Source organism: Streptococcus sp. 2021WUSS109, assembly GCF_044427305.1.
In the GTDB taxonomy this organism is placed as follows: Bacteria; Bacillota; Bacilli; order Lactobacillales; family Streptococcaceae; genus Streptococcus; species Streptococcus suis.
Genome location: NZ_JAOTGF010000005.1, coordinates 57,672 through 111,354, shown reverse-complemented (window position 1 = coordinate 111,354; position 53,683 = coordinate 57,672). Strand labels below are relative to the sequence as shown.

Below are 53,683 nucleotides of genomic sequence, written 5' to 3'. Positions count from 1 at the left end.
CATCTATTTTTATAATCATCAACGATTTCAAGAACGCAACAACGGCCTTGCCCCTCTTGAAATGAGGAACAAGGCCGTCGCCTAATCTTTTATTATTTCATTGTCCACTTGACAGGGAGCAGTTCATGATACAGGAAGTTTAATCAATATTCTTTAATAGGATTGGTTTCTATCTGTTGCCACACTGGAGCTTTACACTCACCACATCAAGTCAACAACGTCTGATCCCAATTTTCTAAGCATAAAGATCTCAGTTTGCTTTTAGTACTAGCTCTAACTGTCTGGGAGACAGTTAGAGGTTGGAGATAAAACGAACAGAGTTCGTGTCAACAGCTGAAGGCTGTACTGAAGTACGCCAAAGCGAGTTAACGACGTAATAAAGCAAACTGTAAGTATGTATACTCAATGAAAATTGAAGTCAGACTAGGCGACGCAGATGTAGATAGAACTTAAGTTCATCACATCAAGTCAACAACGTCTGACTTCAATTTTCGCGGAGTATTAGTTACCAAAAACCTTTACACGGTCCCCATCCGCCATGTATTCTTTGTCTGCTGCTGGAGCTGCGATGCTTCCGAATGGTGCTTGTGCACGGAGTTTCCAGTTAGCTGGGATACCGTATTTTTCAGCAACTTGTGCGTCAACCAATGGGTTGTAATGTTGAACGTTCATACCGATGTTTTTCTCAGCGAAAGCCAACCATACTGCGTACAAGTTGATACCGTGAGCTTGTTCAGACCAGATTGGGAAGTTTTCAGCGTAAAGTGGGAAGCTTTCTTGCAAGCCTTTGACCACGTCTTGGTCTTCGAAGAACAAGATAGTACCAGCACCAGCCGCAAAACCAGCCAAGCGACCTTTTGTAGCTTCAAAAGCTTCTGCAGGTGTTACTTTTTCCAATTCGCTGTAGGCAATTTCGTTCCAGAAAGCATCTGATTCAGCTCCGAAAAGTACAACTGCACGGCTTGATTGTGAGTTGAAAGCTGATGGAGATTCTTTCATGGCTTTCTCAACAAGTGCTACTACTTCTTCGTTTGATACTGGCAATTCTTTACCAAGTGCATAGATAGAACGACGAGTTTCTTGAAGTTTTGCAAAGTTTGACATAGGATTTCCTCTTTTCTTATTGTTACTACATAGTAGTTTTTTATCACTATGTAGAGATTATATACCTATCAAAAATATTAGTCAAGAGTTTTGATTTCTTTTTATAAAAAAAATTCACTGCTTCCAAAAGAAACAGTGAACAAGTTTAAAACAAATCATCAAAGAGACTCAACTGGTTATCCTCTGGCATTTTACCGAGAATGCCCATTTCATCCATTTTTTCAACAAGCGTACCTGACAATCCACCACGTTTACGGAGTTCTGTCTTGGAGAGAAATTCTCCTTCGGCACGCGCCGCCACAACCTGCTTGGCAACGTTCTCTCCCAGACCATCCATAGCGACAAATGGTGGGATGAGGGTATCTTCTTCAATCAAGAAGTCGGTCGCATGAGACTTGTAAAGGTCCAATTTGCCGAACTTGAAGCCACGTTCCAGCATCTCATTGACCAATTCTAAGGTGGTGTAAAGGTCCTGCTCAACGTTTGAGGCTTCATTGTTTTTCTTCTTAAGAGCAATTTCTTCCATCTTAGCCTTGACTTTATCTAGACCGCCTGACATGGTCGCCAAATCAAAGGCCTTGGCACGAATAGAGAAATAAGCACAATAGTAGTAAAGTGGGTGATGAACCTTGAAATAGGCAACCCGCAAGGCCATCATAACGTAGGCAGCCGCGTGGGCTTTAGGGAACATGTACTTGATTTTCCCACAGGATTCGATGTACCAGTCTGGAACCTTGTTATCCTTCATGGCTTGAATGTAGCCATTTCGCTCTTCCTCAGAAATCTTGAGCCACAAGCCCTTCCGCACCCGCTCCATGATATTAAAAGCCATCTTAGGTGGCAAACCTGCGTGCATGAGGTAAACCATGATGTCATCCCGACAACCGATAACAGTAGATAGATTAGCAATTCCTGCCTTAATCAAGTCCTGGGCATTGCCCAACCAAACGTCTGTACCGTGCGATAGACCAGATAACTGCAAGAGTTCCGAAAAAGTGGTCGGTTTGGTTTCCTCCACCATCCCCCGTACAAAGTTGGTTCCAAATTCAGGAATGCCCAGCATACCTGTCGGTGTCCCAATCTGCTCTGGGGTAACTCCCAAAATTTCCGTACCAGAAAAGAGGGCCATCACTCCCTTATCATCAGCAGGAATGGTCTGCGGATCAATGCCCGACAAGTCCTGCAACTTCCGAACCATGGTTGGATCATCGTGTCCCAGAATATCGAGTTTCAAGACGTTTTCATCAATATCGTGGAAGTTAAAGTGGGTGGTCTGCCAGCTGGCCGTCACATCATCGGCAGGATACTGAACAGGTGTAAAGTCATAGACATCCATGTAGTCAGGGAATACGATAATTCCCCCCGGGTGCTGACCAGTCGTCCGTTTGACACCTGCCGCGCCAGCAGCCAACCGCTCCACTTCCACATCTCGATAGAATTTGCCATAATCCCGCTCATAGCCTCGGACAAAACCATAGGCAGTCTTAGCAGCTACCGTACCTACCGTTCCTGCACGGAAGGCATTTTCTTCGCCAAAAATATCCCGAACATCCAAATGGGCAGAGGGTTGGTCATCCCCTGAGAAGTTCAAGTCAATATCGGGAACCTTGTCTCCATCGAAACCAAGGAAGGTCTCGAAAGGAATGTCCTGTCCATCTTTTTTATACTTGGCCCCACACTTTTCACAATCCTTGTCTGGCAGGTCAAAACCTGAACCATAGGAACCATCTGTGATAAATTCACTGTGTTGACAATTTGGACAGACATAGTGAGGAGGCATAGGGTTTACCTCGGTAATCCCAATCATGGTCGCAACGAAACTGGAGCCGACAGACCCCCGTGAACCCACCAGGTAGCCCCGCTCGTTGGAACGGTGCACCAACATCTGCGACGCCAGGTAAATCACGGCGAAACCATTACCCAGAATGGACGTCAATTCCTTCTCAATTCGCAGGTCAATAATATCAGGCAGAGGATTGCCATAAATTTCAAAGGCTTTTTGATAGGTCAATTCCGCCACCGTTTCCTCGGCCTTCTCAATATAAGGCGTGTAGAGGTCGGTCTTAACTACCTGAACATCTTCAAAACGGTCGAGCATGGCATTTGGATTGGTAATGACAATCTCACGCGCCAGACTTTCTCCCAAGAAGGCAAACTCGTCCAACATCTCGCTGGTCGTTCTAAAGTGAGCCTTAGGTAGTGGAGCTGGTTGGGCATTCTCACCATTTCCGATGGTCCAGTTAATCGGTGCCCCTTGACCTAGAGCACGAACAATGATTTCCCGATAGATTTCCTCTTCGGGGTCAATATAGTGAACATTTCCTGTCGCCAAAACTGGCAGACCTGCCCTACGTCCTACCTCAATCAACTGCTTGATAGTCTCTTCAATCTCTGCCATGTCCTTAAACTGCTCCTTGGCAATCATGGGAGCATAGAGGGCAGGTGGCATGACTTCGATAAAATCATAATAGGCTGCCGTTTTAACCGCTTCATCTATCCCTTTGGAGAGTAAATCATCGAAGACCTCGCCCTCTTGACAGGCTGTTCCCAATATTAAGCCTTCACGATGGGCATTGAGAACGGTCCGTGGAATACGTGGAACTCCCTCAAAATACTTGGTATTAGAAAGAGAGACCAGTTTGAACATATTTTTCAAACCAACCTGATTGATTACATATAACGTGGCATGCTTGACACGAGCCTTCTTATAGGAATCCTCCGCAATCAGCTCCGTATTTAGCTGGTTGAGATTGGTCAAATTGTGCTTCTCCAGAGCATCTTTTAGGAAGATGAAGAGCAGGCGCCCTGTCGCCTCCGCATCGTAGTTGGCCATGTGGTGGTGTTCAAGAGCAACACCAAACCGCTTGGTGAGAGGACCTAAACCATGACGCTTAAAGTCGGGGTAGAGGTTACGAGCAAATTCCAAGGTATCAATGACAGGCTGGCTAATAATAGGTAAGCCTGCTCGTTCATAGTTGACATTCATAAAGCCAACGTCAAAGGTCGCGTTGTGGGCAACCATGACGGAATCTTGACAGAATTCTTGAAACTCACGCAGGACTTGTTCCAGAGGTTTAGAACCACGCACATGCTCATCAGTGATTCCTGTCAGATCTGTTGTAAATTGACTGAGCGGATGACCTGGATCGATAAACTCATCAAATTCTGCAATAATATTGCCCTTGTGCATCTTAGACGCCGCAATCTGAATCAGGGCATTGTTGACTGCAGAGAGACCGGTTGTTTCCACGTCAAAGACCACATAGGTCGCTTCGGACAGGACTACATCTGCTTCGTTGTAAGCAATGGGCACAGAGTCCTCGACAATATTGGCCTCCATCCCGAAGAGCGGTTTGATTCCAGCTTTACGGGCAGCATGATAGCCATGGGGGAAGGACTGGACATTGCCATGGTCAGTAATGGCCACCGCCTTGTGTCCCCAAGCCGCAGCACGTGCCACCAAGTCCTCAACAGCAGGCAGGGCATCCATGGTAGACATGTTGGTATGAGCATGAAACTCGACCCGTTTCTCCCCTTCAGGCATAAGGTCCTTACGGATTTCCTTCTTGACCTCTTGGACTTCCTGCACGTTCATAGTCAAATCACGAGTGAAATTATTGGTCTCCACATTGCCTCGCACCCGCAACCAGTTGCCCTTTTTGACCATATCAAACTTCTGGGCCTCTTCCTCATTCTTAGCCCACTTCTGCAAGGTGAAGGACGAAGTATAGTCGGTCATCTTAAAGTTGATAATGACCCGCCCCGTCTTGGTCGTCTTCTGCTCAACCTCAAAGACCAGTCCCTCAAAGACAATCCGGTTCTCCTCGCTATCCACCTCAATCATAGGCGTAATCTCAGCCTTTTCGATATTGACCTTGGCAGGACGATTTTTCTTATATTCTGGGACAAATGGCTGAGCTGCCTCTGGTGGCGGTGCCATTTGAGCTAGTTGTTCAAGGGCCGCCAAGTTTTCTTCATTAGCCTGCTGGTAAATTTCTTCATTTTGCGCATGGAAAATCTCCGCTTGTTGCTGCGTCATTTCCTGACAGACTTGGATGTCCACCGCAAGATTGCCAAAACCAAATCGCTTATATTGTTCCACAAGATTTGGCAGATGATTCTTCCGAAAATGATCTGTGTCAATGGTTTCAGGACCTTTTATCCACAAAACACCATCTCTATAAGTCACCTCTAATGGCTGAAAAAGAGCCTTGAAGCCTGCACTCTGGCACAAATCTTCCGTAAAAGCTTCTGGATAATAAGCTTCTACCAAACCAGCTTCAAAGGCCTCCGCATCGCTGACAATAGAAAATTGAATCTTATTGCCCACCTTTTCAAACTCCGTCGCCAAACGAGCCTTGAAGAGTTGATAGTCCATGAGCGGCAAGGGGGTTTCAAAACGGAAGGTAAATTCCCAGAGTTTGCTGACCTTGTGCAAGACTACTTTCTCAATCGTTGCAGTCGAAAAAGCCCCTGATTGTCGTGCATCAAGAGGCATTCCGATTTGTTGTAGCAAGAGTTGAAACTTATCTGACATACTTATTTCCTTTGTAGTTCGTTAGAAACATTTTACCATAAATGAAAGAATTTTTCTTGGACTAAGCCAGGGACTTTTCTGGCAGGACACCACCATTTAAATTGGCTTTTTCAAGCTTTCGTGTTATAATAGAGATAGAAAAAGGTAGTTGCGTCAACAACTACCCAACGTAGAACCGTTAAAAAGACGGTGGCTCATTAATTTTAGCTAAAGAAATAGCCGTTACTTGCCAAAGTATGGACGGCTATTTCTTTTGGTCATTTTCTTTGAAGATTTTATAGCACAAACTGACTAAAGCAATGGTAAAGCTACCAAAAGCTAGAATCGTTTGTACAACTTCAAAAGCTGATACTAACCCTCCGACGTTTTATTTTTGAAACGATATTTTTCAAAAATAAAACTAGTGCGCACCTTAGACAAATCGTATAGGATTTGTCGTTACTTGATGAGCAAGTTTACTTGCCATCAAGTATAGGTTAGCCTTTCTGTTAGATTTTGATGAATTGCCCATAGGCATCACCTCACTTTCAGAAAATCGAAAGCCACCGTCTTCACTTTTCTACTAAATAATTATACCATAAACTTGATAAAAATATGAACACAGAACAAAATCCTCAGAGTGCTTTCCGAGGATTTTGTTTATTTATATTGTGAATTTTTCAATACCTAGTTATTCCAGCGTACTTACTGAACATAAATACGACAAGATTGACCTGATAAACTTTCTATAAGTGGCTTACCTGTATTTACATTTGTAAATTGTTCTAAAGCTAATGTAGCAAGCTTTTTAGGATTTTTTAGTTCAAACCAAGTATAATTTGACTGACTTTCTTGGATCGTATCAAACTGTGACGGATTTTGATATGCATTACTTGGTGTCTTACTATGGAACTCTCCAAAATCATCAACTTCCGCAATAAAGCCGTCCGAGAAGTCTCCTAGTGTCATGATGAGTTGGTCTGGTTGTTTATTTTTACCTACCTTTGTCACATTTTCAGTCGGCACTGTAAACAAAACTCTGCCGCCGTTATTTATTGCGTGATTATAGTGTGCATCTAAAACATCTTTAGCAGACATACCGTTCAATCTGTCTCCCAATTTATAGGCCACAATTAGATTTACATCCTTTTTATTTTCTACGTGATTACTCATCCCTACCCTCCTTTCCGTCTCACTCCTACTGCCAATCCGAGCATACCCAATCTTGCTCCGTTGTCGCCACTCCCGTATCAATGGCTTGCGCTACTTGACTGGCTTCATCAACCACTGCCTGCGCATCTGCACATCCTGAGCAGTGACCGGTTGGCTACTGGTCGTCGAACTGACAGCTTCCGCCTCTGCTGGACTAGTGGCTGTGACGATTTCGTCTGCTTGGACTTCGCTTCCAAAAACAGACAAACCTGTCGCAAGGACGAGTCCGGTCAATTGTTTTTTCTTTGTCATCTTATCATCCTTCTGAATCGTTTTATGACAAACTTTTTGTTTATCAGTGCCATTCTCCTCCCTGACCATTTTTGTCAAGGTATTTTGTCTAAAAAATAGAAAGAGTGCACGAAAAACCTCTATGGGAAAACCCCTAGAGGTGGATGTTCTATGAAAAGAGGAACCTACCAAGCCGCAGCTTCTGTCGGTGCTTCTAAAAAGTCCAGCCATTTTTGATCCTTGACACGACAGAGGGTGACAGAAATTCCTCCCATATCTAGACTAGTCATAAACTTACCTGTTTTTATATAGGAAAGCTTCAGACCTTCTAGTTCTAGAAATTGGCAAATGTCGTTCAAAAAGATTCCTTGCTCAACCTCGGACAGAGATCCAAGATTATTGACCAGGAGGATGTAGTCTTCCCCCTCTTTCCAGCGGAATTTTAATTTTAATTTGTTCACAATTTCGTTGGCTAACTGCTCAGAGGATTCAAAACGAACGGTCCGATAGCCTTCTTCTCCATGGATACCGATGCCGTAAGATATTTGTCCCTCCTCCAAATCAAACAAAGGCAGGGCAGCATTGGGCAAATAGGCCGACTTGGTTGCAAAACCGATGGTCGCAATTTCTGTTGCCAGAGACAGTCCCAGCTGTTCCAATTCATCCAGGCTATAGCCAGTAAGGGCAGCAGCTCCTAATATCTTATGAAGTAGAATGGTCCCTGCAAGCCCCCTATGCCGCATACGGAAATTATTCTTAGTATCGACCGAAATATCGTCATGGGATACGATGTACTTGACTGCAATTCCCTCCTGCCGAGCCAATTTGATGGCTTTTCTAAAAGAGACAAGGTCTGCCTCAAAGTTTTTTACAATCAGAAAAACTCCCTTGCCCTTATCTACTGCACGAATGGCTGCCAAGACTTCTTCGGCAGTTGGTGGAGTAAAAATCTCTCCATAGACTGCTGCAGTCAGCATTCCTTTACCGACGAAGCCAACATGGGCTGGCTCATGACCAGAACCACCGCCAGAAACAATCGGAATCAGTTCTCCATTTTGTCTTCTTTGCAGAACAATCGGAAGCCCCTTCACTTTCTTCACTTTAGGATTGGTTCGACAGAAACCATCCAAATAATCTTCAATAATTGTTGCCTGTCTATTTCTAATAAACACCATACATTAACTCCTACAAAATCAAAAACGACTCGCGAACAAGAGCCACCATTTGCTTCCAATAGCTGTGAATCTGACAAGGCGACTGCGTCAGTCCTTCCTTTATCAGTCCAATCCAAGCATTAGCATGATAGAGAATCAAAAAATGCTTATCCTGTTGGGAAATCATTTTCCCCTCCTGGAGCTGGTACTCGTTGATAATTTTCTCCATCAAAACCATAAAGTAGCCTTCTAAATAGCTGACAAAATCATTTTGTCCCTTAATCTCAAAGAGTTGCCTATAGAAAGATTGGTTACTCTCGATGTAGTATAAGAGCTCATCCAGAAGCTTGATTCCACTAATATAGGTCAGATTGTCAGTTACCTGCTCCTGCAATTCTGTCTCAAATATCCAGTCCAGCAACTCATACTTGTCTAAAAAATGGTTGTAAAAGGTTTGACGACGAATCCCTGCTTCCTGCATGATGTCGACAACTGAGATTTTATCAAAGAATTTTTGGGATAGCTGTTTTTTAAAAGCCTTTGCAATCCTTTTCTTTGTAATCAACGAGGTTGGCATATGTCACTTCCTTTCGCTTCCTCTTTATTATACCCTATCATGCTTTTCTTTGGAACAAAAGGGACACATTGGACAATCTGTCCCTTCCTTTTTTCTTTTGGACAATGTAGAATGAAAGCGCAAACAAAAAACAAAGGAGTTTTCTCATGAAAAAAATTATCAATCAACCTGAACATGTCGTTGATGAAATGTTAAAAGGACTTGTCTTTATGCACCAAGATCTTGTCGATCGTATCGATGGATTTGATGTGATTATCCGCAAGGCTGAAAAAACTGGTAAAGTCGGCATCATCTCAGGAGGTGGCTCTGGTCACGAACCTTCTCATGCAGGCTTTGTCGGCAAGGGCATGTTGTCCGCCGCTGTATGTGGCGCAGTATTTACCTCACCAACACCAGACCAAATCTTGGAAGCCATCAAGGCTGCTGACGAGGGGGCTGGCGTCTTTATGGTCATCAAAAACTACTCTGGCGACATCATGAACTTTGAGATGGCACAAGAATTGGCGGAAATGGAGGGCATCGAAGTGGCCAGTGTCATCGTGGACGATGATATCGCTGTGGAAAATAGCCTCTATACCCAAGGCCGTCGTGGTGTAGCAGGTACCATCCTTGTCCACAAGATTCTCGGTCACGCTGCAACAACTGGCAAATCTCTAGCAGAAATCAAGGAACTGGCTGACCGTCTCGTCCCGCAAATCAAGACTATCGGCTTAGCACTATCCGGTGCTACGGTACCAGAAGTGGGCAAACCAGGCTTCGTCCTTGAAGAGGATGAATTTGAATACGGTGTCGGTATCCATGGTGAACCTGGCTATAAGAAAGAAAAACTCCAACCATCTGCTAAATTGGCTGAAGAATTGGTTGAGAAATTGGCAGAAGGCTTTGATATTCAAGATGGCGAGCACTATGGTGTCCTTATCAACGGTCTCGGCGCAACTCCTCTCATGGAACAATATGTCTTTGCCAACGACGTTGCTCAATTGCTGGCTAAAAAAGGTGTGGTCGTTGACTACAAGAAAATCGGTAACTACATGACATCGATTGATATGGCTGGACTGTCATTGACCTTAATCAAACTAGAAGACCCAAGCTGGATTGACGCTTTGCAGGCCCTTGTTGAAGTGGTAGCTTGGTAGGAGAAAGACTATGGATGCAAAACAAGCACTGCTCTGGATGGAGACATTCAACAAAAAAATTCAAGAAAACAAAGATTATTTGAGTGAGCTAGATTCTCCAATCGGAGATGGAGATCACGGGGGCAACATGGCACGCGGAATGGCTGCAGTCATGCAGGAGCTATCTGAAAAAGACTACGAGAGTGCTGACCAAGTCTTTAAGGTGGTTGCCATGCAACTTCTCAGCAAGGTTGGCGGTGCTTCCGGTCCTCTATACGGCTCTGCCTTTATGGGTATTACTAAAGCCAGTCAAGCTGGCGCTGATTTGGCAGATACGCTTCAAGCAGGTTTGGACATGATCCAAAAACGCGGCAAGGCTGAATTGGGCGAGAAAACCATGGTAGACGTTTGGATTCCTGTTATTTCTGCCCTAAGAGAAAGCCAGCTGACAACGGAAATTATCCTTAAAGCCGTTCAAGGGACAAAGGATATTGCTGCGACCAAGGGACGCGCGTCCTATGTTGGGGAAAGGTCTATTGGACACATTGATCCAGGCTCTTTCTCATCTGGACTTCTCTTTGAAGCCATGTTGGAGGCAGGACTATGACCAAGGTTGGTATCTTACTCGTATCCCATTCAAAAAATTTGGCCCAGGGAATCATCGACCTAGTATCTGAAGTCGCAAAAGATATTCCCATCACCTACTGTGGCGGACTAGAAGATGGTAGCATCGGTACCAGCTTTGAAATCGTACAAGAGCGAGTTGAAACAAACCCTGCTGATACCCTCCTTGCCTTTTTCGACCTAGGTAGCGCCCGAATGAACATGGAACTTGCTGCCGATTTTACAGACAAACAACTTCTTATCCAAACCGTACCAGTCGTCGAAGGTTGTTATACTGCCGCAGCTCTCTTACAGGCTGGAGCTGACTTGGAGACTATTCTTGAACAATTAAAAGAACTGACAATCAATAAATAGGAGATCATTATGAATCTGATTGGAGAATTACTTGGAACTTTCATACTAGTATTACTTGGAAACGGTGTGGTTGCATCCTGCATCCTCTCTAAAACCAAGGCTGAAAATAGCGGCTGGCTGACCATCGTACTAGGATGGGGCATCGCTGTAACAATTGCCGTCTACATATCAGGAATTTTTGGACCTGCCCACCTGAATCCAGCTGTCACTATCGCAATGGCATCTATCGGCTCCCTACCATGGGCTCAAGTCCCAGGCTTCCTACTTGCCCAATTTGCTGGAGCAATGTTGGCATCCATCGTCCTCTATCTCCATTTCTACCCACATTGGCAGGAAACAAAAGATAGCGGAACAATCCTTGCTACCTTCTCTACTGGACCAGCTCTTCGTCACACAGCTTCAAACTTGCTCGGCGAAGCTCTTGGTACAGCTGTCTTAGTCATGGGAATCCTTGCAATTGGCCCTAACAATGTCAGCGCTGGCCTCGGCCCAATCATCGTGGGACTTATCGTATTTGCAATCGGCTTCTCACTAGGATCAACGACAGGCTACGCAGTCAATCCAGCTCGTGACTTAGGTCCTCGTATCATGCACGCTATCCTTCCAATTCCTAACAAGGGAGATTCTGACTGGTCTTATAGCTGGATCCCAGTTGCTGGCCCAATTCTTGGAGGAGTCGCAGGAGCTATCCTCTATAACCTCCTACTAAATATGTTATAAAAAATAGGCTTTTGGAAAAAGCCCAGCGCAGCTTATCAGAGTTCGTATCAACATCTCAGCGCAGTGGTTGATTGGCAGATTTATTCGTGTTTCACACTCCAAATCTGACCTATACGACTGATGCGAACAGAGTTCGCTTCATCTCCAACCTCAAACTATCTCCCAGACAGTTTGAGCTGTGCGGGGGGGGGGAGTGAAACAGTCTGGGGATAGACTGTTTCAGCTCAACAACTTAAAACGAAAAATTGTTGACGAACTCTTTTTGACCTAGTCGAGTTCTTTCCCACTCCCATTTTATCAACAAAGACTTGGCTATCATCAACCAAGTCTTTTTCTGTTATTCATTTTCTTTTGTAAGGATTTGCAAGGTTTCAAGGAGTTGGTCCACATGGACTTCTACAGTATCGCCTGTGCCCTTAATTTTCACTTCGACGATGCCATCAGCTGCTTTCTTACCAACAGTCACACGGATTGGCAAGCCAATCAAGTCACTGTCAGAAAACTTAACGCCGACACGCTCATTACGGTCGTCAGTTAATACTTCATAGCCTGCACCAACCAAACTTGCTTCGATAGACTGAGTCAATTCCATTGCCGCTTCATCTTTGACATTAACTGGAATCAAATGCACATCAAACGGTGCCAATTCTTTAGGGAAGTTGACCCCCCAAGCGTAACGGTATTCGCCTTTTGGTGTCTTGTTAACAAAGAGGCGAGCGTGTTGTTCAAGAACGGCTGACAAGAGACGGCTAACACCGATTCCGTAGCATCCCATGATAATCGGCATAGAACGACCATTCTCATCCAAGATGTTGGCATTCATGCTGTCTGAATAGCGTGTACCGAGTTTGAAGATGTGACCAATCTCGATACCACGAGCAAAGTTGAGAACCCCGTGTCCATCTGGAGAAGGCTCACCTTCCTTGACTTCACGAATATCCACATACTCAGTCACTTGGAAATCACGCCCTGCATTGGCACCTGTGTAGTGGAAACCGTCTTCGTTAGCACCGACAACAGCATTTTTCACATCTTGAACCTTGCGGTCTGCAATAATCTTGATGTTTTCTGGCAAGCCGACTGGTCCAAGGGAACCAAAACCTGCACCGAAGATTTTTTCCGCATCCGCTGGGCCTGCTACATCAAAGAAATCTGCTCCAAGGTGGTTTTTCAACTTGACATCGTTAACTTGATCATTGCCAACAAGAAGGGCAACAACTGGCTCACCGTCTGCCATAAAGAGCATGGTTTTGATAGTTTGCTCTTCCGCAACATTCAAGAAGGCAGCAACTTCGTCGATGGTTTTGGCATCTGGTGTCGCTACTTTAACCAAGTCTTCTTCGACGACAACTGCTGTACTTGGTTTGTACTCGCTAGTTGCCATTTCTAGGTTGGCAGCGTAACCTGATTCGCTAGAGTAGGCGATGGTGTCTTCACCAGACACAGACCATCCCAAGAGTTCTTCCTTGATTGCTTCAAGAACATCCTCTGGGATTTCTTCAAAAGAAGCAACAGACTTGTCCAAGACAACCCAACGGTCCAGGTCAGTACGGTCTGGTGTAATGGCCATAAACTCCTGGCTATCCTTACCACCCATGGCACCACCGTCACCGATAATGGCCTTGAACTCCAATCCTGCACGAGTGAAGATTGCCTCGTAAGCCGCCTTGTAGTCATCGTAGGTCTGGTCCAAGCTCTCATAACTAGCATGGAAGCTGTAACCGTCTTTCATGATGAACTCGCGACCACGGAGAAGACCGTTACGAGGGCGTTTTTCATCACGATACTTAGATTGGATTTGGTAGATGTTAAGCGGCAACTGTTTGTAAGACTGGACCGCATCACGCGCCAAAAGAGTCACCGTTTCTTCGTGAGTTGGTCCCAAGATAAAGTCAGAACCCTCACGGTTTTTGAGCTTGTAGAGGTCATCACCGTAGGTTTCGTAACGACCCGACTCACGCCAAATGTCCGCTGACAAGAGAGCTGGTGCCAAAAATTCAATGGCATCAATCTTGTCAAACTCCTCACGCATGATATTTTTTGCTTTTTCAATCACACGGTTAGCCAATGGCAAGTAGCTGTAAATACCAGCAGAAATCTGACGGACATAACCCGCACGTAACATCAAAGCGTGGCTAATCACCGACGCATCCGAAGGCATCTCCCGCAAAGTAGGGATAATCATTTTAGACTGTTTCATAATTTAAGATACAAAAGCGTCAAGAAAACCGTATAAAAATAGGCAATCAACGCAGTGCCTATCGGCACAAGGCGATTGGTCTTTTTTACTAGGTTTTTAGCTTTTGTTCAATTCCTTTCGTAGTTTACTTGATTAGGAATCACAGAAGTCACTTATCAAACCCCTCGCTGACGCTCGAGTTCAAATATGAAAACTCTCTGTTCCTTTCTTTTTCGTAGTTTTCAGAACATCCTGCGTTTAGCACGCATTCAATTCCTTTCGTAAATTTCAAATTATCTTAGAAGAAGACTCTTATAATATCATTCCAAGTGACTACTATCACAAGAACCACCATAACGGCTACACCTGCTAGAGTGATATAAGATTCCGTCTCTGGTTTGAGTGGTTTTCTGCGAATGGCTTCCAGAATATTCATAACAATCTTACCACCATCCAAAGCTGGAATTGGAATCAAATTGAAGATTCCAAGGTTAATGGAGAGCGCAGCCATTAGCCCCAATACAGAAACCAAACCAAATTCAGCCGCTTGAGAACTTACTTTGTAAATAGCAACCGGCCCCCCCAACTGCTTAACATCAAAGTTTGCAATTAGATTCTTCAAAGCTGTTACAACCCTAAGAGCTGTCGCTCCCGCTTCTTGGAAACCACCGACAATTTTATCAACGAAACCAGTTTTCAAAATCGGTGAAATACCAATTCGATAGGCCCCATCTACTTGTTCAGCAGTAACGGAAACATGACGTTTTTTCCCATCATGCTCAACAACCAAATCAAAACTTGGGGCTGTTGTTGCATCTGTCGCTGCTTTGCTAATAATCGTTGCAACTTCTGTATAGCTGTCTGTCGCGTTCCCATTGACCGAAAGAATCTTGTCCCCTGTGACAACACCCGCAGCCTGCAAAGCACCACCTTCAGTAATACTTACTGCATTGCTTGATGGGTTGGCAACCCCGCCTTGCATGAAGAACAAAAGAATAAATACTAGAATCCCTAAAATAAAGTTATTCATGGGACCCGCAAAGTTGGTCATCAACCGACCCCAGACTGTCGCATTTTGATACTGAACATCAAGTGGAGCAATCCGAACTTCTGTTCCATCTTCCTCTACAATCGTGGCATCGTGATCAACCTTATAGGTCTTGCTTTCTTCCAAGACCAAGCCTGTGATTTCCAATTTTTCTTCAAAGTCAAAACTGGTTACATTCATTGGCAAACTGAGACTATCCAGTTGCTTACCAGACAAATTAATCCGCGTCACAACACCAGCTTCATTCAAGCTGAGGCTGGCAGGACTACCTGTCTTAATCTCTGTCTTATCTTCACCCCATCCAGCCATTCGAACATAGCCACCTAGAGGAAGAATACGGATGGTGTAAAGTGTCCCATCCTTACCCGTATGAGCGAAAATTTTGGGACCCATCCCAATCGCAAATTCCCTCACAAGGATACCCGCTTTCTTGGCGAAGTAGAAATGACCAAATTCATGGACAACCACAATCACACCAAATATAAATATAAATGCTAAAATTCCCTTCATAGTACCTCCTTAAAATAATCCAAAGAAGTGCATAATTGGAAAGACAAAAATCATACCGTCAAAACGATCCAGGATACCGCCGTGTCCTGGAATAATTTTTCCAGAATCCTTCACACCAAAATGGCGTTTAATAGCACTTTCTACTAAGTCTCCGAATTGTGAGAATATCGAGAAAATCACAACTAACAACAACATCATGCCAAATGAATAGCCCGCCAACAAGGACTTATCGACAATCAAGAAAATGATAGCAACTACCACCGCAGAAAGAATACCGCCTACAAAGCCTTCAACCGTTTTATTCGGTGAAACCTTCGGCAATAATTTTCTCCGACCAATCTGACGACCGATTAAGTAGGCGCCAATGTCTGTTGCCCAGACTAAACAGAGGGCAAAGAAGACTTTATTGAGCCCATCCATACGAGCCAGTATCAAACTATGAAAGCCGATACCAACATAGAAACTTGAGGCAATTGGAAAGACCACATCGGAATAGTTGTAATGGCCGATATTAAAAACCGTCGAACCAAGCAGTAAAAATACTACAATGGCGTAGGCTGTGTAATTTCCATCCGTCGGTAAAAATGTCAGATAATTCTGGAGCGGAAGAGCCAAGACTAAACTGGCCAACATAGCTAGGACACCCTCGATAGAATTTGGTGCTAGGCGATGCATTTTAATCAATTCAGCCGTAGCAATGATAGCTAACAGGCCTACAAAAAATTGAAATGCCATCCCACCAGCCAACAAAAAGGGAATGAAAATAGCTAGAGCAATGCCGCCAAATATCACTCGTTTCTGTAAATCGTTTGTCATACCTTCTCCTTATACACCGCCAAAACGTCTGTGGCGACGGTTGTATTCTTTAATCGCTAATTTAAGTGCTTCTCCATCAAAATCAGGCCAAGCAATATCTGTAAAGTATAGCTCGCTGTAGGCTGTTTGCCACGGCAGGAAGTTGCTAAGACGAAGTTCACCACTTGTACGGATAACTAGATCGGGATCGCGTAACGTTGGTGATAAGGTTCCTGTATAGAGGTAATCCGCTATTAATTTCTCATCAATATCACCAGGATTGAACTTGGCATCCAAGACATCTTGTGCAATAGCCTTGACTGCGCGAGTCACCTCATCACGTCCGCCATAGTTAAGAGCGAAATTGAGAATCAAACCAGTGTTACTCTTTGTCTTTTGTTCAGCTTTATAAAGCGCATTGAGAGTCGGAACAGGAAGTTTGGAATGGTCACCAATCATCTGAATTTTGACATTATTGGCATGGAGTTCAGGAACATACTTATCATAAAACTCCACAGGTAGATTCATGATAAACTTCACTTCTTTTTCCGGTCGAGACCAGTTTTCTGTAGAAAAGGCATAAACAGTTAACACCTTTACTCCCAAATCAGAAGCCGTCTTGGTAACCTTTTGAAGTGCATCCATACCAGCCTTATGCCCCATAATACGTGGCTGCATCCGCTTTTTCGCCCAACGGCCATTGCCATCCATAATCACAGCGATATGCTTAGGGACTTCAATTGCTGTTTCAATGCTTTCTTTCTTTTTAAAATTAAATTTAAACATGGTATTTTCCTTATTATATAATCGTTTCATTATACCATATTTTTACCTAGGATAGCAAAAATCAGGCAGGGCTAAAACAAGAGAAAACCAAGGTTTCCCTCGGTTTTTCATCCTTATTCTTCAATTGCAGATTCTGGAGTCGCTTCTGTCGTTTCAACTGCCACTTCTTCAACAACTGCAGATGTAGTACCTGAACTTGCTACACGATTACGAATAGCACCACGTTCAAATGTCAAATAAACACCATCAACATCGAGAACAACCTTTTTATCATCGATTTCATCGACAATACCAAATAGCCCACCAATGGTCACAATTTCATCACCTTTTTTGATTTGATTTAGTGCTTCTTGACGTTGTTTTTGTTGTTTACGTTGCGAATAGAACATAAAACCAATCATGGCAACCATGACAAGCGGCAAAAATAAACCTTCCATTTGTTTACCTCTTTTATTGTTTGATAAGCATGATTATATCAAATTCTGGACAAGAAAGCAAAATTCGACCAAACAGAAAAAGACCGAACTTTCGTTCAGTCTTCGCACACTATTTTGCGCTCCATACACTCTCAAGGATGTTGGTCTGTTCACGACCAGGTCCTACTGAGAAAGTTGAGATACGAACACCTACCAATTCGCTGATACGACGAACATAGTTGCGAGCCGCTTCTGGCAATTCATCCAAACTACGTACACCTGTGATGTCTTCAGACCAACCTGGCATTTCTTCATAGATTGGTTTGCAACGTTTGAGTTGCTCCAAACTTGCAGGGTAGTGGTCAATACGCTCACCATCCAAGTCATAAGCCACGCAGATTTTCAACGTTTCAAGACCTGACAAGACATCAATCGAGTTGAGGGACAAGTTGGTAATACCTGACACACGGCGGCTATGGCGCATCACCACTGAGTCAAACCAACCGACACGGCGTGGACGGCCAGTTGTCGTACCGTATTCCTTACCGATTTCGCGGATACGGTCTCCGATTTCATCGTGCAATTCAGTTGGGAATGGTCCGTCACCAACACGGCTAGTGTAAGCCTTACATACACCAACAACCTTGTCAATCTTGCTTGGGCCGACACCACTACCGATGGTCACACCACCAGCAACTGGGTTTGAAGAAGTAACGAATGGATAGGTACCTTGGTCAATATCCAACATAACCCCTTGCGCACCTTCAAACAAGACACGTTTGCCTTGATCGAGGGCATCGTTCAAGATAACAGAGGTATCTGTTACATACTTTTTGATTTCTTGACCGTAAGCGTAGTATTCTTCAAAGATTTCATCAAACTCAATCGGAGTTGACTCATACATTTTCTCAAACAAACGGTTTTTCTCTGCCAAGTTTGTTCTCAAACGCTCCGCAAAAATCTCCTTGTCCAAGAGGTCTGCAATACGGATACCGACACGGGCTGCCTTGTCCATGTAAGCAGGACCGATACCCTTGTTGGTTGTACCAATCTTGTTCTCACCTTTAGACTCTTCTTGCAACTGGTCCAATTTGATGTGGTAAGGCAAGATGACGTGTGCGCGGTCTGAAATCCGCAAATTATCTGTTGTCACACCTGAATCATGGAGATAGTTGATTTCCTTCACCAAAGATTTTGGATTGACAACCACACCATTACCGATTACAGAAATCTTTTCTGGGAAGAAGATTCCTGACGGAATCAAGTGCAATTTATATTTAGTGCCATCGATAACGATAGTGTGTCCAGCGTTATCACCACCTTGATAACGTGCGATTACTTCAGCATTAGCAGACAAGAAGTCTGTAATTTTACCCTTACCTTCGTCGCCCCACTGGGTTCCTACAACAACTACTGATGTCATATTCACTCTTTCTCTGAACTGGCTAACCAGCCCAGCCTTTCTTCTACTTCTGGCAGGAATCTCACCTGCAAGTTTCGTTTTACACACTATTCTATCAAAAAACGAACATTTTTTCAAGAAATTCCAATAATTTCATATATAACGAATGTTTTTATTTTTTAAAAAGTATATTTCAAAAAAATCCGATTAAACACACGAGATAGACATGTGTAAATATGCTTTTAACAGAGAAATCCGAAGTCTTTGTTTGCTTTCCGTGATTTTCAGTACATTTTTCACGAAAAACGTAGCAGAAATTTGTATTTGCCCTCCAATCTAGATAAAATTGGAATAAGACTTTGACAGAAATATAAAGGACTTAGTATGTTACAAAAATTATCACCAAACAGCCCCATTCTTCAGGCTACTTTTGGAATTGAGCGCGAATCACTTCGCATCAATTCAAACCACAGAGTTGCACAAACTCCCCATCCTCATAAACTGGGTTCTCGTAGCTTCCACCCCTATATCCAGACAGACTACAGCGAGCCACAGTTAGAGTTGATTACACCAATCGCTCAGTCGACTAAGGAAGCTCGTCGCCTACTGGGAGCCATTACAGATGTTGCCGCACGTTCTATGGATAAGCAAGAATACCTCTGGCCCCTATCCATGCCACCTGTGATTTCAGAAGAGGAAATCCAAATTGCTCAACTAGATAGCGACTATGAGTACCAATATCGTGTCGGTTTAGGGGAACGCTATGGTAAGCTCGTCCAATCTATGTCTGGCATCCACTATAATTTTGAATTAGGAAAAGACTTAACCCAACAACTTTTTGAATTAAGCGAGGAAACAGACTTTATCGCATTCAAAAATACCCTCTACCTCAAATTAGCACAAAACTTCCTCAACTATCGTTGGCTCTTAACCTACCTATACGGGGCAAGTAGCCTAGCCGAAAAAGGATTCCTAACTACGGAAGTCGGTTGCGTCCGTTCCATTCGTAATTCCAAGTACGGCTATGTCAACTCCGATGATGTTCATATTTCCTTTTCTTCTCTCGAACAGTACGTGGATGACATCGAACAAGCTGTCCAGTCTGGTCAACTATCCGCTGAGAAGGAATTTTACTCAGCTGTCCGCCTCCGTGGTGCCAAGACTAGCCGTGACTACCTCAGCAAGGGGATTTCTTATTTAGAATTCCGTTCCTTTGACCTTAACCCCTATGACCCGCTTGCTATTAGTCAGGAAACCCTTGATACAGTCCACCTCTTTATCTTATCTCTTCTTTGGCTAGACCAACTGACAGATGTTGATAACACCCTAGCAAAAGCAGATAAACTTAACAATCTCATCGCCCTTAGCCACCCCCACTCACCTCTACCTAACGATGCCGATGCCACGCCAATCTTGACGGCCATGAAAGCCATAGTTGCCCACTTTGGACTAGACGACTACTATGGCCAGCTCATTGCACATGTGGAGGCCGCTCTTCAAGACCCACATCTGACCCTTTCCAGAAAAATAGCAGAGCAGGTTGAAGATGGGTCTCTAGAAAAGTTTGGTCAGCAGCAAGGACAAGTATTCCATGATTATGCTTGGACAGCCCCTTACGCCCTCAAGGGCTATGAAAACATGGAACTCTCCACCCAGATGATTCTCTTCGACGCCATTCAGCTGGGCTTGAACGTGGAGATTTTGGATGAAGAAGACCAATTTCTCAAACTCTGGCATGATGACCATATTGAATACATCAAAAATGGCAATATGACCTCCAAGGACAACTACGTTATTCCTCTCGCCATGGCCAACAAGGTCGTAACCAAGAAGATTTTGGACCAGGCTGGTTTTCCAGTGCCAGCGGGAGCGGAGTTTGCTAACAAGGAAGATGCCCTTCGGTATTACGGACAGGTAGCCAGCTCTGCTATTGTTATCAAACCAAAATCCACTAACTTCGGCCTAGGCATCTCTATCTTCCAGGAGCCAGCGAGCCTTGTGGACTATGAAAAAGCCCTTGACATCGCCTTTTCAGAAGACAGCCATGTGCTCGTGGAGGAATTCGTGGAGGGAACCGAGTACCGCTTCTTCATCTTGGACGGCAAGTGCGAGGCTGTCCTGCTCCGCGTCGCAGCCAATGTCGTGGGGGACGGTAGCTCAACCATCCGTGAATTAGTGGACCAAAAAAACCAAGATCCACTGCGTGGGCGTGACCACCGTTCACCGCTGGAAATCATCAACTTGGGCGACATCGAACTGCTTATGTTGGAGCAACAAGGCTACACGCCCGATACAGTTTTGCCAGAGGGCGTTCAAGCCTTTCTGCGTGGCAATTCCAATATCTCAACGGGTGGCGATTCCATTGACATGACCGACCAGATGGACGAGTCCTACAAGCAACTGGCTGCCGATATGGCGACTGCTATGGGAGCTTGGGCCTGTGGTGTGGACTTGATTATCCCCGACCGCACCAAGCCAGCCAGCAAGGACGAGCCCAACTGCACCTGCATCGAACTCAACTTCAACCCTGCCATGTACCTGCACACCTATACTTACACAGGACCTGGACAGAGCATTACACCGAAGATTTTGAAAAAATTGTTTCCAGAGCTATAGTTTTCCATTTTCCTTACTTTGTTAGTACTTACTTCAAAAATTCGTGGAACTTTTGAAGGCTGGAGATAGGGCAAAGCACGTTCGCCTCAATAGCTGCAGATTGCTATAACATTCTAGGTTTAAAATAAGACTTGCCTCGCAAGTCACTTCTGTAAAGTATGGCAAAGCGAGTTCAAACAAACCAGTGGATTGTTTGGAGCGGGAAATCCAGAAACGGAGTTCTTCTTGCGTCGAAGTAAAAAAAGTCAACTAAAGGACTATATATCTGCTTTGCCCCTTTGTTCCTTCACGAAAACTCCCAACTAATGTTAAACAAAATGAATATGGCACCAAGATAATCATTTATATCTCGGTGCTTTTTTATGAACCAATTCCCATCACTTAATCGTTTTGTTCGTCTTTTGTTTCGTTTTCCAATTTATTTTTACTATTTCATTTGAATTTTTAAAAATATCCGTATTATATCTAAAAAAAGTATTCCAAACGACTCATTTTCTGTTAAACTATATGTATATAACAACTGCAGACGTTTTTATGACGTCCATATATAACAAAAAGGAGTTTTATATGAAGATTAGAAACCGTTCTCTCTTCTATACCGTAGGTTCTGTAGCGGTAACAGCCGGACTCTTGTTTAGTCTTGCTACTTCGCCCATACCATCTGTGCACGCTACTGAAGTGGCGATAGAGAATTATCCGTCACTTGCAATAACCAAGTCGGAAGTCACGATACAAGGCTATCTTATTGCACCACTTAATAGTAGCGGAACTGCTTTTGACGCTACTAACAAAACAAATCTAGCCCTTGGTGCAAGCATGGATACTGCGGCCGCCGACACTATCCCTATTCAACTAAAAGAACCTCTTCGTAGCCAATTCAACCTCGTTGATCATCCCGAACTAGTCGGAAAATTGGTTCGCATCACAGGAACTAGCGATACATACATGAAGCGAGCTGGGATCAAACCAGCTACAGCGATTGAAATCGTAGATTCATCTTCTACTAATGTTCAGCCACCAACAAGTGAAAATACAGCTACCAAACCAAGTGACCTTGTTTCTACACCGATTGCTACTGTTCGTTCTGGTGCACAAGGAACAGAGTACACAGTCTCTGGTAAAATTATTAGCCTAGTAAACGGTTGGGGAGGAAATGGCTTTTACCTCCAAGGTTCTGACGGCGCTGGTATCTATATCTACCCTGGGGCTGCCTTGGGCTATCAGCCTGGTGATACCGTTCAATTAACAGGAACATTGGGTGAGTATAAAGGCGAACTCCAACTAACTACAGTTAGCAACCACAAGGCTATCTCTGAGAATTTCAACACTCCTATTACAGAAACAAACATTGCTCAGTTAACGACGCAAGCACAGGCAACACTAGTTTCTCTAAAAAACTTGACTGTCGGAGATATTCAAAGTGATAGCTATCAAAATTCTACCTTTACCGTAACTGACTCTGAAGGACAAACTCTGGATGTGCGTTTAGACAGTCGAACAGGCATCAAAACGGCGGATCTTTTGAACCGTATCAACAAGGGAGATAAGATTAATCTAACCGCTATTTTATCCACCTATAACGGAAAAATACAATTAAAACCATTTGACCTCTCTCATTTTGAAGTCATTGAAAAGGCAACGACGGAAGCAGGACCAGGAAAGACCGAAGCTGTAACAGTCGGTCGCATTCAAGGTGCAAGTCACCAATCACCTCTGGTGAATCAATCTGTTATGCTTAAAAATGTCGTAGTAACCTACGTTACCTCTGCCAATAACTTCTACGTGCAAGATGTCACACCAGATGGAGACGTCAAAACATCTGACGGTATTAACATCTTTACTGACAAATTAAAAACAAATGTCAAAGTAGGAGATCTTGTCACTATCGCAGGACGAGTAGAAGAATACCAGGGCAGAGGGTATGCTGAACGTGACAAAACAGACTTAACCATCACACAAATTCGAGCTACTGAAATAACTGTGGATGGGACTGCACCTGTACCATCTCCTATAGTCCTTGGTCTTGACCGAACCATCCCAGCAGATATTATCGACAACGACGGTTTGGCTCAATTTGATCCAGAACAAGATGCGCTCGATTTCTGGGAATCCGTTGAAGGCATGGTGGTTGCCGTTGATGATGCAAAAATCCTCGGCCCACTAAAAAATAAGGAAATCTATGTCACTCCTGCCACTAGTCAACTTCCTTTAAACAATGTTGGAGGCGTCAACCTTCGCCCTGAAGGGAATAATACCAATATCATTCCTCTACTTTTGAAAAATGGAAAACAGATCGTCAAATCAGGAGACTATTTCACCGGTCGTATTGCTGGACCAGTTACCTACTCTTACACCAATTATAAGGTCTATGTAGACGATAGCACCCTTCCAACCTTGCACGAAGGAACTACAAAACCAGAAACAACAACCATTATCCCAAATGATGACAAGCTAACCATTGCTTCTTATAATATTGAAAACTTCTCTGCTAATAGTAAGTCAACATCAGACGCTAAAGTCCAACGCATTGCCAAATCCTTTGTTTCAGACCTACATTCTCCAGACATTATCGGATTGATTGAAGTGCAGGACAACAACGGTGCTACAAACGACGGCACAACTGATGCTAGTAAGAGCGCTGAGCGCCTAATTGCAGCCATTCAAGCAGCCGGCGGACCAACCTATACCTATGTGGATATTGCTCCTGAAAACAACAAAGACGGCGGACAAGAGGGAGGCAATATTCGCGTCGGCTTCCTCTACAACTCAAAACGTGTCAGCCTATCTGACAAACCAATCGGTACCGCAACACAGGCAGTTGCTTGGGAAAACGGCGAACTCAATCTCAGCCTGGGCCGAATCGACCCAACCAACCCTGCTTGGGCAGCTGTCCGCAAAACACTTGCAGCTGAATTCGTCTTCAAAGGCGAGAAAGTCGTTGTCCTTGCCAACCATCTCAACTCAAAACGCGGTGACAATGGTCTCTACGGAAAAATCCAACCTGTCAGCTTCAAGTCCGAAGAAAAACGCCACATACTAGCACAAACTATCGCTGACTTTACAAAAGCAGGCTTAGCTCAAAATCCAAATGCTAATATCGTTATGCTAGGCGACTTCAATGACTATGAATTTACTAAAACCATAGAAATTTTAGAAACAGGAGGAATGGCTAACCTCGTTAGTCGTCACGATGCATCCGATCGCTTCTCTTACTTCTATAACGGGAACAATCAGTCTCTTGACAATATGCTAGTATCAACTAACTTGTTGGAGCGCTATGCCTTTGATATGGTCCATGTCAATTCAGCCTTTATGGAAGAACATGGCAGAGCTTCTGACCACGATCCACTATTGGTACAACTGGATGTGGCAAAGGCACAAGAACCAACTCAACCAGAACCAAGCGACAAGCAGACAGATGACTCAGGAACAGTCAATAATAGTGATGACCATGGTACGACCAACAATAACAAACCAACAAATCTTTCAACTTCTAATCAAACATCTGTAAATACTGATGACCGTTCTGGCGCTACAGACAAGGGACAACCAACAGCCATCCCTACTGCCAAAAACAGTCAAAAGAAAATTCTTCCAAAAACAGGAGAAGAAACAAGCTTTGTACTTATCACAATCGGTCTCGTAATCTTGAGTGCCTGCCTTGTTAAAAAACAAAAAGAATCCTAATCATTTTTTGAGCTTGAAAGCATGACTTTCAGGCTCATTTTTTTACTGCTCCACCTCCACTTGTGCTATAATTAAAGTTATGGATAAAATTATTAAAACACTATCAAAAAGCGGGCATTTCCGTGCCTTTGTGCTAGATAGCACAGAAACCGTGAAAACAGCCCAAGAAAAACACGACACTATGGCGTCGTCCACCGTTGCTCTGGGTCGCACCCTCATTGCCAATCAAATTTTGGCTGCCAATGAAAAAGGCGATACAAAAATCACCCTGAAAATCTTGGCCAGCGGTGCTGTTGGGGCTATCATCTCCGTTGCCAATACCAAAGGTCAGGTCAAGGGCTACATTCAAAATCCAGACTTGGATTACAAACGGACCTCAACTGGCGAAGTCATCGTTGGGCCTCTTGTGGGCAACGGGCAATTCCTGGTTATCACAGACTACGGAACAGGTCACCCCTACAATTCCATGACACCCTTGATTTCTGGTGAGATCGGTGAAGACTTTGCCTACTTCCTAACAGACAGCCAGCAGACACCTTCAGCAGTGGGATTGAACGTATTATTAGACGAAGAAGACAAGGTCAAGGTGGCTGGCGGATTCTTGTTGCAAGTTTTACCAGGTGCAACCGAGGCTGAAATTGCCCGTTTCGAGAAACGTATCCAAGAAATGCCTGCCATTTCAAGCTTGCTGGCTTCTGAAAACCATATAGAAGCTCTGCTATCCGCCATTTATGGCGACGACGACTTCAAACGCCTGTCAGAAGAAGAAATCGGTTTTGTCTGCGACTGCTCTAAAGACCGCTTCCTCGATGCTCTGGCCAGCCTGCCAAAAACAGACCTGCAAGAGATGAAAGACGAAGACAAGGGCGTGGACATCACCTGTCAATTCTGCCAGACCCATTACCACTTTGACGAAAACGACTTGGAGGAACTCATCAATGGCTAATCTCAACACCCCTTTCATGATTGGTGATGTGGAAATCCCCAATCGCTGCGTGCTGGCCCCAATGGCTGGCGTGACCAACTCGGCCTTCCGCACCATTGCCAAAGAAATGGGCGCAGGCCTGGTCGTTATGGAAATGATTTCTGAAAAAGGCCTTCTCTACAACAACGAGAAGACCCTCCATATGCTCCATATCGACGACAACGAATACCCTATGTCTATCCAGCTTTTCGGTGGTGACGCAGAAGGACTAAAACGGGCTGCCGACTTCATCCAAACCAACACAAAGGCTAATATCGTAGATATTAACATGGGCTGCCCTGTCAACAAGGTCGTTAAAAACGAAGCTGGTGCCAAGTGGCTCAAGGACCCCGACAAGATTTACCACATCATCAAGGAAGTGACTTCAGTCCTCGATATTCCCTTGACTGTTAAAATGCGGACGGGTTGGAACAATACCGACCTAGCGGTCGAAAATGCCCTGGCAGCAGAAAGTGCCGGTGTGTCTGCCCTGGCCATGCACGGACGGACTCGCGAGCAGATGTACACAGGAACCGTTGACCTGGAAACCCTCACCAAGGTAGCTGGCAGCCTGACCAAGATTCCTTTCATCGCAAACGGCGACATCCGCACTGTAGAAGATGCCCGCCAGCGAATCGAGGAAGTCGGAGCTGATGCCGTCATGGTCGGACGAACTGCTATGGGAAATCCTTACATCTTCAACCAAATCAACCACTATCTTGAAACAGGAGAAGTCCTGCCCGACCTCTCCTTCGATGACAAACTCAATGTCGCCTTCGACCACCTGACCCGATTGACCAATCTCAAAGGCGAATCCATTGCCGTACGTGAATTCCGTGGTCTTGCCCCTCACTACCTCCGTGGTTCAGCAGGTGCTGCCAAAATCCGTGGTGCCGTTGCCCGAGCAGAGACTATCGAGCAGGTCCAAGAACTCTTTGACCAAGCTAGAGAGGCCTATCAAGAACGGATCACTAAGTAAGAAAATCTGAGAAGTTTGATACTTGCCAATCATTAAACATATACAAAAACGCATAAAGCCAGGGTTATAACCTGATTTTATGCGTTTTTTCTATACTGATTACATATCTTCCCCATCTTCAAAAAAGGCAACAAAGGCAGGAGCAATATAGTCTCGATACTTCTCTGGATTCTCGCGAATGAGGGTCGCTGAAATACCAAATTTTCTAGGACTGAAATAAGCTTGATAGCCTCGATTTTGCAGTTCCTGAGCGTATTCTTCCTCAGACACATAGAAGACTGGTACTTGATGTTCAGACAAATCCAATAAACCAAGCAGGCGTTCTAACCAAAGGTCCCAACCATCTGGATAGGGAGGCAAGTCCGCTTCATCCAAGGCACAAACTCTGACCAAATCATCACCCTCAAACTGCCCTTGAGCAAATTGAAATCGTTTGGTCAAATCTAAACCAATCAAATCCCCACGGTCCTTGGCATATCCTGACACCACAATACAAACCTGACCACAGGCCAACTTTGCTCGCTCGATCAAATCCAAATGTCCCTTGTGCATGGGAGCAAAGGTTCCGAAAACAACAGCTATGGTTTGATTCATAAATTTCCTTTCTACTTGCTAAAGAGGCGAGCAAGCTCACCTCTTCAACTATGCCATCCTTTTTTCAAAACGGAAGAACAATTCTGCATCTGGAAAGTCAGGCACATGTTCCATTGGATGGGCAGGATTGAAAAATTCTACAATCTGAAAGCCACATTTATTGACATAGAAATGAATATTACGTACCTCAAAATGCGAAGTGTGTGTTTCCCACACTTCCGTATCTGGATAAGCTTGCTCAATAGCCTGCCAGATGTTTAAACCCAGACCTTTGCCCTTATGATTGCCATCAACAAACAAGAGGTCCAAGGAGTTGCGCTTAGTTTCTAAATCAATCTGCACAACGACACCGCCAACCAATTCATTCTCCCAGTAGACCTGAAAGGCTTGAGCCTTAGGGGCAAGCAAGCTTTCCAAGATTTCCTCACGGCTAATCACCTCTTCCCCCTCTGGTATTTCCTCTGCCAAGGCTTCTAAAAACGCAGCTTGATTGCGACGAATAAATCCTTCACGCTCTTCTTCCAGAAGCGGTTTTAGTTCTACCATTTTTCCTCCTATTTGACCACATCAAACTTGAGCTCTTCACCCTTAACCCCAACTTTCAAGGTCGAGCCAGTTGGTAACTCCCCACGGAGCAACATCTCTGCCAAAGGATCTTCCAACTTGGTCTGCAAGAGTCTACGAAGTGGGCGAGCCCCCATTTCCGGGTCATACCCTTGTTTAGCCAATAACTTAAGGGCAGACGGCTGAAGTTTGAGAGTAATGTCTTTCTCAGCTGCAACCGCAAGCAATGGTTTGACCATGACTTTGACAACATCTTGCATATGAGTTTCCGTTAGGCTATGGAAGACAACTTTTTCATCAATACGGTTGATAAATTCAGGACGGTAGGCCTTTTTCAATTCCTCAAAAATGCGCTTCTCCACTTCCTTGTGGTCCTTAGACAAATCAAGGGCACCAAAACCAACTGTCTTATCATCGCGCAGGGCAGTCGCTCCAAGGTTTGAGGTCATGATAATGATGGTATTGGAGAAATCCACCTTGCGCCCTTTACTGTCTGTCAAGACACCATCATCCAAGACTTGCAAGAGAACATTGAAAATATCTGGATGGGCTTTCTCAACCTCGTCAAAGAGAAGGACCGAGTAGGGTTTGTTGCGAACTTTCTCCGTCAATTCACCACCTTCTTCATAACCAACATAGCCTGGAGGGGCACCATTTAGACGGCTGGCTGCGAATTTCTCCATGTATTCAGACATGTCAAAGCGAATCAAGGCTGACTCATCATCAAAGAGAACCTCTGCCAGCGCCTTAGCCAACTCTGTCTTACCGACACCAGTCGGTCCCAAGAACATGAATGAACCAATCGGTCTGCGACCTGTACGAATCCCTGACTGATTACGGCGAATAGCTCTGCTAACTGCAGAAATAGCTTCTTCCTGCCCAATCACACGCTTGTGCAATTCTGCTTCCAGATTCAGATACTTCTTAGTATCTGATTGGCTAAGCTTGGCTACTGGGATACCTGACAAGCGGCTAAGTGTTTCTAAAACATCTTCTTCTGTTACTTCAAGGTCATAGTTTTGACTAGCCTCGGCATCTTCTTTCGTTTTAATCAAAAGCTTGCTGACAGTCTTATATTTTTTATCCATCAAGGCCTTGTCTATGCTCGTCAGTCCTGTTTCCTCAGCCTGCCCTTTCACTCGATTTTGTACCGTTGCACTGGCTTCATCCAGCAAGTCAATGGCTGAATCCGGTAGGTTTTTACTGGTCAAATACCGCTTAGCGTAGGTCACAGCAGTCTCTACAGCTGCTTGTCCAATACGGACCCTGTGGTATTTTTCAAAAGTACCTTTTAAACCAGTCAAAATGGCAATGCTATCTTCCACTGTCGGCTCTTCAATGGTCACTTTGGCAAAACGACGAACCAGGGCTGCGTCTTTCTCAATATGCTTTTGGTACTCTGTCTGAGTCGTCGCTCCGACCGTACGGAGGGTACCACGAGCAAGAGCTGGTTTGAGGATATTGGCTGCATCCAAGGTCGAATCAATCCCTGAGCCAGAACCCATAATGGTATGCAACTCATCGATGAAAAGGATGACCTGACCATCTTCCTCGATGTCGTTGATGATATTATTCATCCGCTCTTCGAAATCACCACGGAAACGAGTTCCAGCGATAACGTTCATCAAGTCAAGTTCCAAAACCCGCATCTTAGCCAAGCTGACAGGGACATCACCTGCAGCAACACGTTGAGCAAGACCCAAAGCAAGCGCAGTTTTTCCGACGCCAGCATCACCAACTAGAACTGGGTTGTTCTTGGTTTTACGTGATAGAATTTGGATCATCCGTGCAATCTCAGCGTCTCGACCGATGACAGGTTCAATCTTCCCTTCACGCGCCAAAGCTGTCAAATCACGAGTGTAGTCTTCTAATCCACCACTTTGAGGTGCTGGGGGCATTCCCATCATCTGTCCCATATTGGTAGGTTTGGCTTTGCCACCCTTCATCACACTGCGGATAGCTTTAAGGTCCTCTTTGGTAAATCCCGCACGTGCCTCCAAGTTTTTACGCAAATCCAAGAAACGAAACTTATCATCTGAGTCTTCAAAACAAAAACCTACCTTGTCCAAAATCTGACTAGCTGTTGACCGCTTGTCCAACAACATAGCCATAAACAAATGTTCCGTTCCCAGCTCCTTAGCCTTGACGACTTCTGCAATTTTCTTGGCAAAACTAGCCGTTTCATCCAAACGTTTAGAAGATGGTAAAATACGAAAACTATCCAACTCTTCACGATAGACCTTGTCGGTCACGACAAAAGTTGCATGTTCATAGTCAGAAATTGAAATAGGATATTCTGCCAAAACAGCGCCAGCGACTGTATCATGGTTGATAACGAAAGACAAGAGAACATGCCAGGTTTCCAAGTAATCACAGGCATAACGTTGAGCCACTAACTGGGCATCTTCAAAAACCCGCTGTAAACCAGTTGAAATTTTCATGAATTATTCCTCTTTCCTATCTAAACGTCGTAGTATTTGATGCATCATGCGTGCTCGAATGGCACTTGCATCTTTTCCTAATATTTCATCAGATCCTGTGGACAAAAAGAGATTGCCTTCTCGTTCTGTCATCAATCCTTCATCAAAAAGGAGCTGTAAAATATCCGCATAAACCGTCGCAGACAACTGCTCACCCATATTGTTTAACAAATCATGGACCAGTTCGTGCTTATCCGAAAAGGTGATCCGCCCAATTCGGATATAACCACCACCACCACGCTTACTCTCAACAATATAGCCACGGCTGGCTGTAAAACGGGTTTTAATGACGTAGTTAATCTGACTTGGCACCACTTCAAACCGACTGGCCAATTCACTTCGACGCAACTCAGCTACACTGACTTGGTCCAAGATGGCTTTGATATGCTCTTCTATATAATCCGATGTATTCTTCATCGCCATAGTATCGCCTCTTTCTTTGACTATCTTTGACCATTATACCTTAAAATGACGAATTTTGAAAGCAAAAGCCTAGCAACTAGCGTAGCAGAATTTTGAAATCTGCTCTGCTTTATCCTATAATAAAAGAAAAAAACAGAAAGGACTAGGGCTTCCGTATTTAGTTGAACTGAATACGGGCTACGGACTAGGCCAAAAAGATAAACGAGAACTAGTAGTCGTTCTGTTTCCTATTTTTTATGTGTCCGCTTAAGGCCCTTTATATCTTATACCATGAACTTTCAAGATTACATTCAAGACTTTACAAGTGTGACTGTGAAGCAGGCACAGAACCTTCTAGCCGCCAAAGAGGGGGCTGTTCTCTTCATCGGACGAGCAACCTGTCCTTACTGCAACCGCTTTGCACCAAAACTCCACAAGGTCGCTCAAGACAAGCAAGTGACCATCCACTTCCTCGACTCCAGCCAAATCAGTCCAGAACTCCAGACCCTTCGCGACCACTACCAAGTTCCTACCGTCCCAGGCCTCCTCGTCGCTAAACCTACTGGAGTCCAAGTCCGCTGCGACTCCAGCATGACGGAAGATGAGATTGTGGTCGTTATTGAGAACTAATACATAACAGACAAAAGCACCGACCACAAGACCGGTGCTTTTTAAGGAGATTATGAAAAATATTTAGGATTGATATCAGTATAACCTAACCGAATATATCCGACATCCGCCCTAAGACCGATTTTACAAAAAAAGAAAAAGTCATTAGAAGTACAATTCTAACGACTTTATTTTGGTTTGAAGCATCGACCAAAAAGCCAAAACTTTTACCATCTTTATTACAACTTGATTATATCACAATATAACTTAAAGTGCTCTCTTATATACTATTAAACCAATAGATAAAGCAATAAGCATTACACCCAATAAGAAAATCTCTTTAGTAGTTTTTTCTCCTGTTTGAGGCAAAACTCTTATGTTGTTAGCAACTTTTTTGTTGTCAGCAACTTTATTTTCTTCAGAGGTATAAATAGTTTTAAAGAGAAGTTCAGTTTTTTTATCTTGATTCATTTCTGAAGCAACTATTGATGTACGTAATTGAGCTGTCACTTCATCCACTGAAACAAGAACAGTAACTCGATATTTTGTCTGGTCAAAAATATAACCTTCTAAACCATTATCTTCCTGAGAAAGTATATATGTGTACTTACCAGGTGTTGTATAGGTTAAATTTGAAAAACGTCCCTCTTCTTCTCCGTCAACTGTTACTTTTGTCCCTTCTTTAGGTAGGGGAAAGCTAGGATCTTCTGGAGTCAAAATAAAAGTAAACTTTCCATTAGGGAGGTTTTTTCCATTCTGAGTCACTAACTGGTTTTTGAAAACAATTTCAGTAACAACGGATTGTTCAGCAGAAACTGCATTGACCACATGACTTGTTCCTAAAACCATCCCACAAAAAACAAGTAACAGAGTGAATATTTTCTTCATATATAGCTCCATTATTCTATACTAATATCAAATGCTTTAAATTATCCCTAAAACCAATATTCTACCATCTGTTTCTGTATCTTCACAAGTCGACAACGCAACTAATCTATTTTGTTTCGTCATCTTTAAATCTCGATATTGAACTGATTTCGTCTTTATATGAGCTAGTAAATTCTCAAACCTCTGTTCATCAATTCCAGTCGGATTAAACATCATTTCATCAAAAGCATCTGTCTTCACACATGCAAAAAATGATATTGTCTTAGAAGAACCATCTGGGAGAAAAAGTGTCGCAGTTTTATGATCTTTAAAATAATCTGCGTTACAAAACTTTGGCAATTCCCCAAACATGACATCTCCTGTCATATGGTGGGCATAGATAATGGAATAAACATCATTAAAGCTAGATTGATTACGATGATCAAGGAAAACACTGCCAGAGAGAGAATATTCTCCCTCTACTGACTTATTAATATAGTCTAAGTTTGTTTTTCCTTGAACAAGAGGATAATCAATATTTGTTCCCTTTACTTCTAACCATCCTATTACTTCAGAATTTAAGTGTAGAAGCTTTTCAAAATCAATTTCATTCTCTTTATAACTTTGGTAATTAGCTGCGCTTGCATTATGATATAGAAAATAATTACTATACAAACCCAACAAAGCGAGTCCCAAAATTAGAAAACAGAACAGTAACAAACATCTATCAATTATCCAGTTTAACCACTTAATTAAGGCATACATATAACATTAGCATTGATTAAGCTTTTTTATTTTTAACAAAGTATAGAACTCCACCGATACCAACTAGTGTCATAACAGCATATGGAGCAATTGTCATCGCAACACCTGTCGGTGTATCAATGTTTTTATTATTTGTTACAACGATTGCATCTGAAGTATCATCTGAAATTTGTTCAGTAAAGTTATAGTCTTCTGGTGTAGCAACACCTGCCATACCATCCTTGTCTATAGTAGCGGTTTGCTGATATCCTTCTACAACATCTTCTCCCACTTTATAGGTAATACCAATTGGTAATTTATCAATACTCAACGACTCACCATCTTTCAATGTAAATTTGTTTTCTCCTATTGAAAGTTCTTTAGGTGTACTTTTACCGGCCTTATCATTGATCTTAGCAGAAATTTTTCCACTCTCTTTATAGAATTGATTAGCTTTCAAAGTAATAGTAAATTCAAAACCTTTATTCTTATCACCAGCATTACCAGTCACTTTTTTTGTCACAGTTAACGCTGTTGTTTTCAAGGCGTTATCAAACTTAATTGGTTCCTTAGCTTCACTGCCTTCTTGACGTGAAATAATATACTTAGGTTTAATTGTATCGCCTTCACTCAATACATAAACATCAACTACATATTTCTTGTTAGAATAAGTTACACCTGGAGTATTTCCAGAAGTTTCTGTCACTAAATAGCGATACACCCCTGGTCTTGGATATACAACTTTTGAAAAATCAAAATCTGTAGTTTTATCTTTATTTGCCATAGTATCAGTATTAGAGTATGAAATAATTTTCTGTGTTTCCATACCCTCTACAATACCTGAATATACCGTTAAGCCATCTTTTGTTTCAGTTGAATCAGCTACATTCTGTGAAGTGATAGAAAAAGTAAAATCTGTAGCTGGTGACAAAACACCCTCTGTCAACGCAAATGACTTAGTCACCCGTAATGACGAACCATTCACTACTGGAGTCTCCTCCGCCTTAACTGTTCCTGTAGTAAGCATCATCAATGCCAAACCTGATACTAAAAAACTATACTTCTTCATTTTATATTCTCCTTCTATTTTTAAATATCTCTCACTCTGATGAGTGTAGTCACAACTCCTTTTATTTTATTTATAGGAATTGCTCCAATAAACCGACTATCCGTTTGTTCTTTTCTAAAATCATACAGAACAAAGTAACTTCCCGCAGGAATTTCATAGGGATAGCTAACACCACTTGAATGGGCTGAAGTTTGATAGGGAAGCTCTTCTTCGCGAACATGACCATTCACCATCAATTCTCCCTTATCTGTAATATCAACAATATCACCTGACTGTGCGACTACACGTCCTACACGTTCGTAATCTTCTTCTTGATAAACAACAACATCATTAATTTTTATATTGTCATAAATTCTTGAATATATCGCCAAATCACCAACTTTTAAATTTGGAAACATGTGAATATTTTTTACAAAAATCACGCCTACGACAAAGTTTAGAAAAATGTATCCTATCCCTGCTATTACAGCACACTTAGTAATAAATTTTTTCAATCCTTGTCTACCTTCTCGCGACTGATTTTTATCATCTTTTTGAATAGGATTATTCCTTCTTTTACCCATACGTTTTTATTTTCTTTTAAAGCTGACAAATACGGTCGATACAATAGCTACCACAGCCAGACTAAACATCATTTGATATATATTGGTATTATCAGAAATTCCTGTCGGTACAACAATTTCTTTATTATTTTCGAACATCACAGCAACATCTGTGGAAACAGCGTTCCTTGTAATCTCTTTTGTTCCAACAAGTTGTTCTGAATCAACACTGATTGTTGTTTTGTAATCATCATATGCAGATTCTTTTATAGTATATGTGTAATTTGTTGGAATGTTTAAAATCTCAGCGGTATCATTATCTTTCAATGGGAAGGAGATTCTACCATTTTTCAATGTTAGTTCAGCATTTTCTTCACTTCCTGTAATTTTGACTTGATATTCTCCTGCTAATGGTTGACCGGCTGCATCTTTCAACTCTACTTCAAAATAGAAGTCTTTTGACTTATCCGAAGCTGTCCCTGTAACCTTTTTAGAAATTTGCAACTTGTGCGTCGTAGGTACAACAACTCCTTTTTTGTCTTCCATTCGAATCACATCAACCAATCCATCTGGATGATACTGCGTACCAATGAGTGACTGATAGCCGTTATTACTTGGAACAAAAAAATCTAAATCTGGCAACCCATCTGCACTCTCATTATTTTTGGCATACTCAATCAAGTCTTTTGTTACTTTCAATGTAGCATCATTCATATCACCAAAGCCATGAGTATCTTCGCTCTTCCATTTGTCTACATCTGCACTGTCTGTAAAATGGTAGATTGCTAATTGAGTCGCTGCACGGAATTGTGTTGCTGTCAGATCTTGAGGAAGATTATCGTTTGTCCCTTTGTAGCCTTTGTGAATAACTTTTTTTATCCATGTCAAAAATACATTAGGATCAGTAGTTCGTGGAGAAACTGCATATTTTAATAAATCATTCCCTTTAATATGCGTAAACTTAACTTCACTAAGTGTTGCTACATCAGGTTCGATAGTATCCCCATTATCGTAAGAATCCGGAGGTGAATGCAAATCTGCATTAAAACAGTAAACAACCTGAGGAGTTCCATCTGCGTTTTTGGCATAATAAAATTTTGCATAATTTTTTGTATCTAAATTTTCTTCAAAATAATAGTCATTGTACGCAATAGCCGAAAAAGGAGTCCCATTCTCTTTATAAGGATTATCAACAAATTGACCATTTTTCTGAACTTGAACCTTGCCGTTCTGAACTTTAAAGGTTATAGGTTCTGCTATTCCATAACCTTGAGGCGGACTCACCTCAGTCAGTACATAAGTACCGTCCGGCAAACTTACTTGTTCTCCGACTCCGTTACTCATGAAAGTTTTTTCTTGGAAACCGCTGCCTTCTGTTTGAGTTAATTTTAAAGTTGCCCCCTCTAACAGTTTAGAGTAGTCGCCTTCCGCATACTTTCGGATAATAACCTGAGTTCCTACTTCTTCTGCTATCACCTTATTTTGCTTCCAACCAAATACAGAACAAAACAAAATGAACACAAAGAGTAGACTAAATTTATGAATATTTTTCATATATCCTCCGTGTTTTTTTATAACGCCAATACTTCCTTCCTCTAGCACTATTTATTTGGAGCTATAGGAAGGAAGCACTAGTTTAAAATCTTATTCAAACAATTGGAGGTTATTTACCAAGAGCTGCTGCCATTGTCGCTGCAACTTCTGCTTCAAAGTCGTTTGAAGCTTTCTCGATACCTTCACCCACTTCGAAACGAGCAAATTCTACAACTGAAGCGTTCACTGAGTTCAAGTAAGCTTCAACTGTTTTGCTGTCATCCATGATGTACACTTGTGCAAGAAGTGTGTAAGCTTGGTCAACTTGAGTGTTGTCAAGCAAGAAGCGATCCATTTTACCTGGGATGATTTTGTCCCAGATTTTTTCTGGTTTGCCTTCGGCTGCCAATTCTGCTTTGATAGCTTCTTCAGCTGCTGCAATCACTTCGTCAGTCAATTGAGCTTTTGAACCGTATTTCAACAATGGCAATGCTGGTTTGTCAACCATTGCACGGCTTTCGTTGTCTTGTTCGATTTTGTGGTTGATTTGTGCCAACTCATCTTTAACGAATTGCTCATCCAATTCAGTGTAAGAAAGAACAGTTGGTTTCATCGCAGCGATGTGCATTGAAATTTGTTTTGCAAGAGTTTCGTCGCCACCTTCAACAACTGAGATAACACCGATACGGCCGCCGTTGTGTTGGTAAGCACCAAATGCTTGAGCATCTGTTTTTTCAACCAAAGCAAAGCGACGGAATGAGATTTTCTCACCGATTGTTGCAGTTGCGTTTACGTATGCTTCTTCAAGGGTTTCACCTGAAGGCATAGCCAATTTAAGAGCTGCTTCGTTGTCTGCTGGTTTACCTTCTGCAATTACTTTAGCAGTAGTGTTTACCAATTCAACGAATTGAGCGTTTTTCGCAACAAAGTCAGTTTCAGCGTTCACTTCAACAACTGCTGCTACGTTACCATCAACGTAAACACCTGTCAAACCTTCAGCTGCTACACGGTCAGCTTTCTTAGCTGCCTTAGCCATACCTTTTTCGCGAAGCAATTCAATCGCTTTTTCGATATCACCTTCAGTTTCAACCAATGCTTTTTTCGCGTCCATAACGCCTGCACCTGATTTTTCACGCAATTCTTTAACGAGAGCTGCTGTAATTTCTGCCATGTCTATTCTCCTTGTTTGTATTTATAAAATAGAGGAGCGGGCTCAGCCCTGCCCCTCTAGGATTGTTTTTGTGTTTGATAAATAATGTAGAATGCACTCGGACTAAAAAGCTAGAATTTAGAGAAATCTAACGCTTTTCTTAACGCCTTCGTTACTTATTCAATTGTACTCAGGCTAAAATCTTAGTGAAAAAGATAAACTTCCTTGTATGCAAGCATACTGCGTCAGTTTCCTATTTTCATACAGATTTCTAAACGCCTTCGTTACTTATTTTCCTTCTACAACTTCAACCAATTCTTCGATTGATTCTGTAGATGCTGGCTCAGCTGCCAATTCAGCTTCAACTGCTGCTACGCTGTCTTCACCTTGGTTGCCTTCGATGATAGCGTCAGCCATTTTAGCTGTGATCAATTTAACAGCGCGGATAGCGTCATCGTTAGCTGGGATGATAACATCGATATCATCTGGATCTGTGTTTGTGTCAACCATCGCTACAACTGGGATACCCAATTTTTTAGCTTCTTTAACAGCGATTTGCTCTTTGTGTGGGTCAACTACGAACATTACGTCTGGAATGCGTGGCATGTCAGCGATACCGCCCAAGAATTTTTCAAGACGAGCACGTTGTTTGTTCAACAATGCTACTTCTTTCTTAGGAAGCACTTCGAAAGTTCCATCTTCTTCCATTCGGTTGATTTCTTTCAAACGAGCGATACGTTTTTGGATTGTACCCCAGTTTGTAAGAGTTCCACCCAACCAACGGTGGTTGATGAAGTATTGACCAGCGCGGATAGCTTCGTCTTTAACAGCTTCAGCAGCTTGTTTTTTAGTACCTACGAACAAGATAACTGCGTCGTTTGCTGCAGCGTCACGGATGAATTCGTAAGCTTGGTCAGCCAATTTTACAGTTTGTTGCAAGTCGATAACGTGGATACCGTTACGCTCTGTGAAGATGTATTTAGCCATCTTAGGATTCCAGCGACGAGTTTGGTGACCGAAGTGTACACCAGCCTCAAGAAGTTGTTTCATTGAAATTACTGCCATGAGTATTTCTCCTTTTTGTTTTTTCTCCTCTCCCGAACTTCGACTTGCAGCCCAACCTTTCGGCAACAAGACCACAATTGGTCCGAGATGAGTATTTGTTGCACAGCAACTTTATCAGTATATCAGAATACCTGCCTATTTTCAAGTAAAACAACCGAGAAATTCATAAAAATCTGCCATCCCAAAATTCAGTAAATTCCCAAAGTAAGTTCTAGTCTACCGTAAAATCTGGAAATTGGGCTGATTCGGAAATTTCCACTTGACCAATTTCACTATTTAAGGTACAATATTCTTTGTTATGGCGGTATAGCCAAGTGGTAAGGCACGGCTCTGCAAAAGCTTGATCGTCGGTTCAAATCCGTCTACCGCCTTTTAATATTCTAAAAAACCTAGGAATCTCCCTAGGTTTTTTGCTATTCTTTTCGCTTCAGATTTCCGAGGGCCATAGCTCCACCAAATAGACCTAACAAGGCACTTATAAAGACACTTCCAAGGCTATCCCCAGTTTGAGGCAGTTTCCCACTAGTATCCGCCACTAATGCACCTGTCTCTCCTCTTCCGCTTCTTTCAAAGAATGCTCTGTGAGGTACGGACACTTCTATTCTCTCGTCAGAAATTCCTAATGCCTCCTCATGTTTTGTAAGTCTCCCCAAATGCTCCACACCATCTTCTCTTGTATCGCCAGTTAACAGCGCGATTTCAGTGGATTCTGTTTGCGGAGCAAGTGAATCCTCTTCTTTTGGCATTGGTACCTGCACTTCTGATTTCGGAATAGGAATGCTAGGGGTTTGATCCTTGTCTGATTGCTCCACATGAAGGTCTTTTTCAGGAACCTGCTCAGATACCTCCTTGTCATTTAACCGTACCTTATATTTCTTCACAACAGCATTTCCAAAACTGTCACTCAAATCAAGTTTGACTGTATCCCCGTCTTTCAGACTATGTAACTCATAGCGAAAGGCTTTTTCATTATTTCCATACTGCCTCCAGAAGCCTCCTCGAGCTACAAAATCTTCGTTGATCTTCAAGGACCAATAAATTCCATTATCCTTGGCACTTCCGGTGAGTGTCAAGTGCCCATCGGCATCTGCTAGGAGAACTCCTGCATACTGATTTTCCTCGTCTTCATCTTCATCACTATCCACTACCTGTCTTTCCAATGGTAGCACCTCATTTTCCAGCTGTAAAACAGGATTTTCTGTATCAACCAACATCTGATATTTCTTCGTGTAAGTCAACTCACCCGCCTCATTGTACACACTTATATCCACAACATTTCCCTCTTCAATCAGGGTAACTGGATAGGTCAACTTACCATCCTCAAAATAGCGTTTTTCGCCACCATTGATGCGCACAGAATGAGCTTGATCCGTTTCTGCTTCTATTTCAAATGTAAATAAATAAGTCCCATCTTCTTGCTTTTTGAAGTCGACTAACCCGCTATCTAGCTCACGACCAAGACTTTCTTTATTGAAACGAATCGGGTCAATCAACCAGTTATTGACAGTAATCGGAACTTCTGTTTCCTCCTCATCATCCAGACTCTCTGGACTTGTATTGATACGAAGGTCCTTTAATTTATTGCCCTTCTCATCTACCGCAGTTAACATGATGGCTCTAGGAAAATCAGATTTAAAGAAGTCTTGCTCAAAACTGCCGTCTTCTTTTACATCTATGATTTTCAGCTCTCCCTTACCAATGTCTAGATTGGAATAGTAAAGTTTGATGTCCTTAGGAAGACTAACATTATCACTCACTTTCCCCTTCAATGTAAAACGCCCATTTTTACCAATCTGGATAACCTCTTCATCCTCTTCATCTTTTTCAATATCAAGATTAATCGTCGGCTTTTCATTATCTACCAAATAATTCAAGGTTTTAGTGTAAATGAGGTTGCCATCCTTATCTTTCAAGATTAATTCAAAACTATGACGTCCATCTGATTGCTCTGGAATCTGGAGAGATAGTTGACCATTCTCAAGAGAGTAATTCACAGCCTGAGCATCCAAGTTAGCCTGTACATCGGAAACTTGCGCTGAGACGTTCGCTTTAATTTCTACAGTTTTCTTACTGCGAATTGCCATCAAATCTTCCAAATTTTTAAACTGGATTACAGGCGCCATCAAATCTTTTTCAACAGCAACCACATTACCCGCTATATCCATCACCTCAACACGGAGATGATTTTTAGCATCGAGTGGCAGTTCCACTTCTTTGAGATGGTAATGTAGTTGACCTGCATCATCTACAACCTTTTCAACAAGAAGATCTTCTCCATTTAGATTAGCTCGAACCTCCCAAACTTTATTATTATCCTTGGCTGTGACGACCAGTTCTCTATGGCTGGTCAGACGATTGGTATCGATCGCGACAATTTCTGGCTTTTGATTATCAATTTTGACTGGCAGATAGGTATACTGATAGGCCCCATTTTCTTTATTTTTTACCCGCAATCTAAAGAAATATTGTCCTTCCGGTGCTGGTATGTTTTCATCCTTGCTTGCATCGTACACTTTCCCATCCCAACGGTGCAATTCTATCGGAGTACGAAGCTTGGAATACTCCGAAAGACTTTCAAAATAATCTACATAGCGAACACGAGACAGCATAGTTCCTGTATCAATCCGCCTTAAAACAGGAGCGTCTTCTGTAGCTTCTTTTACAATATCCAAATCATAGTTGGTAATATCCCTCAATAGCGCAAATCGAACAAAGGCATTCCCAATCTGACTATCCGAATGCTGGTTTTGAATTGCGATATTGTCTGGATTGAGAGGCGATTGATTATCTTGAATCTTTTCACGCCCAAGTTCAATATAGCGCCCAGACTTATTGTGTTTATAGCTAGATAAAACTGAGGTCAGTTTCAATTTAGAACCAGTTTCCCAAGCCGGTGCATCAACAATCCTTTCTTTTGACCAGTCACCCACAAAGCCAAAATAAGGAATGCTGATGTCAGACTGCCCCTCCGTCAATGATTTGAAGTAAATATACCCTTCTGCAAACTGGTCTTTCGCTTCTCCTGCATCCAATTTCAGGCGAATGGTTCTCTTCTCTTTCGGACCTAGTTGAATGGATTGCTCAGAAAGATGAATACTCGAACCCTTGATTTCTGCCGCATGAATCTCTTTAACTACTTTTCCAGAACGTCCTATTCTATCAACAGGAACATCTTGACTAGTCAATACTTTCCCAGCTGAAATAGCAAAGCTTCTTTGTTGGTTTCCCAGATTTTCCAAGGTTACCTCAAATTCTGTCTCACGCCCTATTTCTTTTAATTCCACCCCTCCTTTTAGACGTTGGTGAAGAATCACATCTGTTTCAAAGGCTCTATCGATCTGCAGCAGACCAGCACCTTGTTGTCTCGGAGAATTTTCCAAAGCATGCCCAGATGAATCTAGAACATCAATCAAAGGGGTAGCAGTATTCATCAAAATGATTCTCAGCAAATCCATCCTAGTCATGCCTTCTGGTGGTGTCATTTGGCGAATCCGTGGCAATAAAAGTGCACTGGCACCCGCCACAATTGGCGAAGCCATCGAAGTCCCTGACATGGAGCCATAACGATTGTCATTCAAGGTTGCATAAACATCCTCCCCTGGTGCCACAATCTCTGGCTTCAATTCTAAGTTGACCGTAGGACCCCAACTAGAAAAACCTGATACAGTCGGCACTTCAATTAACTTCTTCATTCCAATTGTAGGTTTAAGAACCAAACCAGTGTTACCTTGCGATTGGTTGGCAACTTCTAATAATCGCCTTCCATCTTCCCCACTAAGACTGATGCCCCAGATAGAGGAATAGGAAAGCAAAGTCTTATCGTCTACCAATAACTGATGGGTCTTATAATAATCCTTATTCCATCCCTGATCAGTATTTATCACAATAATTCCAGCAACATCCTTGAATTTCAAATTACGAACGGCATCTTTCAAGTCAAACTTATCTTTTTTGATAATCGCTACTTTACCAGCCAAATCAAGCCCCTGCACTTCTTCCCAGCGACCATTTCCAGCATCTACAAATTCATATTTTCCCTCTGTAAGCGTTGTATAGCCAATAGGATAGTAGCCAAAAGACTGTCCATTCAGCATAAATTCACGTTGAACAAGATGGGTATTTCTTGCCGAACCAACCCCGATAACTGCGGGAGTCGCTGCCACACCAACTGTTGTTGCCGTATCCACAGCTCCTAAGGCATTATTTGTATGCAAGTCAAAGGAGGTGTCTGAAGAGGAGGCACCAGCATTACCAATAGCCGCTGTAATGATAATCCCCTTTTCTGCTGCCCTCTTAGCAATCGTGTAGTAAGCATTCCCTGGCAGCCCGCTATCATAATAACCAACGCTCAAACTAATGACATCTGCCCCGTGTTTGATAGCATCTTCAATAGCAGCATAAGCAGCATCCTCCGTCTCAGCTTTATAATTTTTAGGGTCATTTGAAAAAATCTTGTAGACTAGCAGTTGTGCGTTGGGAGCAATACCATCAATCCCCTGTTTAGACGCAACTTCTTCGTCTGTTGCATTTCCAGCCAGAGTTCCTGCTATGTGCATACCATGTGGTTCGTGGGTATCATCGTAGAGATTATCGTTACCGGATACGTAATTATAGCCATGAGGAACTTTCAGTGTGTATGTCCCTGTCGTAGATGGAGTAATTTCCTTGATTTTAGGGACGACACCTTCATCCAACCTCATGTCTTTGTGCTTAATATCCAAACCAGAGTCAATGACTGCAATCACCATTCCGCGACCATCTGTCTGATATTTAGAACTTGCTTTTAAGGCACCAACCAGCTGTTTAGCAGTATGAAGAGTCGGTCGGATACGGCGACTCTCTTCTAAAGAGGTTAATTCGGTAATTGCCTTCACATCAGACAAACTTTCTTTCCCTACCTCTACAGATGCTCCCGTTAAAACCTCCTTATACTCATGAACAATTTTAACGCCATCAATTTTCTTTAATTTATCCAATACAAGATTTCGGTTCTCGTCGGAAAATTGTAAAATATAGCGCCCTCTTGTCACCTCTTCTGGCTCAACCGGTGATTCCTGCGGGCTTGTTTGAGGAGCACTAGCTTCTTTTCCGCTGATGTCTTCTTTTTCCTTTGACTCATCTGTTGTCTTACCAGCTGTAGTTTTTATCTCGGTCGCAGCTTGATCTGTGAGAAGACCTGATTCTTCACCTGCCTCTGTGTCTACAACTTCTTCGACCACTCCCTCTTCAGCAACTGGTTCATCCACCTGATCCGTTTTAACTGGCTCATCTGATAATGGTCCATCTTCTTTTTTCTCTGCCACAGAATCTTGCTTGCTGTCCATATCCGTTGCGACCGCAACCGTAGACTCCAATCCTTCTCCACTAGTATCTGCTTGAACCATCGGAATACCTGTGATAAAAAATCCTATTGATACCGATGCCACACCGACACTTAACTTCTTGATACTAAAGCGTTGTTTATTCTCAATTTGAGACCACTTCTGTTTCATAAAACCTCCATTTTTAAGATTGATTAATTTATAAGTTAGGTACACCTAATTCTATAAAATTTTTAAATCTTTGGCAAGGTTTTTTTGAATTTGCCCTCAAAAACAAGAAAAAGCACAGGTCTCCCTGCGCTTTAACAACTTATTACAACTCAGCAATCTGGCTCAAATTAACTTCAGCAATGGTATCATTACCAAACATAGAGATAACCATCTTAACCTTGTTGTTGTCGATTTCTGTAATTTTACCTGTGTAGTCTGTGAAGGCACCGTCAATGATACGAACAGTGTCACCAACTTTGACATCAATATCAAATTCTTGAACGGTTTGTCCCATAGATACCAAGATTTGACGGATTTCTTCTTCCAAGAGTGGTGTTGGTTTTGAGCGGTTACCGTGGGAACCTACGAAACCTGTAACGTTTGGCGTGTTACGCACTACAAACCAAGCTTCATCCGTCATAACCATTTCAACCAAAACATAACCAGGGAAACGATTTTCTTCTACTTCCTTGACCTCACCATTTTTCTCAACTTGAACGGTCTGAGTAGGAATTTCTACACGAAGGATGTTTTCCAACATGTTATAAGTGTGGGCACGTTGGACCAAGTTTTCCTTCACTTTATTTTCATATCCTGAGTAGGTCTGTAAAACAAACCAGCCTTTATCAAAACTATCGTACATTGTTACTTCCTTTCTTTGGAAACACGGAATTTTTAGACGCTAAAAAAAGCCCGAAGGCTTTCGCTTTTCCTTATTATATCACTTCCATTTTACAAATGGCAAGTATTTTCTAGAAAAGATTGATCAAGCTCATGATTCCTCGTGACAAAATCAAGTCAAAGAGGTAAACCACCGCTACGAAAAAGGCAGTATATTCCACTACAGACACGAAATCCGTCCAGCTCTGCTTACGAGTTGGCCAAGACGTATCTTTTAAAATGCGGATAATGTCTTTGATAAATTTCATGCGTGACTCCTATCTGGTTTCCTTGTGAACAGTGTATTGTCCACAGTGTTTACAAAATTTATTTACTTCTAACCGTGTTGGCTTGGGATTGCTCGAAAGGCTGATTGAATAGTTTCGAGAACCACAAACAGTACAGGCTAGGCTTGCTTTTTTTAGTGCCATAAAGCCCTCCATCCTCTTCATTCTACCATGTTTTTATGGATTTGACAACTCTCCAAACCAAGACGTGATGTTATCCCACAAGGTTTTTGCTCTTTCTGGTAACTGGGCATCGATTAGATTTTGTTTGGTTTGCTCAATCAAGTTTTTCGCCTGATCTGAAATTTCTTGTACCTGTTCTTGACCAAGGCTTGATTCAGTTTGCGCAGCTTCATCTGGAGCTACTTCTACAATACCATTTTGAACATAGGCATTCTCCACATCGAAGGAAGTCCCTGCTGTATTTGGCAAAATCGCATCAGCTACTGTGCGGAAGACTGTTGGAGCCATCCAGTAGCCACTGCTATCAATGTAATGATTCTCATCCGTCTGTTCAAAACCAACCCATTGACTGATAACCAAATCAGGTGTATAAGCAATATACCACTGGTCATTAACAAGATTTACATCAAAACTTGTTTCGGTTGTTCCCGTTTTTCCTGCAAGATAGTAATTCGTCGCATCTGCAGATACACCTAAACCATTCGTATAGGTCCCAAGCATCATAGAGGTCATTTTATCTGCAACCGAGCGGTCAATTACTTTTGTACTTGTCTCGCGATGCTGAGCCAATACCTTTCCACTCGCTGTTTCAATACGTGTAATTAGATGAGCATCCTTCATTACACCATCATTCGCAAAAGCACTATAGGCCTGAGCCATTTGCAAGGGGTTCGTTTCCACACCTGATCCGATTGACGCACCAAGTACCTTTTCAACATTTTCCATATCAAGACCAAACTTTTGACCAAATTCAAAAGCTTTGTCAATCCCAAAGGTATTTACAATATATGCAACTGGCAGATTGTAAGATAAAGCTAAAGCTTGGTACATTGGAATGGTATCCGAAGTTGAATAGTCATAGTTGTGTAAGGTATAATCCCCATAGGTTTCTGTATGGTTATCCAATGGTGTATCAATTGCCCAACCCGCTGCTACCGCTGGCGCATAGGCAACAAGAGGCTTAATAGTTGAACCGGGACTACGCTTAGCTTGAGTCGCAAAGTTGAATGTTCGAAACACAGCGTCTTCCGAACTATTCACGCGCCCAACCAAGGCTCGAACCCCGCCAGTTGTAGGATCCAAAGCTACACTTGCAGCTTGAGCATGGGTACCATCAAAACTTGATGTTGGGAACATAGTCTCATCATTAAAAATCACCTGCATGCTGGCTTGAGAATTTTGATCCATCTCTGTGTAAATCCTATAGCCGTTATTAATAATGTCTGATTCTTTCAGTCCGTATCGCTCAATCGCCTCAGCAATCACAGCATCAAAATAGGATGGATAGGAATAATTGCTTTGTTTCCCTGTATAGGTATCTGAAAGCTGACTGGCTAGGTCTACTTGGAAACCTGCATCTGCAGTCGCCTGATCAATATAACCAGCATTGACCATATTTTGCAGGACTGTATCCCGACGATTAACTGCATTTTCTAGAGAATAATAAGGATTATAAATCTCAGGTCCCTTGAGCATCCCTGCTATGACGGCCGCTTGCTCAAGAGTAAGATCACTGGCTGGAATACCGAAGTATTTTTGGCTTGCATCTTCCACTCCCCAGACCCCGTTTCCAAAGTAGGCATTGTTGAGATACATGGTCAGGATTTCTTGCTTGCTGTACTTTTTATTGATTTCAAGGGCCAAAAAGAATTCTCGAGCCTTTCGACTGATGGTCTGATCCTGAGTTAGAAAGGCGTTTTTAGCCAACTGTTGCGTAATAGTTGAACCACCTCCAGACCGACCTAACGTCAAGGCAGCCAAAATTGTACGCTGGTAATTAATGCCCGAATTTTTGTAGAAGCTCCGATCTTCTGTAGCGATAACGGCATTCTCTAAATTATCAGAGACAGCATCCAGCTCTACATAGGTCCCCTTCTGACCAGACAATGTCCCTGCTTCTGCACCATCTTTATCGTAAATAATCGTTGTAGCTTTTAGCGCCTGCTGTAAATCACCAACATTAGCTGTCTTTGCAAGGAAAAATAGATAGCCACCTACTGTAAGAACTGTCAGGACCATTAAAATGATTAAAATTTTAGTCAGTTGATAACGGCGCCAAAATTTACGAATCGGCTCCGGAATACGTGATTTTTTCTTTGGTTTATCAACAGAGCCACGATTTCCCCTGCGGCGACGGCTAGGTCGGTCTTCATGATCAATTTGGAAATCTTCTGGAACTTCAATCGGCTGATGTTGCAAATCGTCCATACTTTACCTCTTTCTAGTGAATTTTGTACCATTATACACCATTTCCTAAAAACTAGCAGAAAAAAGCCTGCGATAACTTGTGACAACTGACAGAGAAAATTTTCCAAAAATATGATAAAATAGGGTCATTCTGAACAAAGAAGAGGATTCCCATGACACAAGTATATGACATTACTATCATCGGTGGCGGACCAGTCGGTCTCTTCGCCGCCTTCTACGCCCACCTCCGTCAAGCCAAGGTCAAAATCATTGACTCCCTGCCCCAACTGGGTGGTCAGCCTGCCATTCTCTATCCTGAGAAGACCATTTTAGACATTCCGGCCTTTCCAAGCCTAACCGGACAGGAATTGACCGACAACCTCCTGGCCCAACTGGCGCCCTTTGACACAACTATTTGCCTCAATGAAACCCTGATTGCTATTGAGCCAGGAGAGGTCATTTCCCTGACGACTAACAAAGGTAGCCACCAGACCAAGACCCTGATTATCGCTATGGGTGGCGGTGCCTTCAAGCCACGTCCACTGGAGATTGACGGTGCTGACAGCTTTGACAATGTCCACTACCACGTATCCAATATCCAGCAGTATGCCGACAAGGACATCGTCGTCTTGGGTGGCGGTGACTCTGCGGTCGATTGGTCCCTGGCCTTTGAAAAAATCGCCAAGACCACTCACATCGTCCACCGTCGCGACAACTTCCGAGCCCTTGAGCACAGCGTGGAGGAGCTCAAGCAGTCCAGCGTCAGCATCCACACACCTTTTGTTCCTAAAGGGCTTTCTGGGGAAAATAGCAGAGCTTCTGAGATTCATTTTGACAAGGTTAAGAGCGAGGACAAGCTCAGCCTGTCTTTCGATCACCTCTTTGTCAACTACGGTTTCAAATCATCTGTCGGCACGCTGAAAGAATGGGGATTGGAACTCAATCGCCACCGCATCGTGGTCAACAGCAAGCAAGAAACCTCTGTCCCTGGTATCTATGCTATCGGTGACTGTTGCTTCTACGAGGGCAAGATTGACCTGATTGCGACTGGACTGGGTGAAGCCCCAACCGCTGTTAACAATGCTATGAACTACCTCAATCCAAATGAAAAAGTGCAACCCAAGCACTCAACCAGCCTATAAGATGAAAATTGATATTCGCATACCCCAAGCCTTTCCACAACTGACTGTCAAGGAAGTCTTGGAAGATTATTTTCTCATTCCCAGAAAAATCCGCCACTTCCTCCGCACCAAGAAGCATGTCCGTGTCAACGGCCAACTAATAAACTGGCAGAGCCCCATTGCTGCAGGTGACCTGCTAGAATTAACCTTTGACCAGGAAGATTATCCTAAAAAAAGCATCCCTCTGGGGCAGGCGAACTTGGTGGAGGAACTCTATCAAGATGAGCATTTGATTATCGTCAACAAGCCTGAGGGCATGAAAACCCACGGCAATGAGCCGACGGAAATTGCCCTGCTCAACCATGTATCTGCCTATGTCGGTCAGACCTGCTATGTGGTCCACAGACTTGATATGGAAACCAGCGGAGCCATTCTCTTTGCCAAAAATCCCTTTATCCTGCCCATTCTCAATCGGCTTTTGGAGGACAAGGTCATCTACCGTGACTACCTGGCCCTCTGCCAAGGGCAGCTAAGAAAAACAGACTGGACTATCACTGATAAAATCGGACGGGACCGACACGACCGCAGAAAGCGGGTGGTCGACAACCGCAAGGGACAGGTCGCTTTGACCCAAGTCTATCTCTTGAAGCCCCTTGGCAAAAATAGTCTAGTTTCCTGTCGTCTTCAGACAGGGCGGACACATCAGATTCGGGTGCATTTGGCTCATCATGGCCATGCTCTGATTGGCGACCCTCTTTACAGTCGAGTCGCTGCCCCTCGCCTTATGCTCCACGCCCAAAAACTCAGCCTAACCCACCCGCTGACACTTGAAGAAATCAGTGTAGAAGCACGATCGGAGAGTTTTGAAAATGTCTTGAAACACATGAAATAAATAGCGGTACCCTTAGAGTTCTATATCCCTATTTCACTGGACTAATCCAGTGAATTTTTTTATGCTTCCACTAACCAAAAAATCCAGACAAGGTAATCTTGTCTGGAATTAAAACTCTACTCTGGCACAACAACCTTCAAACAAATATCTGTCGGCTGTAGTACTTTTTGAACCTGCACCAAAAAGGCAAGACCGTTATCTGATGGGGCATACTGAAAAGTCAGATTGATAACTTTTTCTATAAAGTCATCCCCATATCCTTCCGCATATTGCTTGCTTTCAATAAAGTGGATGTAGTTGTTAAGCTTTTCTTGGAGTTTGAGTAAGTGGTCTTGTTCGGTGTCAGGAAGCCATTCGTTCCCATCTGCTAGTAATAATTCAAGATGACCATCTACAATACCGAGAGAGTCGATGGTTGCTGTATCCAAGGAAATGGCTTTACTTACACTCCATAATGGAGAATAGTATTCGGGCATATCTCCCTGTTCTACACTGAATTTGTTGGACGACACTGTTAAATCAAGCAGGCGTAAAAACTTATTTTTTGCTTCTTCAAAATCATTAAATTCATATTTTCCTCTAACGGATGCACGATCCATTGTCGCATAAACTTGATACACCTGTTGGTCTTCATCAAAATCAATGCGAACTTGCCACTCGTCTAGACTTTTGTCTCCTAAGATAGAATAGCATAAGGTTTGATAATTACGACGTTCAATTTCTTCTTGAAGCAGTTGTCTTTGTTGCAATAAAACTGACATTAGTTAGTCACCTCCCTTAAAAAACCTAGCTTTTCATAAATAGAAACACTCGTACCCAGCTTAATCTGCTTTCCGCCACCCGCTCCGAATACCTCTGCAATTTCTCCGATTTGTGGGTTGTAAATATCCTCCGCGGAAAATTTATACCGTTCCATTTTCCCAAGCAAGTCGGCCTGTTCAGCCGGTGTCAATTTACTGAACGCCTCTTCATAATTTGCCTTATTTATATCCATAACAACTTCATATGTATGCTTCTGCTGATAACTTTCTGGATAAGGCAAACCTCTGGATGTATAGGGATAGGATTGCCCGTCAATAACTGGACTAATAAACGTTCCGCCTGACTCACCATATCGGTCCACCAACATTCCTGTTGTTAGATTTGCATCACTTGTAATTGGAACACCTGAAGAATCTACGACAAAGCCATGTGTCCCTTCAGGTGGCCAATTAATGGTTCCGTCTGGTTTCAAATAATCCAGCGACCTAACAGGAACGGGGTTCCCGTTAAAGTCTGTTGATTTAGACAGATAGACGTTTTCCCCATTTTCTAAGGTGATTACCTCAAATTTATTGCCATTCCCATCTAAGCTATAGTTTGAAGTCTTCTGCGACACGACATCAATCCGTGTGCCCTTAGGTATCTCAACACCTCCGACAAAGTCGCCCTTGCCTGCTCCGACAATGGTGCCGCCGTACTTGGACAGGTCTTCCAAGAGGTTCTGGCGGCTGATTTTCAGGCCATTCTGAGCAGTCGTGTATTCTTGGATACGGATATTGCCTGCCTCATCAAAGCCAATCGCATCCACTCGTATCTTCTGCTCAACACCATCAACCGTCATCTTGATCGTGATGTTGTTCTCGACCTTGCTGGCGATTTTACCAAACTCAACCGTTTGTAAGTCCACAAAGTCCTGACCCTGAAGAGCGTTGAGCTGAATTTGGCTTAGGCTTGAGACTTCAATGTGAGAAAGTTGGCCTTGGAGTCCCTTAACAGAGCTCTCTACAATGCCTTCAAATGCTTTACCGCCGATGTAATTCAAGGTCGCATTCGCACCGTCTCCACTAAGGATACCAGATGCCAATTGTCCAAGTTCCACACCCTCATCCGCATAACCAGCCAACTTACCAATAGTCTGAACGGTCGTAGGGATTTGTTTACCTGCTCGCAAGGCACCTTGACCTGCCGCAAAGCTACCAAGAGTAGCCAATGTCACAACAGCCTCAGCTCCAGCCCAGATACGCTCTTCCGTGTTCAACTGAGTACCAGTAATCAAGGTGTTGCCTGTAATCGCAGAGTGGGCACCATCCGCAAAGAGGTACGTGCCACCTGCAAGGGCAAGTGGAAGGCCAGCACCTCCAGTCATAACCGTTCCTGCTGTTAAGGCAACGGCCGCCAAAATTTTGAGACCTGTATCAACCAAGCCTAAGGCTTCCTTATTCTCCTCCTGCCAAGTGCTATTTTTGATTTGACTATAGTCTGACTCCAGAGTTGGATAGAACTCCTGAACCAACTCCGCATCACTCTTGGACTCCAACTCTTTGATTTGTTTATCCGTTAGCTGGTCGGTCTGGCGGAGTGGTTAATAGCAGAGCTACTCAACTTGTTGCAAAATGGATGCGAGAGATAACAACTCCAACCTCATTCCCACTCCTAGGTTCCACTTTAGATCAATCCTAGCCAAACCGTTTATGTATAAATGAAAGATATTTCTACCCTCCCATTATACCAAAAAATCCAGACAAGGTAATCCTGTCTGGACTTAAAAACTCTACTCTGGCACAACAACCTTCAAACGAATATCAGTCGGCTGTAATACTTTTTGAAGCTGCACCAAAAAGGCAAGACCATTGTCTGATGGGGCATACTGAAAAGTCAGATTGATAACCTTTTCTGTAAAGTCATCCCCATATCCTTCCGCATATTGCTTGCTTTCAATAAAGTGGATGTAGTTGTTAAGCTTTTCTTGGAGTTTGAGCAAGTGGTCTTGTTCGGTGTCAGGAAGCCATTCGTTCCCATCTGCTAGTAATAATTCAAGATGACCATCTACAATACCGAGAGAGTCGATGGTTGCTGTATTAATATAAATAGATTGAGCAGTTAAATTAAAACGAAAGACTATTTTTCGATATAGCCTATCTATTGCTTCAGATTCCGTATTAAATTCAGCCCTTATTTTAAACTCTTGACGTTCACTTACTTCATAAAATTTATACTTTTGTGATTGCTCATCAAAATAGTAGCCCAGAGTAAACTGACCGCCAAATTTCCTTCCTGGCATAATATTAAATGCCCCTATTTCAGATTGGTGAGCTTCCACAAAGTTTAGTAATTCTTGCTTTGTCATTGAGTATCCTCAAGTTCTAATTCAATAATAGACTTCTGTTCCAGACTTGGTAAGGTATCATCGGGAAGGATGGTCTCAACCCGAGTTGCGTAGGCAGAGGCAAAACCGAAAACAACCACAATAATCGCAACCGAATAAACTAGAAAAACCCTTTTTAGAAAGGCACTAGAAACTGAGTAGCCCTCTGTCGAATACTGCTTCAGCTCAGGTTGTTTTTTCTCTAAGATATTTTTGGGTAAAAAATAGGGTCTAAAAGCTGTCATGGCCACAGATAAAAACACTGTAATCCCTAGAGAATTGTATACTTGTGTTCTTGCACCAATCGCCGTAATATAAAGCATACTTGAAAACAAGACCAGCCCAAAAACAATAAGCAGAATCAAGGATACCTGAGCATCCTTCTTCAGTTGTAAAAACTCTTCTACTGTCATTTTTTCTTTTTGCATCCTACTCTCCTATTCTATTTCTTTGGTAATTTTCAACTTGATTTGTTGGTCTTGATAGTGGAGGTATACCTCATCGATGGCCAACTCTGCCTCCCGTCCAACCTCGCTTCGTGCCACCACCGACTGGTTGCTCATCTTCATCGCGATCAGTACCGTATCCAATTTTTGTTTAATCAAGCGTTGAATACCACTCGAAAGCGACATGTAAGTCTTGTTAGCTACAACAATCAAGTGCAAACCAACACGCTGTCCCTCTTCATACAGAAGTGCAAAATCATTATCTGACATGCCATCAACTGTCATAAAGACTGGTAAATCACTGATGATGACAAATTCATTCAATTGTTCTTTTTGTTTACGAGCATGTAAAACTCTCATTTTCAACTCTTCCACTACATTTTCAGTTAGTTCAGAAGAAGAATAATATTGACTCACTTTCCCAGCAAATCGGCCATATTCATCTGTCACATCAAACAGCGTCACAGACTGCCCCTTTCGAACATGCCAAAGCATATTTAAAAGATGGCGAACTGCTACTAATTTATGCTGTTCCTTTTCTGTCAAAATCAATAGATGTTTTAACTTAGAAATCGGTAACGAGATTGTGTGTACCTCTTCAAATTCTAAACCAATCGGAATAAAATCTGAAGCGATTGCCT

The 53,683-nt window shown here is 42.9% G+C and carries 45 protein-coding genes and 1 tRNA gene (1 of these 46 running past the window's edge); 12 read left to right on the top strand and 34 right to left on the bottom strand.

Annotated features, from left to right (window positions below):
• Positions 1-501 precede the first annotated feature (501 nt).
• From ODU37_RS03150 to dhaS, 7 genes are all read right to left on the bottom strand, one after another.
• Positions 502-1,104: a nitroreductase family protein gene (locus ODU37_RS03150; RefSeq protein ID WP_044758344.1), complete on the bottom strand. Its 603-nt coding sequence runs from the start codon at positions 1,102-1,104 to the stop codon at positions 502-504.
• A 145-nt stretch (positions 1,105-1,249) separates the two neighbouring features.
• Positions 1,250-5,641 carry a PolC-type DNA polymerase III gene (locus tag ODU37_RS03145; protein WP_249562341.1) on the bottom strand — a complete coding sequence of 1,464 codons (4,392 nt, stop codon included), beginning with the start codon at positions 5,639-5,641 and terminating at the stop codon, positions 1,250-1,252.
• Positions 5,642-5,885: 244 nt separating this feature from the next.
• On the bottom strand, positions 5,886-5,966 hold the full coding sequence (locus ODU37_RS03140; RefSeq protein WP_079397083.1) for a putative holin-like toxin: 81 nt from the start codon (positions 5,964-5,966) through the stop codon (positions 5,886-5,888).
• A gap of 359 nt (positions 5,967-6,325) precedes the next feature.
• A complete protein-coding gene (locus ODU37_RS03135; protein WP_044758342.1) occupies positions 6,326-6,793 on the bottom strand; it encodes a hypothetical protein in 468 nt (155 codons plus the stop codon).
• Positions 6,794-6,883: 90 nt separating this feature from the next.
• Positions 6,884-7,084 carry a hypothetical protein gene (locus tag ODU37_RS03130; protein ID WP_044758340.1) on the bottom strand — a complete coding sequence of 67 codons (201 nt, stop codon included), beginning with the start codon at positions 7,082-7,084 and terminating at the stop codon, positions 6,884-6,886.
• 164 nt (positions 7,085-7,248) lie between these two features.
• Positions 7,249-8,238 carry a DhaKLM operon coactivator DhaQ gene (dhaQ, locus tag ODU37_RS03125; RefSeq protein WP_044758337.1) on the bottom strand — a complete coding sequence of 330 codons (990 nt, stop codon included), beginning with the start codon at positions 8,236-8,238 and terminating at the stop codon, positions 7,249-7,251.
• Between the two features lie 10 nt (positions 8,239-8,248).
• Positions 8,249-8,794, bottom strand: a complete 546-nt coding sequence (gene dhaS / locus ODU37_RS03120; protein ID WP_172013546.1) for a dihydroxyacetone kinase transcriptional activator DhaS — start codon at positions 8,792-8,794, stop codon at positions 8,249-8,251.
• Between the two features lie 146 nt (positions 8,795-8,940).
• Here dhaS and dhaK point away from each other — a divergent pair, with 146 nt between their 5' ends.
• From dhaK to ODU37_RS03100, 4 genes are read left to right on the top strand one after another with little or no spacing between them, the layout of a single operon-like run.
• On the top strand, positions 8,941-9,930 hold the full coding sequence (dhaK, locus tag ODU37_RS03115) for a dihydroxyacetone kinase subunit DhaK (RefSeq protein ID WP_398580415.1): 990 nt from the start codon (positions 8,941-8,943) through the stop codon (positions 9,928-9,930).
• Positions 9,931-9,940: 10 nt separating this feature from the next.
• A complete protein-coding gene (dhaL, locus tag ODU37_RS03110) occupies positions 9,941-10,516 on the top strand; it encodes a dihydroxyacetone kinase subunit DhaL (protein ID WP_249562340.1) in 576 nt (191 codons plus the stop codon).
• Positions 10,513-10,887 (top strand): dihydroxyacetone kinase phosphoryl donor subunit DhaM, encoded by a 375-nt coding sequence (dhaM, locus tag ODU37_RS03105; protein WP_044678288.1) that lies wholly within the window; start codon positions 10,513-10,515, stop codon positions 10,885-10,887. The genes dhaL and dhaM overlap by 4 nt, the downstream gene beginning before the upstream one ends.
• Before the next feature lie 9 nt (positions 10,888-10,896).
• The gene (locus tag ODU37_RS03100) at positions 10,897-11,607 is read left to right on the top strand and encodes an MIP/aquaporin family protein (RefSeq protein ID WP_014736436.1); all 711 of its coding nucleotides are present in this window, start codon (positions 10,897-10,899) and stop codon (positions 11,605-11,607) included.
• A 337-nt stretch (positions 11,608-11,944) separates the two neighbouring features.
• On the opposite strand, the gene ODU37_RS03095 is transcribed toward ODU37_RS03100, so the two are convergent.
• From ODU37_RS03095 to ODU37_RS03070, 6 genes are all read right to left on the bottom strand, one after another.
• Positions 11,945-13,807: a proline--tRNA ligase gene (locus ODU37_RS03095; RefSeq protein WP_024400222.1), complete on the bottom strand. Its 1,863-nt coding sequence runs from the start codon at positions 13,805-13,807 to the stop codon at positions 11,945-11,947.
• A 277-nt stretch (positions 13,808-14,084) separates the two neighbouring features.
• Entirely contained in the window at positions 14,085-15,344 is a 1,260-nt protein-coding gene (locus ODU37_RS03090) for an RIP metalloprotease (protein ID WP_105159148.1), read from the bottom strand.
• A 9-nt stretch (positions 15,345-15,353) separates the two neighbouring features.
• Positions 15,354-16,160 (bottom strand): phosphatidate cytidylyltransferase, encoded by an 807-nt coding sequence (locus ODU37_RS03085; RefSeq protein ID WP_014638692.1) that lies wholly within the window; start codon positions 16,158-16,160, stop codon positions 15,354-15,356.
• A gap of 9 nt (positions 16,161-16,169) precedes the next feature.
• Positions 16,170-16,925, bottom strand: coding sequence for an isoprenyl transferase (locus tag ODU37_RS03080; protein WP_013730586.1), 756 nt, complete (start codon positions 16,923-16,925; stop codon positions 16,170-16,172).
• 113 nt (positions 16,926-17,038) lie between these two features.
• The gene (gene yajC, locus ODU37_RS03075) at positions 17,039-17,362 is read right to left on the bottom strand and encodes a preprotein translocase subunit YajC (protein WP_014638693.1); all 324 of its coding nucleotides are present in this window, start codon (positions 17,360-17,362) and stop codon (positions 17,039-17,041) included.
• A gap of 109 nt (positions 17,363-17,471) precedes the next feature.
• On the bottom strand, positions 17,472-18,764 hold the full coding sequence (locus tag ODU37_RS03070) for an adenylosuccinate synthase (protein ID WP_002937782.1): 1,293 nt from the start codon (positions 18,762-18,764) through the stop codon (positions 17,472-17,474).
• 363 nt (positions 18,765-19,127) lie between these two features.
• On the opposite strand from ODU37_RS03070, the gene gshAB reads away from it, so the two are divergent.
• From gshAB to dusB, 4 genes are all read left to right on the top strand, one after another.
• Positions 19,128-21,359: a bifunctional glutamate--cysteine ligase GshA/glutathione synthetase GshB gene (gshAB, locus tag ODU37_RS03065; RefSeq protein ID WP_105159147.1), complete on the top strand. Its 2,232-nt coding sequence runs from the start codon at positions 19,128-19,130 to the stop codon at positions 21,357-21,359.
• A 567-nt stretch (positions 21,360-21,926) separates the two neighbouring features.
• Positions 21,927-25,046 carry a DUF6359 domain-containing protein gene (locus tag ODU37_RS03060; protein WP_249562339.1) on the top strand — a complete coding sequence of 1,040 codons (3,120 nt, stop codon included), beginning with the start codon at positions 21,927-21,929 and terminating at the stop codon, positions 25,044-25,046.
• A gap of 79 nt (positions 25,047-25,125) precedes the next feature.
• Positions 25,126-25,992 carry an Hsp33 family molecular chaperone HslO gene (hslO, locus tag ODU37_RS03055; RefSeq protein ID WP_024407276.1) on the top strand — a complete coding sequence of 289 codons (867 nt, stop codon included), beginning with the start codon at positions 25,126-25,128 and terminating at the stop codon, positions 25,990-25,992.
• Positions 25,985-26,989 carry a tRNA dihydrouridine synthase DusB gene (gene dusB / locus ODU37_RS03050; protein WP_024384488.1) on the top strand — a complete coding sequence of 335 codons (1,005 nt, stop codon included), beginning with the start codon at positions 25,985-25,987 and terminating at the stop codon, positions 26,987-26,989. Before hslO ends, dusB begins: the two co-directional genes overlap by 8 nt.
• 99 nt (positions 26,990-27,088) lie before the next feature.
• On the opposite strand, the gene ODU37_RS03045 is transcribed toward dusB, so the two are convergent.
• From ODU37_RS03045 to ODU37_RS03030, 4 genes are read right to left on the bottom strand one after another with little or no spacing between them, the layout of a single operon-like run.
• On the bottom strand, positions 27,089-27,583 hold the full coding sequence (locus ODU37_RS03045) for an adenylyltransferase/cytidyltransferase family protein (protein ID WP_044758430.1): 495 nt from the start codon (positions 27,581-27,583) through the stop codon (positions 27,089-27,091).
• 48 nt (positions 27,584-27,631) lie between these two features.
• Positions 27,632-28,129, bottom strand: coding sequence for a GNAT family N-acetyltransferase (locus ODU37_RS03040; protein WP_249562338.1), 498 nt, complete (start codon positions 28,127-28,129; stop codon positions 27,632-27,634).
• An 8-nt stretch (positions 28,130-28,137) separates the two neighbouring features.
• On the bottom strand, positions 28,138-30,588 hold the full coding sequence (locus tag ODU37_RS03035) for an ATP-dependent Clp protease ATP-binding subunit (protein ID WP_249562337.1): 2,451 nt from the start codon (positions 30,586-30,588) through the stop codon (positions 28,138-28,140).
• A gap of 3 nt (positions 30,589-30,591) precedes the next feature.
• Positions 30,592-31,050 (bottom strand): CtsR family transcriptional regulator, encoded by a 459-nt coding sequence (locus ODU37_RS03030; RefSeq protein WP_024400229.1) that lies wholly within the window; start codon positions 31,048-31,050, stop codon positions 30,592-30,594.
• A 270-nt stretch (positions 31,051-31,320) separates the two neighbouring features.
• Here ODU37_RS03030 and traF point away from each other — a divergent pair, with 270 nt between their 5' ends.
• Positions 31,321-31,659 (top strand): conjugal transfer protein TraF, encoded by a 339-nt coding sequence (gene traF, locus ODU37_RS03025; RefSeq protein WP_249562336.1) that lies wholly within the window; start codon positions 31,321-31,323, stop codon positions 31,657-31,659.
• A 246-nt stretch (positions 31,660-31,905) separates the two neighbouring features.
• Here the strand turns inward: traF and ODU37_RS03020 are convergent, their stop codons facing one another.
• From ODU37_RS03020 to rpsB, 7 genes are all read right to left on the bottom strand, one after another.
• Complete coding sequence (locus tag ODU37_RS03020; RefSeq protein ID WP_249562335.1) at positions 31,906-32,526, bottom strand: Spy0128 family protein; 621 nt, start codon at positions 32,524-32,526, stop codon at positions 31,906-31,908.
• A gap of 36 nt (positions 32,527-32,562) precedes the next feature.
• Positions 32,563-33,270 carry a class B sortase gene (srtB, locus tag ODU37_RS03015; protein ID WP_249562334.1) on the bottom strand — a complete coding sequence of 236 codons (708 nt, stop codon included), beginning with the start codon at positions 33,268-33,270 and terminating at the stop codon, positions 32,563-32,565.
• Between the two features lie 16 nt (positions 33,271-33,286).
• On the bottom strand, positions 33,287-34,318 hold the full coding sequence (locus ODU37_RS03010) for a QVPTGV class sortase B protein-sorting domain-containing protein (protein WP_249562333.1): 1,032 nt from the start codon (positions 34,316-34,318) through the stop codon (positions 33,287-33,289).
• Between the two features lie 20 nt (positions 34,319-34,338).
• Entirely contained in the window at positions 34,339-34,881 is a 543-nt protein-coding gene (gene lepB, locus ODU37_RS03005; protein ID WP_079268952.1) for a signal peptidase I, read from the bottom strand.
• Positions 34,882-34,887: 6 nt separating this feature from the next.
• Positions 34,888-36,414 (bottom strand): pilus ancillary protein 1, encoded by a 1,527-nt coding sequence (locus ODU37_RS03000; protein ID WP_249562332.1) that lies wholly within the window; start codon positions 36,412-36,414, stop codon positions 34,888-34,890.
• A 109-nt stretch (positions 36,415-36,523) separates the two neighbouring features.
• Positions 36,524-37,564, bottom strand: coding sequence for a translation elongation factor Ts (gene tsf / locus ODU37_RS02995; protein WP_002937816.1), 1,041 nt, complete (start codon positions 37,562-37,564; stop codon positions 36,524-36,526).
• 267 nt (positions 37,565-37,831) lie between these two features.
• Complete coding sequence (gene rpsB, locus ODU37_RS02990; RefSeq protein WP_012775356.1) at positions 37,832-38,608, bottom strand: 30S ribosomal protein S2; 777 nt, start codon at positions 38,606-38,608, stop codon at positions 37,832-37,834.
• A gap of 300 nt (positions 38,609-38,908) precedes the next feature.
• Here rpsB and ODU37_RS02985 point away from each other — a divergent pair.
• A tRNA-Cys gene (locus ODU37_RS02985) sits at positions 38,909-38,979 on the top strand.
• A 42-nt stretch (positions 38,980-39,021) separates the two neighbouring features.
• Here the strand turns inward: ODU37_RS02985 and ODU37_RS02980 are convergent.
• The 5 genes from ODU37_RS02980 to pbp2a form a co-directional block, all read right to left on the bottom strand.
• Positions 39,022-44,100 carry a S8 family serine peptidase gene (locus tag ODU37_RS02980; RefSeq protein WP_249562331.1) on the bottom strand — a complete coding sequence of 1,693 codons (5,079 nt, stop codon included), beginning with the start codon at positions 44,098-44,100 and terminating at the stop codon, positions 39,022-39,024.
• A 142-nt stretch (positions 44,101-44,242) separates the two neighbouring features.
• Positions 44,243-44,782, bottom strand: coding sequence for a transcription termination/antitermination protein NusG (gene nusG / locus ODU37_RS02975; protein WP_029179070.1), 540 nt, complete (start codon positions 44,780-44,782; stop codon positions 44,243-44,245).
• A gap of 109 nt (positions 44,783-44,891) precedes the next feature.
• A complete protein-coding gene (gene secE, locus ODU37_RS02970) occupies positions 44,892-45,068 on the bottom strand; it encodes a preprotein translocase subunit SecE (protein WP_002940255.1) in 177 nt (58 codons plus the stop codon).
• 9 nt (positions 45,069-45,077) lie between these two features.
• Positions 45,078-45,230 (bottom strand): 50S ribosomal protein L33, encoded by a 153-nt coding sequence (gene rpmG / locus ODU37_RS02965; protein WP_002940258.1) that lies wholly within the window; start codon positions 45,228-45,230, stop codon positions 45,078-45,080.
• 33 nt (positions 45,231-45,263) lie between these two features.
• Positions 45,264-47,477: a penicillin-binding protein PBP2A gene (gene pbp2a / locus ODU37_RS02960; protein WP_029179069.1), complete on the bottom strand. Its 2,214-nt coding sequence runs from the start codon at positions 47,475-47,477 to the stop codon at positions 45,264-45,266.
• Between the two features lie 152 nt (positions 47,478-47,629).
• Between pbp2a and ODU37_RS02955 the strand changes: the two genes are divergently transcribed.
• Both ODU37_RS02955 and ODU37_RS02950 read left to right on the top strand, forming a co-directional pair.
• Positions 47,630-48,598 carry an NAD(P)/FAD-dependent oxidoreductase gene (locus tag ODU37_RS02955; protein ID WP_249562330.1) on the top strand — a complete coding sequence of 323 codons (969 nt, stop codon included), beginning with the start codon at positions 47,630-47,632 and terminating at the stop codon, positions 48,596-48,598.
• 1 nt (position 48,599) lies between these two features.
• Positions 48,600-49,469, top strand: a complete 870-nt coding sequence (locus ODU37_RS02950) for an RluA family pseudouridine synthase (protein WP_044759082.1) — start codon at positions 48,600-48,602, stop codon at positions 49,467-49,469.
• Positions 49,470-49,585: 116 nt separating this feature from the next.
• Here the strand turns inward: ODU37_RS02950 and ODU37_RS02945 are convergent, their stop codons facing one another.
• From ODU37_RS02945 to essC, 5 genes are all read right to left on the bottom strand, one after another.
• A complete protein-coding gene (locus tag ODU37_RS02945) occupies positions 49,586-50,230 on the bottom strand; it encodes an Imm59 family immunity protein (RefSeq protein WP_044759079.1) in 645 nt (214 codons plus the stop codon).
• A complete protein-coding gene (locus tag ODU37_RS02940; RefSeq protein WP_249562329.1) occupies positions 50,230-51,768 on the bottom strand; it encodes a glycohydrolase toxin TNT-related protein in 1,539 nt (512 codons plus the stop codon). The genes ODU37_RS02945 and ODU37_RS02940 overlap by 1 nt, the downstream gene beginning before the upstream one ends.
• A gap of 234 nt (positions 51,769-52,002) precedes the next feature.
• Positions 52,003-52,578 (bottom strand): DUF6572 domain-containing protein, encoded by a 576-nt coding sequence (locus tag ODU37_RS02935; protein ID WP_044759078.1) that lies wholly within the window; start codon positions 52,576-52,578, stop codon positions 52,003-52,005.
• Positions 52,575-53,024 carry a hypothetical protein gene (locus tag ODU37_RS02930; protein ID WP_044759077.1) on the bottom strand — a complete coding sequence of 150 codons (450 nt, stop codon included), beginning with the start codon at positions 53,022-53,024 and terminating at the stop codon, positions 52,575-52,577. The genes ODU37_RS02935 and ODU37_RS02930 overlap by 4 nt, the downstream gene beginning before the upstream one ends.
• Before the next feature lie 9 nt (positions 53,025-53,033).
• Positions 53,034-53,683: the 3' portion of a type VII secretion protein EssC gene (essC, locus tag ODU37_RS02925; RefSeq protein ID WP_228477877.1), read on the bottom strand. Its footprint extends 1,741 nt past the window's final position; only the last 650 of its 2,391 coding nucleotides appear in the window; its start codon lies beyond the right edge, outside the window — the gene reads right to left on this strand; the stop codon is at positions 53,034-53,036.

What these genes read in the sequence shown, in the direction of transcription:
- ODU37_RS03150 (WP_044758344.1), bottom strand. Translation starts at nt 1,104, where the DNA reads ATGTCAAACTTTGCAAAACTTCAAGAAACTCGTCGTTCTATCTATGCA.
- ODU37_RS03145 (WP_249562341.1), bottom strand. Translation starts at nt 5,641, where the DNA reads ATGTCAGATAAGTTTCAACTCTTGCTACAACAAATCGGAATGCCTCTT.
- ODU37_RS03135 (WP_044758342.1), bottom strand. Translation starts at nt 6,793, where the DNA reads ATGAGTAATCACGTAGAAAATAAAAAGGATGTAAATCTAATTGTGGCC.
- ODU37_RS03130 (WP_044758340.1), bottom strand. Translation starts at nt 7,084, where the DNA reads ATGACAAAGAAAAAACAATTGACCGGACTCGTCCTTGCGACAGGTTTG.
- dhaQ (WP_044758337.1), bottom strand. Translation starts at nt 8,238, where the DNA reads ATGGTGTTTATTAGAAATAGACAGGCAACAATTATTGAAGATTATTTG.
- dhaS (WP_172013546.1), bottom strand. Translation starts at nt 8,794, where the DNA reads ATGCCAACCTCGTTGATTACAAAGAAAAGGATTGCAAAGGCTTTTAAA.
- dhaK (WP_398580415.1), top strand. Translation starts at nt 8,941, where the DNA reads ATGAAAAAAATTATCAATCAACCTGAACATGTCGTTGATGAAATGTTA.
- dhaL (WP_249562340.1), top strand. Translation starts at nt 9,941, where the DNA reads ATGGATGCAAAACAAGCACTGCTCTGGATGGAGACATTCAACAAAAAA.
- dhaM (WP_044678288.1), top strand. Translation starts at nt 10,513, where the DNA reads ATGACCAAGGTTGGTATCTTACTCGTATCCCATTCAAAAAATTTGGCC.
- ODU37_RS03100 (WP_014736436.1), top strand. Translation starts at nt 10,897, where the DNA reads ATGAATCTGATTGGAGAATTACTTGGAACTTTCATACTAGTATTACTT.
- ODU37_RS03095 (WP_024400222.1), bottom strand. Translation starts at nt 13,807, where the DNA reads ATGAAACAGTCTAAAATGATTATCCCTACTTTGCGGGAGATGCCTTCG.
- ODU37_RS03090 (WP_105159148.1), bottom strand. Translation starts at nt 15,344, where the DNA reads ATGAAGGGAATTTTAGCATTTATATTTATATTTGGTGTGATTGTGGTT.
- ODU37_RS03085 (WP_014638692.1), bottom strand. Translation starts at nt 16,160, where the DNA reads ATGACAAACGATTTACAGAAACGAGTGATATTTGGCGGCATTGCTCTA.
- ODU37_RS03080 (WP_013730586.1), bottom strand. Translation starts at nt 16,925, where the DNA reads ATGTTTAAATTTAATTTTAAAAAGAAAGAAAGCATTGAAACAGCAATT.
- yajC (WP_014638693.1), bottom strand. Translation starts at nt 17,362, where the DNA reads ATGGAAGGTTTATTTTTGCCGCTTGTCATGGTTGCCATGATTGGTTTT.
- ODU37_RS03070 (WP_002937782.1), bottom strand. Translation starts at nt 18,764, where the DNA reads ATGACATCAGTAGTTGTTGTAGGAACCCAGTGGGGCGACGAAGGTAAG.
- gshAB (WP_105159147.1), top strand. Translation starts at nt 19,128, where the DNA reads ATGTTACAAAAATTATCACCAAACAGCCCCATTCTTCAGGCTACTTTT.
- ODU37_RS03060 (WP_249562339.1), top strand. Translation starts at nt 21,927, where the DNA reads ATGAAGATTAGAAACCGTTCTCTCTTCTATACCGTAGGTTCTGTAGCG.
- hslO (WP_024407276.1), top strand. Translation starts at nt 25,126, where the DNA reads ATGGATAAAATTATTAAAACACTATCAAAAAGCGGGCATTTCCGTGCC.
- dusB (WP_024384488.1), top strand. Translation starts at nt 25,985, where the DNA reads ATGGCTAATCTCAACACCCCTTTCATGATTGGTGATGTGGAAATCCCC.
- ODU37_RS03045 (WP_044758430.1), bottom strand. Translation starts at nt 27,583, where the DNA reads ATGAATCAAACCATAGCTGTTGTTTTCGGAACCTTTGCTCCCATGCAC.
- ODU37_RS03040 (WP_249562338.1), bottom strand. Translation starts at nt 28,129, where the DNA reads ATGGTAGAACTAAAACCGCTTCTGGAAGAAGAGCGTGAAGGATTTATT.
- ODU37_RS03035 (WP_249562337.1), bottom strand. Translation starts at nt 30,588, where the DNA reads ATGAAAATTTCAACTGGTTTACAGCGGGTTTTTGAAGATGCCCAGTTA.
- ODU37_RS03030 (WP_024400229.1), bottom strand. Translation starts at nt 31,050, where the DNA reads ATGGCGATGAAGAATACATCGGATTATATAGAAGAGCATATCAAAGCC.
- traF (WP_249562336.1), top strand. Translation starts at nt 31,321, where the DNA reads ATGAACTTTCAAGATTACATTCAAGACTTTACAAGTGTGACTGTGAAG.
- ODU37_RS03020 (WP_249562335.1), bottom strand. Translation starts at nt 32,526, where the DNA reads ATGAAGAAAATATTCACTCTGTTACTTGTTTTTTGTGGGATGGTTTTA.
- srtB (WP_249562334.1), bottom strand. Translation starts at nt 33,270, where the DNA reads ATGTATGCCTTAATTAAGTGGTTAAACTGGATAATTGATAGATGTTTG.
- ODU37_RS03010 (WP_249562333.1), bottom strand. Translation starts at nt 34,318, where the DNA reads ATGAAGAAGTATAGTTTTTTAGTATCAGGTTTGGCATTGATGATGCTT.
- lepB (WP_079268952.1), bottom strand. Translation starts at nt 34,881, where the DNA reads ATGGGTAAAAGAAGGAATAATCCTATTCAAAAAGATGATAAAAATCAG.
- ODU37_RS03000 (WP_249562332.1), bottom strand. Translation starts at nt 36,414, where the DNA reads ATGAAAAATATTCATAAATTTAGTCTACTCTTTGTGTTCATTTTGTTT.
- tsf (WP_002937816.1), bottom strand. Translation starts at nt 37,564, where the DNA reads ATGGCAGAAATTACAGCAGCTCTCGTTAAAGAATTGCGTGAAAAATCA.
- rpsB (WP_012775356.1), bottom strand. Translation starts at nt 38,608, where the DNA reads ATGGCAGTAATTTCAATGAAACAACTTCTTGAGGCTGGTGTACACTTC.
- ODU37_RS02980 (WP_249562331.1), bottom strand. Translation starts at nt 44,100, where the DNA reads ATGAAACAGAAGTGGTCTCAAATTGAGAATAAACAACGCTTTAGTATC.
- nusG (WP_029179070.1), bottom strand. Translation starts at nt 44,782, where the DNA reads ATGTACGATAGTTTTGATAAAGGCTGGTTTGTTTTACAGACCTACTCA.
- secE (WP_002940255.1), bottom strand. Translation starts at nt 45,068, where the DNA reads ATGAAATTTATCAAAGACATTATCCGCATTTTAAAAGATACGTCTTGG.
- rpmG (WP_002940258.1), bottom strand. Translation starts at nt 45,230, where the DNA reads ATGGCACTAAAAAAAGCAAGCCTAGCCTGTACTGTTTGTGGTTCTCGA.
- pbp2a (WP_029179069.1), bottom strand. Translation starts at nt 47,477, where the DNA reads ATGGACGATTTGCAACATCAGCCGATTGAAGTTCCAGAAGATTTCCAA.
- ODU37_RS02955 (WP_249562330.1), top strand. Translation starts at nt 47,630, where the DNA reads ATGACACAAGTATATGACATTACTATCATCGGTGGCGGACCAGTCGGT.
- ODU37_RS02950 (WP_044759082.1), top strand. Translation starts at nt 48,600, where the DNA reads ATGAAAATTGATATTCGCATACCCCAAGCCTTTCCACAACTGACTGTC.
- ODU37_RS02945 (WP_044759079.1), bottom strand. Translation starts at nt 50,230, where the DNA reads ATGTCAGTTTTATTGCAACAAAGACAACTGCTTCAAGAAGAAATTGAA.
- ODU37_RS02935 (WP_044759078.1), bottom strand. Translation starts at nt 52,578, where the DNA reads ATGACAAAGCAAGAATTACTAAACTTTGTGGAAGCTCACCAATCTGAA.
- ODU37_RS02930 (WP_044759077.1), bottom strand. Translation starts at nt 53,024, where the DNA reads ATGCAAAAAGAAAAAATGACAGTAGAAGAGTTTTTACAACTGAAGAAG.